At 66.7% G+C, this 57,671-nt stretch carries 42 protein-coding genes, 1 tRNA gene and 1 riboswitch (2 of these 44 cut by a window edge); of the genes, 22 read left to right on the top strand and 21 right to left on the bottom strand.

All coding sequences use genetic code 11. The features are described from left to right. The 3 genes in view from ACRB8A_RS03470 to ACRB8A_RS03460 are tightly spaced (at most 7 nt apart) and all read left to right on the top strand, a layout consistent with a single transcriptional unit that may run on beyond the window. On the top strand, positions 1 to 530 hold the 3' portion of the coding sequence (locus ACRB8A_RS03470) for a YhgE/Pip family protein (RefSeq protein WP_432245596.1). The gene continues 1,507 nt to the left of window position 1, outside the view; the window shows 530 of its 2,037 coding nt (coding positions 1,508–2,037); the start codon falls outside the window, past its left edge; the stop codon is at positions 528 to 530. After that, positions 527 to 1,285, top strand: coding sequence for a TetR/AcrR family transcriptional regulator (locus ACRB8A_RS03465; protein WP_432245595.1), 759 nt, complete (start codon positions 527 to 529; stop codon positions 1,283 to 1,285). Before ACRB8A_RS03470 ends, ACRB8A_RS03465 begins: the two co-directional genes overlap by 4 nt. A 7-nt stretch (positions 1,286 to 1,292) precedes the next feature. Next, a complete protein-coding gene (locus ACRB8A_RS03460) occupies positions 1,293 to 1,991 on the top strand; it encodes a hypothetical protein (RefSeq protein WP_432245594.1) in 699 nt (232 codons plus the stop codon). A gap of 190 nt (positions 1,992 to 2,181) precedes the next feature. Here ACRB8A_RS03460 and ACRB8A_RS03455 read toward each other — a convergent pair whose 3' ends face one another. Further along, on the bottom strand, positions 2,182 to 3,096 hold the full coding sequence (locus ACRB8A_RS03455; RefSeq protein ID WP_432245593.1) for an EamA family transporter: 915 nt from the start codon (positions 3,094 to 3,096) through the stop codon (positions 2,182 to 2,184). Between the two features lie 72 nt (positions 3,097 to 3,168). Here ACRB8A_RS03455 and ACRB8A_RS03450 point away from each other — a divergent pair, with 72 nt between their 5' ends. Then, on the top strand, positions 3,169 to 4,077 hold the full coding sequence (locus tag ACRB8A_RS03450; RefSeq protein ID WP_050686164.1) for a LysR family transcriptional regulator: 909 nt from the start codon (positions 3,169 to 3,171) through the stop codon (positions 4,075 to 4,077). Here ACRB8A_RS03450 and ACRB8A_RS03445 read toward each other — a convergent pair. Together ACRB8A_RS03445 and ACRB8A_RS03440 are read right to left on the bottom strand one after the other, a co-directional pair. Further along, the gene (locus ACRB8A_RS03445; protein ID WP_050686102.1) at positions 4,055 to 4,582 is read right to left on the bottom strand and encodes a SixA phosphatase family protein; all 528 of its coding nucleotides are present in this window, start codon (positions 4,580 to 4,582) and stop codon (positions 4,055 to 4,057) included. The genes ACRB8A_RS03450 and ACRB8A_RS03445 overlap by 23 nt on opposite strands. A 66-nt stretch (positions 4,583 to 4,648) precedes the next feature. Continuing rightward, positions 4,649 to 5,512, bottom strand: a complete 864-nt coding sequence (locus tag ACRB8A_RS03440) for a winged helix-turn-helix domain-containing protein (protein WP_050686100.1) — start codon at positions 5,510 to 5,512, stop codon at positions 4,649 to 4,651. Between the two features lie 701 nt (positions 5,513 to 6,213). Here ACRB8A_RS03440 and ACRB8A_RS03435 point away from each other — a divergent pair. The 4 genes from ACRB8A_RS03435 (at position 6,214) to ACRB8A_RS03420 (ending at position 10,043) form a co-directional block, all read left to right on the top strand. Then, positions 6,214 to 6,954: a response regulator transcription factor gene (locus ACRB8A_RS03435; RefSeq protein WP_285241902.1), complete on the top strand. Its 741-nt coding sequence runs from the start codon at positions 6,214 to 6,216 to the stop codon at positions 6,952 to 6,954. 5 nt (positions 6,955 to 6,959) lie between these two features. Beyond that, a complete protein-coding gene (locus tag ACRB8A_RS03430) occupies positions 6,960 to 8,471 on the top strand; it encodes a HAMP domain-containing sensor histidine kinase (protein ID WP_432245592.1) in 1,512 nt (503 codons plus the stop codon). A 119-nt stretch (positions 8,472 to 8,590) separates the two neighbouring features. Next, a riboswitch (cyclic di-AMP (ydaO/yuaA leader) is annotated at positions 8,591 to 8,742 on the top strand. Positions 8,743 to 8,747: 5 nt separating this feature from the next. After that, the gene (locus ACRB8A_RS03425) at positions 8,748 to 9,500 is read left to right on the top strand and encodes a hypothetical protein (RefSeq protein ID WP_050686095.1); all 753 of its coding nucleotides are present in this window, start codon (positions 8,748 to 8,750) and stop codon (positions 9,498 to 9,500) included. A gap of 93 nt (positions 9,501 to 9,593) precedes the next feature. Next, on the top strand, positions 9,594 to 10,043 hold the full coding sequence (locus ACRB8A_RS03420) for a YdeI/OmpD-associated family protein (protein ID WP_050686094.1): 450 nt from the start codon (positions 9,594 to 9,596) through the stop codon (positions 10,041 to 10,043). A gap of 86 nt (positions 10,044 to 10,129) precedes the next feature. Here the strand turns inward: ACRB8A_RS03420 and ACRB8A_RS03415 are convergent, their stop codons facing one another. From ACRB8A_RS03415 to ACRB8A_RS03405, 3 genes are all read right to left on the bottom strand, one after another. After that, on the bottom strand, positions 10,130 to 10,507 hold the full coding sequence (locus ACRB8A_RS03415; RefSeq protein WP_050686093.1) for a glyoxalase superfamily protein: 378 nt from the start codon (positions 10,505 to 10,507) through the stop codon (positions 10,130 to 10,132). 102 nt (positions 10,508 to 10,609) lie between these two features. Beyond that, positions 10,610 to 11,245: a uracil phosphoribosyltransferase gene (upp, locus tag ACRB8A_RS03410; RefSeq protein ID WP_050686092.1), complete on the bottom strand. Its 636-nt coding sequence runs from the start codon at positions 11,243 to 11,245 to the stop codon at positions 10,610 to 10,612. 70 nt (positions 11,246 to 11,315) lie between these two features. Then, positions 11,316 to 12,068 carry a phosphatase PAP2 family protein gene (locus ACRB8A_RS03405; protein WP_432245591.1) on the bottom strand — a complete coding sequence of 251 codons (753 nt, stop codon included), beginning with the start codon at positions 12,066 to 12,068 and terminating at the stop codon, positions 11,316 to 11,318. Positions 12,069 to 12,129: 61 nt separating this feature from the next. Between ACRB8A_RS03405 and ACRB8A_RS03400 the strand changes: the two genes are divergently transcribed. Further along, positions 12,130 to 12,762, top strand: a complete 633-nt coding sequence (locus ACRB8A_RS03400; RefSeq protein WP_432245590.1) for a nucleoside deaminase — start codon at positions 12,130 to 12,132, stop codon at positions 12,760 to 12,762. A gap of 98 nt (positions 12,763 to 12,860) precedes the next feature. Here ACRB8A_RS03400 and ACRB8A_RS03395 read toward each other — a convergent pair whose 3' ends face one another. The 4 genes from ACRB8A_RS03395 to ACRB8A_RS03380 all read right to left on the bottom strand — a co-directional run bounded on the left by ACRB8A_RS03395 (position 12,861) and on the right by ACRB8A_RS03380 (position 17,709). Next, positions 12,861 to 13,976 carry a glycosyltransferase family 4 protein gene (locus ACRB8A_RS03395; RefSeq protein ID WP_432245589.1) on the bottom strand — a complete coding sequence of 372 codons (1,116 nt, stop codon included), beginning with the start codon at positions 13,974 to 13,976 and terminating at the stop codon, positions 12,861 to 12,863. A gap of 3 nt (positions 13,977 to 13,979) precedes the next feature. Next, positions 13,980 to 14,375, bottom strand: a complete 396-nt coding sequence (locus ACRB8A_RS03390) for a 6-pyruvoyl trahydropterin synthase family protein (RefSeq protein ID WP_050686088.1) — start codon at positions 14,373 to 14,375, stop codon at positions 13,980 to 13,982. A gap of 3 nt (positions 14,376 to 14,378) precedes the next feature. Beyond that, positions 14,379 to 15,401: a zinc-dependent alcohol dehydrogenase gene (locus ACRB8A_RS03385; protein WP_432245588.1), complete on the bottom strand. Its 1,023-nt coding sequence runs from the start codon at positions 15,399 to 15,401 to the stop codon at positions 14,379 to 14,381. A 118-nt stretch (positions 15,402 to 15,519) separates the two neighbouring features. Continuing rightward, entirely contained in the window at positions 15,520 to 17,709 is a 2,190-nt protein-coding gene (locus ACRB8A_RS03380; RefSeq protein WP_432245587.1) for a DUF222 domain-containing protein, read from the bottom strand. A gap of 255 nt (positions 17,710 to 17,964) precedes the next feature. On the opposite strand from ACRB8A_RS03380, the gene ACRB8A_RS03375 reads away from it, so the two are divergent. After that, positions 17,965 to 18,054: transfer RNA gene (locus tag ACRB8A_RS03375), tRNA-Ser, on the top strand. Positions 18,055 to 18,145: 91 nt separating this feature from the next. Here ACRB8A_RS03375 and ACRB8A_RS03370 read toward each other — a convergent pair. From ACRB8A_RS03370 to ACRB8A_RS03350, 5 genes are all read right to left on the bottom strand, one after another. Then, positions 18,146 to 18,658, bottom strand: a complete 513-nt coding sequence (locus ACRB8A_RS03370; RefSeq protein WP_432245586.1) for a hypothetical protein — start codon at positions 18,656 to 18,658, stop codon at positions 18,146 to 18,148. A gap of 31 nt (positions 18,659 to 18,689) precedes the next feature. Next, the gene (locus tag ACRB8A_RS03365; protein WP_285240239.1) at positions 18,690 to 19,337 is read right to left on the bottom strand and encodes a hypothetical protein; all 648 of its coding nucleotides are present in this window, start codon (positions 19,335 to 19,337) and stop codon (positions 18,690 to 18,692) included. Positions 19,338 to 20,472: 1,135 nt separating this feature from the next. After that, entirely contained in the window at positions 20,473 to 20,898 is a 426-nt protein-coding gene (locus ACRB8A_RS03360; RefSeq protein WP_285240237.1) for a hypothetical protein, read from the bottom strand. Further along, positions 20,892 to 26,648, bottom strand: a complete 5,757-nt coding sequence (locus tag ACRB8A_RS03355; protein ID WP_432245585.1) for a DUF6531 domain-containing protein — start codon at positions 26,646 to 26,648, stop codon at positions 20,892 to 20,894. Before ACRB8A_RS03355 ends, ACRB8A_RS03360 begins: the two co-directional genes overlap by 7 nt. Before the next feature lie 239 nt (positions 26,649 to 26,887). Continuing rightward, positions 26,888 to 27,160: a pyrophosphorylase gene (locus ACRB8A_RS03350; RefSeq protein WP_231686007.1), complete on the bottom strand. Its 273-nt coding sequence runs from the start codon at positions 27,158 to 27,160 to the stop codon at positions 26,888 to 26,890. Between the two features lie 247 nt (positions 27,161 to 27,407). Between ACRB8A_RS03350 and ACRB8A_RS03345 the strand changes: the two genes are divergently transcribed. From ACRB8A_RS03345 to ACRB8A_RS03330, 4 genes are all read left to right on the top strand, one after another. Continuing rightward, the gene (locus ACRB8A_RS03345; protein WP_432245584.1) at positions 27,408 to 30,245 is read left to right on the top strand and encodes a hypothetical protein; all 2,838 of its coding nucleotides are present in this window, start codon (positions 27,408 to 27,410) and stop codon (positions 30,243 to 30,245) included. Beyond that, the gene (locus tag ACRB8A_RS03340; protein ID WP_056598082.1) at positions 30,242 to 31,585 is read left to right on the top strand and encodes a hypothetical protein; all 1,344 of its coding nucleotides are present in this window, start codon (positions 30,242 to 30,244) and stop codon (positions 31,583 to 31,585) included. The genes ACRB8A_RS03345 and ACRB8A_RS03340 overlap by 4 nt, the downstream gene beginning before the upstream one ends. A 62-nt stretch (positions 31,586 to 31,647) precedes the next feature. Further along, a complete protein-coding gene (locus ACRB8A_RS03335) occupies positions 31,648 to 36,024 on the top strand; it encodes an FtsK/SpoIIIE domain-containing protein (protein WP_432245583.1) in 4,377 nt (1,458 codons plus the stop codon). Between the two features lie 99 nt (positions 36,025 to 36,123). Then, entirely contained in the window at positions 36,124 to 38,100 is a 1,977-nt protein-coding gene (locus ACRB8A_RS03330; protein WP_050684537.1) for a serine/threonine-protein kinase, read from the top strand. Positions 38,101 to 38,164: 64 nt separating this feature from the next. Here the strand turns inward: ACRB8A_RS03330 and ACRB8A_RS03325 are convergent, their stop codons facing one another. After that, on the bottom strand, positions 38,165 to 41,116 hold the full coding sequence (locus ACRB8A_RS03325) for an exo-alpha-sialidase (protein WP_432245582.1): 2,952 nt from the start codon (positions 41,114 to 41,116) through the stop codon (positions 38,165 to 38,167). A 142-nt stretch (positions 41,117 to 41,258) separates the two neighbouring features. Between ACRB8A_RS03325 and ACRB8A_RS03320 the strand changes: the two genes are divergently transcribed. From ACRB8A_RS03320 to ACRB8A_RS03285, 8 genes are all read left to right on the top strand, one after another. Next, the gene (locus ACRB8A_RS03320) at positions 41,259 to 42,953 is read left to right on the top strand and encodes a sialidase family protein (RefSeq protein WP_432245581.1); all 1,695 of its coding nucleotides are present in this window, start codon (positions 41,259 to 41,261) and stop codon (positions 42,951 to 42,953) included. Positions 42,954 to 43,024: 71 nt separating this feature from the next. Continuing rightward, entirely contained in the window at positions 43,025 to 44,665 is a 1,641-nt protein-coding gene (locus ACRB8A_RS03315) for an ABC transporter substrate-binding protein (RefSeq protein ID WP_050684521.1), read from the top strand. Positions 44,666 to 44,685: 20 nt separating this feature from the next. Next, on the top strand, positions 44,686 to 45,642 hold the full coding sequence (locus ACRB8A_RS03310; RefSeq protein WP_124091717.1) for an ABC transporter permease: 957 nt from the start codon (positions 44,686 to 44,688) through the stop codon (positions 45,640 to 45,642). Between the two features lie 3 nt (positions 45,643 to 45,645). Next, positions 45,646 to 47,817: a dipeptide/oligopeptide/nickel ABC transporter permease/ATP-binding protein gene (locus ACRB8A_RS03305; protein ID WP_432245580.1), complete on the top strand. Its 2,172-nt coding sequence runs from the start codon at positions 45,646 to 45,648 to the stop codon at positions 47,815 to 47,817. Further along, positions 47,814 to 48,620: an ATP-binding cassette domain-containing protein gene (locus ACRB8A_RS03300; RefSeq protein WP_056598090.1), complete on the top strand. Its 807-nt coding sequence runs from the start codon at positions 47,814 to 47,816 to the stop codon at positions 48,618 to 48,620. The genes ACRB8A_RS03305 and ACRB8A_RS03300 overlap by 4 nt, the downstream gene beginning before the upstream one ends. Positions 48,621 to 48,658: 38 nt before the next feature. Continuing rightward, complete coding sequence (locus tag ACRB8A_RS03295; RefSeq protein ID WP_432245579.1) at positions 48,659 to 49,573, top strand: dihydrodipicolinate synthase family protein; 915 nt, start codon at positions 48,659 to 48,661, stop codon at positions 49,571 to 49,573. Positions 49,574 to 49,715: 142 nt separating this feature from the next. After that, a complete protein-coding gene (locus tag ACRB8A_RS03290) occupies positions 49,716 to 50,660 on the top strand; it encodes an ROK family protein (RefSeq protein WP_432246009.1) in 945 nt (314 codons plus the stop codon). Between the two features lie 20 nt (positions 50,661 to 50,680). Continuing rightward, the gene (locus tag ACRB8A_RS03285; protein ID WP_432245578.1) at positions 50,681 to 51,367 is read left to right on the top strand and encodes an N-acetylmannosamine-6-phosphate 2-epimerase; all 687 of its coding nucleotides are present in this window, start codon (positions 50,681 to 50,683) and stop codon (positions 51,365 to 51,367) included. A gap of 22 nt (positions 51,368 to 51,389) precedes the next feature. Here the strand turns inward: ACRB8A_RS03285 and ACRB8A_RS03280 are convergent, their stop codons facing one another. The 5 genes from ACRB8A_RS03280 to uxaC form a co-directional block, all read right to left on the bottom strand. Next, positions 51,390 to 52,121 (bottom strand): FadR/GntR family transcriptional regulator, encoded by a 732-nt coding sequence (locus ACRB8A_RS03280; RefSeq protein ID WP_050684514.1) that lies wholly within the window; start codon positions 52,119 to 52,121, stop codon positions 51,390 to 51,392. A 156-nt stretch (positions 52,122 to 52,277) separates the two neighbouring features. Further along, on the bottom strand, positions 52,278 to 54,542 hold the full coding sequence (locus ACRB8A_RS03275) for a gluconokinase, GntK/IdnK-type (protein ID WP_432245577.1): 2,265 nt from the start codon (positions 54,540 to 54,542) through the stop codon (positions 52,278 to 52,280). Further along, on the bottom strand, positions 54,532 to 55,761 hold the full coding sequence (gene manD / locus ACRB8A_RS03270) for a D-mannonate dehydratase ManD (RefSeq protein WP_050684512.1): 1,230 nt from the start codon (positions 55,759 to 55,761) through the stop codon (positions 54,532 to 54,534). Before manD ends, ACRB8A_RS03275 begins: the two co-directional genes overlap by 11 nt. Positions 55,762 to 55,859: 98 nt before the next feature. Next, the gene (locus ACRB8A_RS03265) at positions 55,860 to 57,284 is read right to left on the bottom strand and encodes a mannitol dehydrogenase family protein (RefSeq protein ID WP_432245576.1); all 1,425 of its coding nucleotides are present in this window, start codon (positions 57,282 to 57,284) and stop codon (positions 55,860 to 55,862) included. Further along, positions 57,281 to 57,671, bottom strand: partial view of a glucuronate isomerase gene (uxaC, locus tag ACRB8A_RS03260; protein WP_432245575.1) — the final stretch only. The gene runs 1,034 nt beyond the window's last position; only the last 391 of its 1,425 coding nucleotides appear in the window; its start codon lies off the right edge, out of view; its stop codon occupies positions 57,281 to 57,283. Before uxaC ends, ACRB8A_RS03265 begins: the two co-directional genes overlap by 4 nt.

Below are 57,671 nucleotides of genomic sequence, written 5' to 3'. Positions count from 1 at the left end.
TGCGGCCCATCACCCAGCGTGCGCTGGCCTCCAACGCGCCGTCGTGGAAGATTGCGGTGGGCGGCTGGCTGCCGTTCCTGGCGGTATCGGTGGTCCAGGCCACCCTGCTGACGCTGGTGGTGGACCTGGCGCTGGGACTGAACCCGGCCCACCCGTTCCTGATGTGGCTCTTCCTGCTGGCGGCCGCCATGGCCTTCAGCGCGCTCATCCAGGGTGTGGTGGCCCTGCTGGGCTCCCCCGGCAAGCTGGTGGTGCTGATCCTGCTGGTACTGCAGCTGGTGTCCTCCGGCGGCACGTTCCCGTGGCAGACCACGCCGCAGCCCCTCCACGTGGTCCATGAAATCCTGCCCATGGGATATGTGGTCACCGGCATGCGGCACCTGATCTACGGCGCCGACCTGTCCATGATCATCCCCACCGTGCTGGGGCTGCTGGGCTACACCCTCCTGGGGGCAGCCCTGTCCACCCTGGCAGTACGCAAAAACAAATACTGGACGCTGAAAAGCCTCAAGCCGGAGATCGCCGTATGAGCATCGGAACCCCTGAGCCTGCCAAAGCCCTGCGGCCCGCACGCACCGGCGCCACCCGGCAGAAAATCTTCGACGCTTCCATGGAGCTGATCGGCGAGCGCGGGGCCGCCGGTGTGACTGTTGATGAGATCGCTGCGGCCTCGGGCGTTTCCAAGGGCACCGTCTATTACAACTTCGGCAGCAAATCCGAGCTGATTGCCCAACTGTTGCGGCACGGCGTGGACATCCTCAAGGCCCGGCTGGAGGGGCCTGCCCCCGCCGTTCCCGCCGGCGCCCAGGACCCCGGCACCGCCGGCACGCAGGATCCCGCCGGCACCCAGGATCCCGCTCAGCCTGTTCCCGCCGGCACCCAGGATCCTGCTCAGCCTGTTCCCTCCGGCACGCAGGATCCGTTGCTTGCCATGGAATGGATGATCGGTGCGGCCATGGACTTTATGTCCGACTACCCTTCCTTCGCCCGCCTGTGGGTGAGCGAAAACTGGCGCATCCCCAGCGAATGGCAGGGAACGTTCGCTGTGCTGCGCGGTGAACTACTGGCGGTGATCGGCGCTGCGGTGGAGAACGTGGCCAAAACCTACCCCGTGGACACGACCGTTTCGCGCGGCAGCCTGGAAACGGCGATCTTCGGCGCCTGCTTTGTGGTGGGACTGGACCGGCAGACCTACAATCCGGAGCGCACCCGTGACCAAAGCGTTGCAGCAATCATGGCCATCATGCGCGGCTACGTCCTGAAGGCGCCCGCGCCTGCGGGATGATGGAGCAATGCGCCACATGGGGAACAGCGGCAAGTTCGCGGTAGTCACGGGGATCGTGGCCTTGGGCCTGCTGGTCCTCACCGGGATGACACTCGCGCTGCCCGTGTTCTTTGCGTTCCTGGGGGTCCTCACAGTGGCATTTTTGGCCGCCGTTGGCGAGATCCTGGTCCGCGGCCGGCGGGTTGCCCTCTTGGCAGCGGGCGCCTGTTTCAGCCTGGCCATTGGCTTCAGCCTGGCGTTCCTGAGTACCTGGGAGCTCGCCTTTGCCGGCCAGCGCTCGTTCATTGGGACCCCGCTGCCCACCGGCGATCCGGACGATTACTTTTATGGGGCCGGGGCTGCTGCCGCGGCTACACTCGTCATCCTCTTCCTTGGAGCAGCGTGGCCGGCTGGCCGCCGGGCCAGGCAGGGAACCTCCGGACGGCGCATGCCGGGCCAAACCCGCGCCGGCCGACCCCGCCCCGGCCAAACCGGCACCACACGGACCCGCAGCACGCCACGCGGGACCTCCCAAGGGGGAAAATCCCAGCGGGGGGCTGCCACCGGCCGGGCACGTACCGGCGTACCAGCCCAGGCCCGGCGCACTGCCGCAGCACGCGCTGCCGCCGCCGGGCGCACTGCGTCCCAGCGGATATCAACGCAACGCACAGCCGCCCAACGCTCAGCAACCCAACGCTCAGCAACCCAACGCACGCCGCAGCAGTAGGCGCCGGTACACCAGCCCAACAAACGCCGCCGCAGCGCTCAGCAGCCCAACACACGCCGCCGCAGCACACGCCCGAACACCAACCCCACAAACGCCGCAGCAGTAGGCAGCGGCACAGCGCACCCCGGCTCAGCGCACCCCGGTCCCGCGCATACCCGCGGCGTCTACCCCGTCCACGCCGTCAACCCCGTCAACCCCGCAACAGATCCAGGCCTGCGCGCCGGCTCTGGCGCCGGCCCCGCCCGAAGGTGAGGACCGCCGTCGCCACCCCCGCCAGGAGCAGCAGCCCGCCAGTAACTTCCGGCCCCGAGGGCACCTCACCCAGCACCAGCCAGGCGGCGCTCATCCCCACCACTGGCACCAGCAGCGTAAACGGCACCACCGACGACGACGGGTGGCTGGCCAGGAGCCGGTTCCAGATGCCGTATCCCACCAGCGATGCGAAGACGGCCGTGTAGAGCGCGCTCAGGATGGTGGGTGCCTGCAGGTTGCCCAGCGTAGTGAACACCGCTTCGGGGCCGTCCACCACGAGTGACAGGCCGGCCAGCGGCAGCGGCACCACGGCCCCCGACCAGACCACCAGGCCCAGCCCGGATGCCGCCTTGGCCCGCCGGGCAATGACATTTCCCGCCGCCCAGGAAAGGGCCGCCGCCAGCACAATCACCAGGGGCAGCAACGGTGCAACGGCACTGCGCCCGGTAGCCACGACGGCGAGGCCCGCCACACCAAGAACCACCCCGCCCCCCTGCCGGCGGCTGGGCCGTTCGCCCAGGAACATCGCCGCCAGCAGGATGGTCAGCAGGACCTGCGCCTGCAGGACCAGTGAGGCGAGGCCCGCGGGCATCCCCAGCGCCATGGCGAGGTAGAGGAGCCCGAACTGGCCGGCGCTCATAAAGAGTCCGACGCCGATGATTGCCGCCCAGCTTACGTCCGGTTTCCGGATGAAGAAGATGCAAGGGAAAACCACCAGGACAAACCGGATGGCCACAAACAGCAGGGGCGGAACCTCCTGGCCAGCGGGGTGCAGGCCGATGTCGATGGCCACGAAGTTCAAGCCCCACAGGACGGCGACTGCTATGGCCAACAGGGTGTCACGGAGATTCATGGTCTCACTGTCGCAGACTGACGAATGAAGCACCAGCGTTGAATTGTTTATAAAACAATGTACGTTTGCTTCATGATCGATATTGGCTCACTGCGTGCCCTTGCAGCCGTTGAACAGCACGGATCGGTGATCGCCGCTTCGGAGTCGATTGGCTTCAGCCCCTCGGCCGTTTCCCAGCAGGTCAAGAAGCTGGAGAAGGAGGCGGGCTTCGCGGTCCTGGAACGGCGGGGCCGCGGTGTGCTGCTGACCGAGCGGGGTCAAGCGCTGGCCGCCTACGGCCGGCGGATCCTTGCCGAACTGGAGGAACTCCAGTCCACCCTGCTGGCCGATCCCGCAAAACCCGAGGGCAAGCTCCGGGTGGTGGCCTTCTCCACCGCCTGCCGGGGGCTGGTGGGCCCCCTCCTGGGCCGCCTGGCTGCGGCCGGCACCATGCTGGACGTTAGCGTCCTGGCCGAGGATCCGCGGGAGGCGGTGGCCCGCGTGGCCAATGGAGAGGCCGACTTAGGCTTGGTCCACAACTGGAACTCAGTGCCCTTGGTGATTCCGGAGCACCTCACCCTCGAGTGGCTGTGCGAGGACGTGGCCGATGTTTTGGTCCATCGGGACCACCCGCTGGCCGGCCGGACCGAGGTTGAACCGGCCCACCTGGTGGGGGAACGGTGGATCAGTACGCCCAACGGGGCAATCTGCAACGAAGCCCTGCTGCGGATCTTCACCGGGCTGGGCCGGGTGCCCAACATCCAGGTCTACGATCCTGATTTTGCCACGCACATCGCGCTGGTCCAGCAGGGCGCCGTGGTGGCCCTGGTGCCGCGGCTGGGCCGGGGGGTGCTGCCGCCGGAGGTGGTGGCCGTGCCGGTGACCAACCCGGCGCAGGCACGGCAGGTGGGGATCGTCTACCGCCGCACCATGACAGCCAGCCCGGGCATCAGGCACGTGGCAGCGATACTGCGGGAGATCAGCGGGCCCGCGGAACTGTAAAGCTGGTGATCCGGGCGTCCTGGCCGTCCAGTTCGGCCCACGTCTTCTCCGTCTCCAGCACCGTGAGGGCATTTGTGGGGTACCGGGTGGCGGCGTCCATGTAGGCGTCATGTTCCGAATCACGCGACGCCAGGTGCATGGCCAGGTCCTGGACACCGGGCAGGTGCGAGATCAGCATCAGGGTGGTCACGGTATCCGGCACCTGGTTGACCACCGAGAGCATCCGCAGCGCGGATGCGGCGTACAAGCCACCTTCCAGCTTGGGCGTGGGCGCCTTATCGCCCAGTTCCGAGCACACCCAGGTGCAGGTCTGCCGCGTCCGCAGCGCGCTCGAGCAGAGGATGAAATCCGGCAGCACGTTATGGTCCACAAGCCAGCGGCCGGCGGCGGGCGCATCGCGGTGCCCCCGTTCCTCCAGCGGACGGTCATGGTCGGCCACCCCGCCCGGCCAGTCAGCCTTGGCATGGCGCATCAGGACCAGGCGTTTTACGTGGTGCTCACTCATGGCCCAAGCCTATCGCCCGCCCCGCACCCAACCGCGGCGGCCATCTGCCTCCGGGCGGTGGTAAGGCTAGATCGAGTATTCCGGAGCGGCCCAGACAACAACTTCGGGGTGCTCGTAGAAGCGGTAACCCTGGCCACGGACCGTGCGCACCGTGTTGGCCAGGCGTCCCAGCTTGGAGCGGAGGCGGCGGATGTGCACGTCGATGGTGCGCTCATTGGGCACTTCCTCGGCGTTGCGCCACAGCCCCTCAAGAAGCTCGTCACGGCCAACCGTGCGGGTGCCGTTTTCCACCAGGTAGTTCAGGAGTTCGAACTCCTTGAAGGTCAGGTTCAGCGACTCGCCGTCCAGGTGCACCTCGCGGCGGGCCAGGTCGATCAGGACGCCGGAGGGCCGGGGTTCCTGGGGAAGCTGGGGACGCGGGGTTTCGGTGCGCTGGCGGGCGTTGACGGTGGGGTCGCCAAAGGTGGAACGGACGACGTCGAGCGCGGAACCGGGGGTGCCTGCCGGAGCCACGGCAACGGCGGCGTAGCTTTCGGCGCCGGTGACCAGGGACTGGGCGTAGGCCCGGATTTCCTGGGCGAGCTTGGCGATGGAGGTACCTGCGGCTGCGGCGGTTTCCTCATCGATGCCCATGTAGAGAACAAAGCCGCGGGCCACGTTCTCGTTCGCCACAGGGCGGACGGCGTTGGGCCCGGCAATCACGGGGGTGGGGGCCGTAAGGGGCGCGGGCTCGGCAGGAACGGCGCGGAGCTGCCCGTAGGAGTTGGGGTTATATCCCTGGGGGGCGTAGCCCTGCGCAGGGAAGGTGTTTCCGCTGCCTGCGGGAGCCAGCGCGGGGCGGGGTCCGAAGCCCGGGCGAAGACCCGAGGGCTGGCCGGCCTTGGCGGCGTTACGGACGGAGATGTGGACGTATCCGGATGCAACGGTCATGTTGTGCTTACCTCAATGTGAATGGCCGCCTGGGCGGCTCGAATGCTGGGTTTCCCCGCACTGCGAATTGGGGAGGGACGCCCGACGCTGGGCTGGGGGCGAATGCCTAAGAACTTCGGAGGGTGGGAAGTCAGGCGTACATTCGACAACAGCGCATGTCGGCAGCAGCGGGTGTGCTGGGCCAATATTCTGCGGCTGCAGGTGCTGTTGAGTTCTTGTTCACATTGGAAGTGTGACGCGTAACAATGCCAACTTGCAAGTAACAATGGACGGCATCGTCCGCATGGTGAGACAAAATGCGCTTTTGTGTTGCAGATCACGATTCTGTCCGGCGTGAAGAATAACGTTCGTTATCCGTTCAGCACCTGGAAAATCCATGTTGTTGAGAACAATATTCGGCAATTCCTTCTTTTAGGATTAAGAACTTCAGCCAAGCCGAATTCACGAAAATTCCTCCCTTCCCGCACCCTGCTGTCCAGCCGATGTCCGGCTTCTCCGGAAAAAGTTCCCGGTGCGCTCCCGCAAGATCCCTGCAGCCTGGCCCCTGGACGTTCTTCGAAAGCGCTGGAGCCAGTCGGGACTCCCGCCAGCTGCGGCGGACGTTCCAACCTGAGCGGCACCCAGGTCGCTAGGCTGGGATTCACAGCCTGGACACAGGAACCCCAAAGCCGGGCTTAACCGAACGATCGGAGAGTTGTCCCATGGCCACTTCGCACTCCATGACCAACAACCTCCCCCAGCTGTCCCACCCGGACGGGTCCCCCATCCGGGCCCTGGTGGTTGACGACGAGCCCAGCCTCTCCGAACTGATGAGCATGGGCCTGCGCATGGCGGGCTGGTCCGTTGCCGTGGCCGCGGACGGGCCGGAGGCCGTGAAGCTGGCCAAGGACTTCCGCCCGGACGTCCTGGTGCTGGATGTGATGCTCCCCGGCTTTGACGGCGTCGAGTTGCTGGGCCGGATCCGGGCGTTCGCCCCGGAGGTACCCGCGCTGTTCCTGACGGCCAAGGACGCCATCCACGACCGGATCGTGGGCCTGGCGGCGGGCGGGGACGATTACGTCACCAAACCATTCAGCATGGAGGAGGTCCTGCTGCGGCTGCACAGGCTGGTGCAGCGTTCCGGGGTGGCCGCCATGGATACCTCCGAACTGGTGGTGGGCGACCTGGTCCTGAATATCGATACCCGGGAAGTGACCCGCGCCGGTGACGACGTGCAGCTGACCGCCACCCAGTTCGAGCTGCTCCGCTACCTGATGGAGAACCCCAAGCGGGTCATCAGCAAGGCCCAGATCCTGGACCGGGTGTGGGACTACGACTTCGGTGGCCAGGCCAACATCGTGGAGCTCTACATTTCCTACCTGCGCAAAAAAATTGATGCCGTGCACCCGCCCATGATCCATACCGTGCGCGGTGCCGGCTACGTCATCAAGCCTGCAGAGTAGGTTCTGTGGCCACCACACCAGCCCCGGAGGCACCCCGCCGGAGCGTGCTCCGACCCGCCACCTGGCATCTGCGGACGCGCTTGGTGGCGTTGGCCATGGCCCTGCTGATCGCCATCTGCGGCGCGGTGGGGGTGGTCAGCTACGCCTCAATGGATGCCTTCCTCACCCGCCAGCTTGATGCCCAGCTGAGCCAGGCGGCGGAGCGGGCCAACGATCCCGGCCGCCCGCCGCAGGGCGGCTTCAACGGCCGGGACCCACTGGACGCACGGGGCCAGAGTGTGGGCACCGTCAACGCCAGCATCCGCAACGGCCAGGTGAACACGGGCGGTTTCCTCGCCTCAGACACCACCCGCACCCCCCTCGCGGCTGACGACAAGCCTGTCCTCCTGGGCCTGGCGACGGACGGCAAGCCAGTGGACCGGGAACTGTCCAACGGCAGCTACCGGCTGGTGGCCGTCGAAACCTCTTTCGGCGACGTCCTGGTGACCGGGCTCCCCCTGGCAGTCAAGGACAGCACGCTCACATCGCTGGTGTGGACATTCGTTTTTGTGTCCCTGGGCGGTCTCCTGCTGGTCGGGCTGATCGGCACCGTCCTGATCCGGCGCACCATGAAACCGCTGGAACAACTCTCGGAAGTGGCCACGAGGGTATCCCAACTGCCGCTGGACGCCGGCGAGGTGGCACTCGCGGTGCGCGTCCCGCCGTCGAACTCCAATCCGGGTACCGAGGTGGGCAGCGTGGGGCACGCGCTGAACCTGATGCTGGACAACGTGGCCAGCGCGCTGCAGGCGAGGCAGAAAAGCGAAACCAAGGTGCGCCAGTTTGTGGCTGACGCCTCGCATGAACTCCGCACCCCGCTGACGGCCATCCGCGGTTACACGGAGCTGATGCGCATGACGGAGCAGTTCACGCCCGACGGTGCCCGTTCGCTGGCACGCGTGCAGAGCCAGTCCGAGCGTATGACGGCGCTGGTGGAAGACCTGCTGCTGCTGGCGCGGCTGGATGAGGGCCAGCCGCTGAAGCTCAGCGAGGTGGACCTGACGCAACTCATGGTGGAAAGCGTCAGCGACGAGAAGGTGATGGCACCCGGACACAATTGGCGCTTCGAACTGCCGGACGAGCCTGTGGTGGTCACGGGCGATCCAGCCCAGCTCCGTCAGGTCCTGATGAACCTGCTCTCGAACGCCCGGAAACACACGCCGGCCGGAACCACCGTCCTGGCAGGGGTGGGTACGGCCGACAACACGGCGTTCGTCACGGTGACGGACGACGGCGGCGGGATCCCGGCAGGGTTCGTGGACCAGGTCTTTTCACGCTTTGCCCGCGCGGACGCGGCCAGGAAAGGCAGCGGCGACCAGGCCGGGGCCGCCGCCGCGGAGGGCACCAGCGGGCTGGGGCTTTCCATCGTCCAGTCGATCATCGAGGCGCACGGCGGGAAGGTCTGGGTGACGTCCGAGCCGGGCAGGACGCAATTCACCATCTCCCTCCCGCTCGCAGCAGCCGCCCCCACAACCTGACACGCCGCCGTCGTGATGTCCGTTACCTAAATGTGACTTAAGCTTCGGACTCCTGTACCGTCGAAAGGGTGCGGTTCCCGTTCGGGGCGCATGTCCGGATGACGCCTAGCTCTGCCGCTTCCCGGATCCTTCTTGACCCATGGCAGAGGCGGGGGACCCACAGTCCCGGGCACTGAGTGCCCTTGGGGTTAAGCCATTTTCGTGAATTTTCCGGATGGCCGGATGACCTCATCCGAACCCGACAGCTAACTCCGCAGGTGTGAGAGGCGATCCATCATGTCTGAATTCCCGGTAGAAACGCGCCCGAAAAATGGGGCCGACAGTCCATTCCACACCAAAAAGCGCGGCATTGCCTTCCTGGGCCGGCGCACGGCCATCCTCGCCGCGTCCTGCGCCCTGCTGGTGGGAGTCGGTGCCGCCGGCCAAGCCACCAGCTCCGTCACCTCCCCTGTGGCGGCTGAAACAAAAGCCGCCGAGGCAAGCTCCTCACTGAGACTGGAGAAGAGCGAAATCCAGGCTGCGCCGAGCGAATCTGCGGCGCCGATCGCTGTTGCACCCCAGGCCGCCGAGCCCGCTCCGGCTGCTCCTGCCGCGGAACCGGCGCCCGCCGTGGAAGCCGCTCCTGCACCGGCCCCCGAGCCTGCACCGGCACCGGTTCCCGAGCCTGCCCCAGCGCCGGAGCCCGCTCCCGCACCGGAGCCCGCTCCCGTCGTCGCGGTTAATGACCCTGCCGGTGCGCAGGCCTATGCGGCCAGCCAGCTGGCATCCTACGGCTGGTCGGCGGACCAGATGCAGAGCCTGCTGACGCTCTGGACCAAGGAATCCGACTGGACCACTACGGCCACCAACGCGAGCAGCGGCGCCTATGGCATTGTCCAGTCGCTGCCGGCCGAGAAGATGGCAAGCTCCGGCGCGGATTACCTCACCAACTACCGCACCCAGATCAACTGGGGCCTGAACTACATCAAGGAGCGCTACGGCTCCCCCGCAGCCGCCCTGAACTTCCACCTCGCCAACAACTGGTACTAGGACCCGCGGGGTCCATCCCGGCGGTCCCGTCCCCGGGACCGCCGGGTCGCCTACAGGTGACGCGGCGCTTCCGCGGGCACCATACTAAGGGGCATGAAATTCACCACCGTTATTGCCGGCTCCGGCAACAAGACCGGCATCGAAGTCCCGGCCAGCATTGTGGACGCCTTGGCGGCCGGAAAACGGCCGCCGGTGGTGGTGACGCTGAACGGGGCGTCCTACCGCAGCAGCATTGCCGTTATGGGCGGGCAGTACCTGATCGGCCTGAGCGCAGCCAATCGTGAGCTGACAGGGGCGGGCGCGGGCGACGCCGTTGAGGTGGACGTGGTGGTGGACACCGAACCACGCGTGGTGGAGGTGCCCGCTGACCTGGCGGCCGCGCTGGCTGCAGACAGCACCGCGTCCGACGCGTACGCCGCCTTGAACTACAGCGCCCAGCGGCGCCTGGTAGAGCCCCTGGCCCTGGCAAAAACCGAGGAGACCCGGGCCAGGCGCGTGGCCAAGGCAGTCTCGGACCTGAACCCTGGCCAGCAGCACGGTTAGCCGTTCAGCGCCCCAGCGCCCCAGCCGGCTTTGCACGGCACCCGGCTCCTGGCGTGCCCGTCCGGATTTTCACGGCAGGCCGTCCGCTACATGGGTGGAAGTTTAGCCATGCACTGGACGGCCCACTGGTTGCCGTCCGGATCCTTGAAATACACAAACTCACCCCAGCCGGGGTCCGAGATATCCGTGACATCCACACCGTTGGCTTTCAGGTGCCGGTGCGCCTCCTGGATGTCAGGAACCACCAACTGCAGGTTGGGGGCGGACCCTGCCGGCGCATCCGAGAGCCCCTCGCCGATTGCGATGGAGCAGCCTGATCCGGGCGGGGTCAGCTGGACGAAGCGCAGGTTCTCGTTGACCCGGTGATCGTGGTCAAGGGTGAAACCCACTTGGTTCGCATAAAAATCCCGGGCACGGTCCACGTCGGAGACGGGCACCAGTACAAGTTCAAGTTTCCAGTCCATCCGCTCAGGGTAGCCCGGGCCCTGGAGCCAGGAAAGGGTTCCTGGCCCCTGGTTCGGCCACAACTGACCGCGCCGGCAGTTTTTGCGCGGCCCGGTGGCTGGTTAGCCTGCGATGCCGTAGAGTCGGTCGCCGGCGTCACCGAGGCCGGGAACGATGTAGGACTTCTCGTTGAGCCGCTCGTCAATGGAGGCCAGCACGATTGTCACATTGGACTCGCCCAGCTCCTCCTCCAGCTTCGCCAGGCCTTCCGGTGCTGCGAGGAGGCAGATGCAGGTGACGTCCGAGGCGCCGCGCTTGAACAGGAACTTGATGGCCTCGCGGAGTGTGCCGCCGGTGGCCAGCATGGGGTCCAGGACGAAGATCTGCCGGTCGGTGAGGTCTTCGGGCAGGCGCTCGGCGTAGGTGATGATTTCCAGGCTCTCCTCGTCCCGGGCCATGCCCAGGAAACCCACCTCAGCGGTGGGGACGAGCTTGGTCATGCCTTCAAGCATTCCCAGCCCCGCGCGCAGGATGGGAACCACCAGTGGTGTGGGTTTGGTGAAGGCGGTGCCCACCGTGGTGCTGACGGGAGTCTCGATGGTGACGGGCTGGGTGCGGACTTCGCGCGTGGCCTCGTAAGCCAGCAACGTCACCAACTCTTCCGTCAGTTGCCGGAACACCGGCGACGGGGTGTTTTTGTCCCGCAGGACGGTGAGCTTATGGGCGACCAGCGGGTGGTCCACAACAAGAGTGCGCATGGGTCTAAAACTATCATCCGGCGAACAGGTGGATCGGGCGTGCAGGCCCGTAAAGGCACTGTGGGTTGCGCTACTTCTGCTCCTCGCGAAGGACCGGGTGCTCAAATGTCGGCGCGGGTCCGGCGTGGGCCTTCCTGCGGGTCAGATGGAACAGCCTGTGGGCCAGGATCACCATGCCCACCCACGCCAGGCCCAGGAACCAGCCTGCCATCACGTCCGTCATCCAGTGATGGCCCAGGAAGACCCTGCTCAGGCCCATGGCGACAATAAAGGCGCCGCCCACGGCGATAGCGGTAATGCGGACGGAGAGCCGTTCGAACTGCAGGCACATCAGGTAGATGAGCACACCGATCACCACAGTGGTGTTGAGGGTGTGGCCGCTGGGGAACGAGGGTGAATCCTCATACGGCGGAACGGCTTCGGCGTGGTCCGGCCGGGTCCTGCCCACCAGCCTTTTGCCTACGGTGGTTGCCAGCGTGGACACGGCTGCAGCGCCGGCAACGAGAAGGATGGGACGCCAGGTGCGGCTAAGGAACGTCAGCCACGCGGTGAGGATGCTGGCCAGGATCGGCATGCCGATGCCGCCGCCTACGTTGGTGAAGCCCGTGACGAAGGCGTCGGTTTCCGGGTTGCGGAGCGTTTGGGCGTAGTCAAGTGCCGGCAGGTCCAGGCTTGCAAGGCCCTCATCGTCCACCACGTCCGAATAGACCTCGGCGCCGAGGAGGGCAAGCGTGATGACCAGGGCACCGCCGATGATCAGGGTCAGCCAAAGGGCTCCGTATGGCTTGATCCACTTGTCCACACGGTCTCTGACGGTGCTCATTGTGCCTCCCGGCTAAAGTGCGTCACGGGTTCCGGATATCCGTCGAAACTATCATTGACCCATGGTCTCCGCTGGAATGAATCACAACGAATGGATGCGCCTTGCCCTGACGGAAGCCCGCGGCGCCCTCGACACCGGGGATGTTCCCATCGGGGCCGTGGTGGTGGGCCCTGACGGCGCGGTGCTGGGCTACGGCCGCAACCGGCGCGAGGAACTGGGCGATCCCACGGCCCATGCCGAAGTGGTGGCCATCCGCGCTGCTGCTGCCCGGCTGCGGGAGCTTGCCGCCACTCGCGGCGACGAGGGCGCTGAGCAAGGCAAAACTGCAGCGGGGAGCGGCGGGATCCAGCCCGTGGGCGGCGCGTCGGCCGCCGGTGCGCCTCTGGCCGATAAGCCCGTGGCCGGCACGCCCGCTGCCCGCCCTCTGGCCGGAGACGGCTGGCGGCTGTCGGACTGCACCCTTGTAGTGACCCTGGAACCGTGCGCCATGTGCGCGGGCGCGGTGGTGCTGTCGCGGATTCCCCGCGTGGTCTTCGGGGCGTGGGACGAAAAGGCCGGGGCTGCGGGGTCTGTCTTCGATGTCTTGCGGGAACGCCGGCTCAATCACTGGGTTGAGGTTTATCCGGGCGTCCGCGAAGCCGAGTGTGCGGTGTTGCTCCGCGACTTTTTTGCGGGACACCGGAACGGGTCCTGACCGGGCACCCCGCCTGGGGCTGGCTGGCCGGGCACCAGGCGTGCGGGCGGTCCGGACCCCGGGCACCCGGCCTGGGGATGGGCTGGCCGGGAGCCGAGTCAGGCGCCGGCGAGGGCATCGAGGACGGACTGTGCCGTCACCGCCCAGCCAGGCAGGGCTTTCCGGGCTTCGCCGGCCGCGTCCCGCCACTCTGTCCGGGTGGCGGGTTTCGTGAGCCAGTTCCGGAGAACCCCCGCTAGCCTGGCCGGACTGTCTGCGCCGCCCTCGGGAAATGCCACGGTTGTGCCGGGAAGCCGGGGCCCGCCGTCGTCCGCCACCAACCCCGCAAGCCCCAACGCCTCGACCGCCCCCGTACCGTGGCGGACGACCGCGGGAATGCCGCGGGCCAACGATTCAGTGACCACCATGCCGAATGCTTCCGCCCGCGAGACCAACAGGCTCAGGTCAGCGGCATGCCACTCGCTGTCCAGCTCCTGCCCGGCCAGTTCGCCCGGAACCCGCACACGTCCGTCCAGCCCGTTGGCCGTTATCGCCGCACGGACCTTCACGGCGTAGCCGGGGTCGGCCTGGTCGGAACCCACCAGGGCGGCTGTCCAGTCGAGGTCCTGCAGCCGGGCCAGCGCCGATACCGCCAGCAGCTGGTCTTTGTTGGGGAGCAGCGCGGCAACGGCAAGGACATGCGGCGGGGCGGAGCCTGCGGCGAGTGCGGCGGGGGCGACCCCGGGACGCGCGGTATGGATCCGGCGGAGGTTGTGGCGGGCTGCAAGCGTGGCTGCGGCGGTGGCGCTGGTGCAGATCACACCGGTGGCCGCACGCAGCGCCCGGCCTTCCCTCTCCTGCGGGCCGGGATCCTGCGATGCCGGAACCGGCATGTGGACCAGGACCCACGTGTTTTGCCCGGCTTTTGCTGCCCATTCCATCTCGTCCGGCGCGCCGACGGCCACCAGCCCGTCAACGATGGTTACCGGCGGGATGGGAGGGGTGGGGTGCCACCCGGAATCAGCTGCCGTGCCGGCGGTATGGTCCCAGGCGCCGAGGAGTGAGCCGAGGCGCCGCCGCTGGTTCGCGGAGGCGTCCGGCCAGGTCCCTTCGATGGCCAGTAGTTGCACCTTTGCGCCCAGTGATTCCAGTCCTGTCACCAGCCGGGCGTTGTAGGCGTTACCGCCGGAGTTGTGGCGGATGTTTGCCGGCACCAGGAAGCGGAGGCGGGCCATGTTTCAGGTGGCGAGGTCCAGCGAGAAGGTGGCCCAGGCGTCGGGATTTTCACGCAGGGTGACGTCGATGCCTTCCAGTTGGCCGCCGTCGTCCGTTTCCTTGATTTCCGCTGCAACTTTTTGGGCGATGTATTCCGCCAGCGCCTCCGTGGTGCTGAGCTTTCCCTGGAAGTCGGGGTGCTCGTCCAGGTTCTTGTAGTTCAGGCCGGCGAGCACCCCTTCGATGACCGTGCCGGCGGCGCCGATGTCCAGGACTATGGCGTCGTTGTTAAGGCTCCGCCGGCGGAATGACACTTCCGCGACAAACGTGGCGCCGTGCAGGCCCTGGGCAGGGCCGAACGCTTCGCGCGGCAGGCTGTGGGCGATCATAAAGTGACGACGGACGGTCAGGTTGAACATGGGCTACCTCTGCGGGCTGGAAGGGACTTCGGGGTCTTGGGGGTATTCGATGACGTGGCACAGCGCGTTCCTCGCGCCGCTGGCGAGGTCCCTGACCACGTCCGGCAGGTCAGCAAAGGGCGACGAGCCCGTGAGGAAAGCTTCGAAGACGGGATCGGCCAGGAGCTGGACGGCGAGGTCCAAGCGGTCCGCGTTGGTGCGGCGATGGCGGCGCGCCCGTGCGACGACGCCAACCTGGCTGGCGCGGATCGAGAGGCGCCTGGCGTGGAAATCCTCGCCGAGTGGCAAGGTGACTTCCCGGTCGGCGTACCAGGACATTTCAATGACGTCGCCCTCGTCACCAACCAGTTGCAGGCTTCGCTCCAGGCCTTCCTGGGACGCGGAGCAGTGGAAGACGATGTCGCAGTCAGCCAGGGCGTCATCGGGGTGCGTGAAGTCGACACCAAGTGCGTCGGCGAGCTGCTCGCGGTCCGCATCGACGTCGATCAGCTGCAGCCGCCCCAGCGGGAACGTCCGCAACAGCGTAGCCACCATGCCGCCCACCAGCCCTGCGCCCACAACCGCCACGCGGTCGCCCAGCCGGGGGCCGGCTTCCCAGAGTGCGTTCACCGCTGTTTCGACAGTTCCCGTGAGCACTGCACGCCTGGACGGCACGTCAGCGGGAATCCTGGTCAACGAGCTGATAGGCACCACATAACGGTCCTGGTGCGGGTTCAGGCAGAAAACCCGTTGTCCCAGCCAGGCTTCGGGGCCGTCCTCCACCACTCCCACCGACAGGTAGCCGAATTTCACCGGCCCGGGGAAGTTCCCCTCCTGGTGCGGTGCACGCATCTCTTCGGCCACCCGGGGAGGCACCGAGCCGCGGTGCACCACCATCTCCGTGCCCTTGCTGATGCCGGAATATAGCGTACGGACCAGGGCTTCATCGGGCCCCGGCGCGGACAATTCCTCGGAGCGCAGATCGCCGTGCCCGCGCGCGGTGGTCCAGTACGCGGTGGCTTGGGTGTGATTCGCGAAATTAGTCATCTTACTGATGAATCTAGCGGGATATCTGCAGCCGGGGAAAGCCTGACGCCGCTGGCGTGCGTTCTGAAAAGGTCCGGAGCGGGACACTCAGGGTCCGGGACAGTCCTCCCGCATCGCACTAGGTGACGGGGGCTTTCTCGTAGGTCTGGCCCTTTTTGGGTGTTCTGGGCCCGGTCGGGTGCTTGGTACTGCTTTTTCGATGAGGTGTCCTCGAGTCAGCCGGTGCCGAAGCATGTGGATCGGCTGTTGTCAGCTGACATGTCTGGGCGTCTGGCAGTTCCGACTGTTCGGGCGCGCGCCGGTTGGGGACGTGCTGTTCAGGTGGCGGAGCGTCTTGGGTGTGCTGTTCTGCTGCTTGGTGTCCTTGGTGTTGTGGTTCCTGGTGTTGCCGTTCTGGTGCTGGGGTTTCTGGCGCTTGGTGTTGGGGCGTGTTGGGTGTGGGGTGTTGTTGGGTCCACTCGGACGGCCAGGTGGGTGGTTCGTGGTCGGGGTGTTCGGCGGGGTAGTAGCGGCCGGTGGGTGAGAGCCAGCCGGGTGGGTGGTTTTTGGTGGCGGTGGTGGGGGTCCAGGTGGTGTTGTGTTTGAGGTGGTGGTGTTTGGGGCAGAGTTGGTTGAGGTTGTTGATTCCGGTGGTGCCGCCGTGGTGCCAGGGGTGGATGTGGTCGGCGTCGTTGTCGAGGGTGTTGTTGTTGCATCCGGGGAAGGTGCATTTGGCGTCGCGGAGTCGGAGCCAGTGGCGCATGGCGGGGGTGAGGCGGTAGTTTTTGCGGCCGATTTCCAGGGGTGCGCCGTCGCGGGGGTCGATCAGTACGCGGTGGAAGGACTCGGCGCCGTTGGCGATGAGGTCTCTGGCCATGGAGGGTGGGATGGGGCCGTAGCCGTCGAGGATCGCTGGCTCGTCGGTGGCTCCAAGGAGGGCCATGACCGGGACGGTGATCAGGACCTGCGCCCTGGGTACCGGAACATCACCCCACGCCCTTGCCGAGGTAAACGGCGCCCCCGAACCCGAACCCGAAACGGAATCCGGGCCTGATCCTGAATCCGAACCGGAATCCGGGCCTGATCCGGAACCCGGGCCGGAGTCCGGGCTGGTGGTGGAACCGGCGGCTCCTGAACCAGTGGCAGCATCTGAACCGGCGTTGACTTCGGCGGCTCCCACATTGGTGGCTGCGGGACCGGTGACTGCATCTGAACCGGCGTTGGAGCCGGCGGCTCCTACGTTGGTGGCTGCGGGACCGGTGACTGCGGTGCTGGTGTTGGGTTTGTGTTCTGTGGGGGTGAGTCCGGCGGTGAGGAGGGCTTCGACGAGGTTATCAGCGCGGCGTTGGGGCAGGGTGCGGGTCTCGTGGGGGCCTTGTTGGCCGCGGGAGATCGCGGTGAGCCGGTTATGGATCGCTTCGGCGGAGGCGGCGGGGAGGCAGGCGCTGAGCCAGGCCATCCCGTCCCGGGCCGGGGTGAACTCGACCCTGCGGTCCGCGGCCGACCGGACGTGGCGTTCCTCAATGGATTCGGGGTGGTGGCGTTCGCGCCAGGAACGCACCTTGGCCCGTAACCGTCCCGGGACCAGGACCGCCGCCACACACCGCCCGGCCAGGACACTGCCGGCGGCCGGATCGGGGGCAGGCGTCAGGAGCGGGTCTGCCGGGTCAGCACCTGCAGGATCAGCCACATCGATCGGGTCCGGGAGTGCAGGATCAGGGAGGGTGGGATCCGGGAGTGTGGGCTCGGGATCCGGGAGTGTGGGGGTGAGGAAGTGGGTTTCGAGGGCGGTGGTACCGGCGTGGGGCAGGCCGGTGCATTCATCGGTGAGGACCCGGGCGTGCTGATAGGTGATCTCCCCGGCCGCCAGTGCCGCGAGCGTCAGCGGCTGGGTGGCGGCAAGCTGATAGCTGGTGCTGACCAGGTCCGCCGCGGCCCCGGCCCCAAGACTAAGGATCCCGCCGACCTCAGCGATCAGGGACATTTCCCGGGCCCGTTGATGGGTGATGCCCAGATCCGGTGGGGTGAGGGCGTCCTCGATCCCGACATACTCGGCGATGGTGAGGGCCTTGACGGCCGCGAGTTCGGATTCGAGCCGTCGCACCACGCCCAGGCGCTGTAACCGGTTTTCCTTGGCCCGCTCCAGCAGGTCCTCCCCGGACCAATCATCCTCCAACGCAACATCCGCGACCTGGACCAAGGCGTTCAGTTCCGTCATGGCGTCCGCGAGCGAGCCAACCACCACACCCACTGGCCCCGCAACAGCCCCGGAAACGGCAGCCGGAACCGGGCCCGTCCCGTCCGTCTCTGGAGCTTCGTTGCCGTCCATAACCCCAGCATAGGAAGGGGGTACGACAATTTCCGACGGGACGGGGGCTATGTGCATAACCATCAGAAATCGAGCATTCTCGCGCCTGTTCCAGTCCAGCAAGGCTGGTCCGCATGGTGAGTGTTTAAGGATGGCAACTACTGCTTACTAGTGCGCCCCTCACTGGTGACGGCCACCAAAGCCGCAGCCGCCGTCGTCCGCTCTCGGGCAGCCGTTTTGGGGTTGCGCCCCTGACTCCGGTAGCCTATTCAGGTTGGTGACGTGTCCGAGCGGCCGAAGGTGCAACACTCGAAATGTTGTTTGGTGTAAAAGCCAACGTGGGTTCAAATCCCACCGTCACCGCCAGTGAGCAAGGCCCTGATTCCTTTACAAACAGTGGGAATCAGGGCCTTTCTCTATAGCGGGGGTCAGGCAAGGAATCCGGGCTAAGGTACCGTCACTTGCGTTTGCTGCGAGCCAAGCCGGCAAAGGCCGCCAGGCCAATCAGCACGCAGAGCGCCCCCAGGAAGCCGCCGAAACCTTTACCCATCGGCCCGGCGATCAGGACAAGCCCAAGGCTGAGGCCGGCCGCACCTCCGCCCAGCCGCCAGGCACTTATGGCTCTTGCATCCGCCACCCGGGTCGAAACCCCATATTTACGGGGCACTCCCCTGGACTTCGGCGGGTCCGGATTTGTGCGCGTGGGTCCGTCGACGACCCGCCCGGCCTGGTCAATCCAAAGCCCGGGCCCTACCTCCGGGCAGTGCGCATGGACTGCGTCACTAACGGTCGCGAAGTCAGCCGGTTGGCCCCGGTACATCACCTGGGAAAGCCGCACGTCGAAATCCAATTGTCCGGATGTCCGGATGGCATCGTAGCGAATCAGCCGCACCGGCCGCCGCAGCCACCTTGACGGCTCAATCACAGCCGTGGCACGTACAGCAACGACGACTTCCGCGGGTTCAGGCACGGGCTGATTCCTCCACGACGGTCAGCGGCACTTACGAGAGCTTGACGAGGAACTGGTTGTAATCGGCAGCGTTGAAGTTGGCGACGATCATGCTCGACGGGTTCGCGTGCTCGACGGGCATTTGGAGGATCACTTTGTCGGTTACAGAAAAGCCCTTCTCCGCGGGAGGCGCAGTCGAGGCGCCCTTAGGGAGGGTGGACACGTTGTTAAAAGTGGTCCCGTACTCGTCATCAGTACCGAAGGTACCGTCCCAGTTCTTGTTCACCACGGAGAACTGTGTTCCACCTTTCTCAGGCGTTGCACCGTTGTACTTCCAGGTTGCCGTGAACGTCACCCAGGTGTTGCCCGGATCCGGCGCCACCTTGGAGGCAATGCTGTCCATGGCTTTGATCTCCGCGTTAGCATCGAGATTGACGCTGTCGATCACCAAGGACCAATCGCCGTCGGTCATTTCCTCACCGATACTGTATGGGTTTGCCAGCGTCCCCTCCTTATCGCCCTTTGGCCAAACCGGTTCAGGCGTGGGGGCGGCTGCAGGCGCCGTGGCCGGTTCGGCTGCCGGCGTTTCCTTGGCGGGGGACGCGCACGCGGAAAACGTAAGCAGTGCCGCCAAAGCGAGTGCACCGCCCGCAAAAGTGCGGCGGAAGGAAGTAGAGCGGGTTTCTTTTACACGTTGCATGGTGTTTACACTATTCGATCTACAAACCGTCCGGGGGTCCCTACCCCACCGGCACGGGCGAAGCATCTCGGCATTGGTCGATCCAACGCCTGACGGTAGAGGCAGTGATGACCTGCCGAACCGGCGTCAAACAACGTCGATGATCCACAAAGTTCTGCAGCACTTAGTCAGCAAGCTACCCATCGCTAATTCCTCAGCAGAAGAAATTTTGGTTGATTTTCGCCGCGTCTCAGAAGTATCCCCGTCGCTCACTGCACAGCCTCCCCATCTCCTGATCGAAAAGTTTCCCGCATGAAACTTTTATGCTTTGAACGGCATCCTCTAAGTGTGCTCCATACGTTGCGCGACTGTGCGTCATCCATGCCGGACCTGATGACATTCCGGAAGCTCCAGTAGCTGGGACTGAGCTGCGCAAGCCGACTGACCAATTCCCCAATTGCCAATAGAGACTGCTCCTACGCAGACGGGAAGGCGCACGAGCCTAGTCGACCAACCTATATTTCTGGGCAGTAGGAATGGCTTGCTGAATGTCCCGCAAAATCACACGCGAGTACCATCCGATTTCGAATTCGTACATACTTCCGACTTTGAATGAAGCCGCTATTGCATCTTTATTATTAAATGTCACTCCGTTGAACACTGATATTTTTCCACAGTCCGTCGTTTCAACCAGGATTCCCGCGCTTGAGGCCGACCCTCTGGATCCACCAGAATTTGTGTTGGGTTTGACCGAAGTAACCTCACAGCGAACACTCTCAATTCCAACGGACTCCCAAAACGGCATAAGCAGTACAAAGAGACCAGCTAGGAGTACCAGCCCGCCGGCCAGACTCCAGTACCATTTCAACGTCGGCCTTCTGGCGGGCCCATCCGGATCAAATTTCGTCTTAGAAGTCATTAATCCTGCAAATAGTAGCAATCATTGGGACACGACTAATCGAGGCTTCCGCTTGTGCCAATTGGGGAGGCCTCGAACAGTTTCGTTTGCAAGCTCACCAGCACACCGGACCATATGCCGCGAAGGAGTGAGTCATCCAACTGCGATTTGCGGCACTCCCTGATTGACGGTTCAAACCGTCTTTTTATTTCACCGATTGTGCCGTTCCAGCTCAGTCATCAATGACTGAGCAAACCATCAACTTTGGTATCCACCAGCCACAAGAATCGCATTAGCCATAGTCCACTGAACCAAAATGCAAATTAAAAGAAAAGCTACTGCGAGTACGTATCCCCGGATCCGGCCTGCTTTAGTTCGCGGATTCTTATCCGGCCTGCTTACCGCCCGCCATATACCGAAAATTGGTACTAAAACAGGAGCCATTGCAATTTGCATCGGGATACCATTGCCGCTTCGATTGTATTTTCCGTCATACGGCATACGCGTTTCCCAAGGTACATTCATAAAAACAAAAACAGCTATTCCAAGACACGCTAAAATGGCACAAATGCACATGAGACTCAGATTGGTGGCATCTTTCTTACTGACTTTGAGCTGGTCCGCACTGAAATTACTTCCATCAAAAGCGTCCGCAATACCGGAACCTTTATTTCCACTCACCACGGGCTCGCTCCAGTTCCTTGATTGACCACTTCGCCGCTGACAAACTTCACGCTTTCAACGATAGCTCCCACGTGGGCGCCCCCATACGCAGAAAGACTGTGCGTCATCCAACTCGGATTGGGAGCCATTTCTGAAGCTCCTGGGAAGTGGGATGTGGCCGCGCCGGCGGTACCGTCAAATAGCATCTCCGCAAGGCCGTAGTCCTCACCCGTTATGACGTTATCCAAGGCACCCCCGGCAATGGAGCCACCAGAAGCCACCGCATATTGAACCAGGTGCGACTCGAGTCGCTGAGTAATAGGCCCGGCCAGATATCCCGCTTGGGAACTCACGGCGCCACTCACGAAGCCGTTCGTAGCCGCCCCGCCGACACCTGCCAACGACCATTCATCACGGGGATTAGTGACAAAGTACATTCCAGTGTTTCCCAGGCCACCCGAAACGCCGTTGGTGGCTGCGGCCCGGACCATCTGCTGACCCGGCAGTTGGGACACGTAGCCTCCGGCGGTTGAGCTGACCCGGGAAATACCTGATGTCACTGCAGTTCCAACCCGAGTCCCCGCACTGGCAACAGCAGTTCCTGCCCTGCTCGCACCGGACGCCATGGCCGAACCAACCCTCGTACCGACGGCCGAGACCGCAGAACCGGCCCTGCCGGCATTAACCAGCGCCGCTGAACCCGCACGTCCCAGGGCCGGCAGCACACGGGTACTCAAAGCTGTCCCCACGCGGCCGACACCCGATGCCACAGCACTGCTGACTTTGCCAGCCAACGGACCGGCAACGATTCCAACGGCACCCGTCAAAGCGACTTGACCCCAATTCACGGAACCCGTGGTCGCCTTCTGGATAATCGTGTCGGCGCCCGCCCCAATCAGTGCCATGCCCACAGGTCCACCCACGCCAGTAGCCATCAGCACGCCACCGGCAATCACCATGGCGCCGCCGGCGAAATACTCCCAGTTATCGGCCATAAAGTCCCCGGCAGCCGCCATCGCCCCGCGGGTGGAACTGTCGTAAGCCTTAAGCTCATCGTCCGTCAACGGCCTGAGCCCCGTGGGGTCCGTCGTGTTCAGGGGATTGTTGCCCGCATACGCGTAAGGATTCCCATCCCACCCGGCACCAAGCACCGGAGCCAACGGATCAGTCGAAAGGAACCCACGGCTCGCCGGATCATAGGCCCGGGCGCCAAGCCACTCCAGCCCGGCAATATCCACCCCGCCGCTACCGGTCAGCGTCACCCCCGCAGGCAGCGCACCCGCAAGGCCGCCCGCCACACCGCCAGGAGCGGGGTCCACGACCGTCGGAGCACCAACAACAGCCCACGGATCAGCCTGATCCGTGGGCCGCGCAGCCCGCCACCCCGGAGCAGCCCATGCCTCCCCCACACCCGTCACACCGCCCGGCAGCGAAAGAACCTGCCCGCCACCGATCCCAGCCAGCGCAGGGACGGAGTTGGCCGTATCCCACCACAACTCACAACGGTCGACGGCGGCAAGCTCACCCAGCGCGTCAACCCACAACGAGTGCCGCGACACCTCAGCCCCGTCACGGTCCCGGACCACAGAACCACTCAGCAGCCCGGTGGAACCCCACGCGTATTCGGTCCAGGAACCATCCGGACCAATCAAACGCGTCCGCCGGCCCAAACCATCATGGACATACTCGGTCCGGGACCCGTCAGGTTCCGTCACGGACAGCAACTGCCCAGCAGCGTCATAACCATAAATCCGGGATCCACCCGGGACGGTTTCACGCAGAAGCCGCCCACCGTCGTCGTACTCCCACGCCAAAACCTCAGCGGGTGACTCAGGTTTTCCGGCACGGGTGGTGGCGGCGGAGACCATCTGCCCGGCGCCGTCGTACCCGTACCGGGTGACCGCACCGGACCGCGTCAGTCCCGTGATCCTGCCATCACCATCGCGGCCGATCATCGTCACATCAGGGGCACCGTCACCCGACCGGTCACGCCTGATGTGCTCGGACAGCGCACCGTTGCGGTAGGCCCACTCCTGCACCAGGTCCCCTGCCGTTGCGGAATTCATCCGGCCCGCAGCGTCGTAGCTGAAGGACGCCTCCCCCAGCAACGGATTACCAACAGCCGTGATCTGCCCGGCAGCATCACGGGCGTACGTTGTGGTGGTCCCGTAGGCGTCGGTGAAGCTGGTCCGGTGCCCGTCAGCATCGTATTCCCAGGACAGGCCCTGGGAACCACGGGTCCGGGAGGTCAGCCGCCCGCACCGGTCAAAGCCAAGCTCATGCTCGACGGCGAGCCCGTCCGGTCCGGTGTAATCGGTAATTACAGCGCGGCGCCGCAACAGGTCGCGGCTGATGGTGGAGATCAGCTTCCCGTCCACCGAGGTGCTGGCTTCACGGCCCGCGGCGTCGTAGGTCCACGTGGTGGTGTGGCCCTCCGCATCCGTTTGCGAGAGCTGCCTGCCGGCAGGGTCGTACGTGGCCGTGGCCACGCGGCCCAGCGGGTCCGTTACCGAATCGACAAGGTCCGTGACCGTGTAGGTCCTGGTGGTCACCCCACCCAACGGGTCGGTGATCCGGACCAGCCTGCCGCGGACGTCGTACTCGAACAGGGTCCGCCCGCCCACGCCGTTTACGGACTCAGTAAGCTCACCGGCGACGTTGTATTTGAACCTGCGGGTGCCGTACCAGGTGTCCTGTGAGAAGGTGAGCCGCCCGCAGGAGTCGTAGCCATAACGGGAAAGCCCCTGGCCCGGGGTGCGCCGCGCAATCAGCCGCCCGCCGGCGTCGTACTCAAAACTCTCCACCTCGCCCGTGGGCAGGGTCCGGGAACTGATCCGCTGGTCCTCGTCGTAGGCCAACTCCGTGACCGCGCCGAGCGGGTCGGTGGTGCGCCAGGGACGGCCGCAGCCATCGTATTCGTACCGGGTGACGGCGCCACCGGGTGAGGTGACCGAGGTGACCTTGCCGGCGATGTCCCGGCCCAGGACCGTCAGCCCACCGTTACCGTCCACCAGCTCCACCGGGTTACCGGCGGCGTCGTACGTGACCAGCTCCGCTGAACCGTCAGCGGCTTCCAATTTGGTGGGCCGGCCGAACTCGTCAAAGCGGATGGTGGCGGCGCCAAAGGCCTCCGTCAGGGTCGCGGTGCCCGCTTTGCGGTCAGTGGCCGCGTCGGTGCGGACACCTGTTGGGTCCACCACCGCGGTCAGCGCGCCGACCTTGTCATACTCCCGGGTCCAGTCGTGTCCGGCCGGATCGGTAACACCTGTCAGCCGGGAAAGCGCGTCATGCGTGAAACCCCAGGATGCGCCGTCGGGCAACACCGCTGTGGTGACGTTCCCCAGTTCATCAAAAACCCGCTCAACAGTCCGGCCCAGGGGGTCTATGGTGCGGATCAGTTCACCGTTCGCGGCGTACTCCAGTTCGGTCCGGCCGCCATCCGGGGCCACGGACGCCGTGACACGCCCGGCGGGATCATGCTCGAAGGCCCACACGGCCCCGTCCGGGTCCTCCCGCCGGACCAGCATGCCGGCTTCGTTGTAGCTGAAACGGGTTTCGGCGCCCGAAGGGGTTACCGCCTTCACCGGCCGCCCTGCCTGGTCCCGGACGATCCGGGCAACATCGCCCGCCGCGTTGCGGGTGGCCACCAAGTCCCCGAAGGAGTCGTACTCAAACCCGACCCGGACCCCTACCGGGTCGGTGACCTGCGCCAGCTGGCCGTCCTGCCACTCCAGCTCGGTGCGGCCGCCCAAGGGATCCAGGACCACTGCAGGATCCCGGGACAGCTCATCAGCGTACTCGTATGACACCACAGCGCCCGAGGCAGTCACCAACGTGGAGATCCGGTCCCGGTCATCCCAGCCGTAGGTCAGGTCCGCGCCTTCCGCCGTGACGGTGCGGGTCTTGCGGCCCCGGTCGTCATACGCGTGCACCGTCACTGCGCCGTCGCGCTCGGTGAACGACACCAGGTTTCCGTGCGCGTCGTACGCCATCGACTGGCGCTGGTCATGGGAATCCAGCACCCCCACCAGGCGGCCCTTCGCATCCGCAATCCAGGAGTTGGAGCGGGTACCGTCCTCATCCGAGACCACAGTGACCCGGCCCGGCAGGTACGCAAACCGGACGCGGCGCCCGTGCTGGGTGACCTGGAGGACCACCCGGCCGGAGGCATCGTACGTGTTTTCCGCTTCCAGGACACCGGCGGCGGAATAGACGGCATCGATCAGGCCGGCCTCGTTCCACCGGTACGTCCTGGCGCCGGTCTCCGTGCCCACGCTGACCAAACGGCCATGGGCGTCGTATCCGTATTCGACCCGGCGGCCATCAGAACCACGCACGACGGCGGCGCGTCCCGCCGCGTAGTCAACTTCGAGGAAGCGGCCCCGCACGTGGTCAAGCCTGGTCACCGGGCCGGTGCCGGCGCCGTCGGCCGGTACTTCCCGATGGACCGAAACAGTCCGGCCCGGCCCGGAACCAGTGCCCAGCCATGTGCCGGCAAGGCTGTGTGCCCACCAGGCGCCCTGGTTATCGCGGACCACCAGAAGTTCGGAGGTGCCCGCAGGCACGGAGCCCAACTCCGCAAAGGCTGCGGCTGCGGCGGGCTCGGTGGTGAGCCAGTAGTTCTCCCCCACACCCCGGCTCCACCCGGCGCCCTCGCGGGGGAAATCCACGGCGCGGCCATCAGCCATCACCCAACGGCAACCCTCATCGGACAGCACCAGGTGCTGGTCCAGGACAGAGGCCCACCCGGGGCCAAAAACCCCGTCCCGCTCCAGGCCGGAACCAAGCGAGTTGTACATCCTGGCCAGCGCCAGGTTCGACGACGCACCGGCAAACGCCAGATCCGACTCCGGCTCGATGAAGTTGCCGGTGGCGGTGTTCACGGGATCGTTGGCGTACCCGCTGGTGGGCATGGCGCCGGCCGCTGTGGGCGGGTCGATCGCCAGCGAGGAACGCGTGGCGCTGACCCCGGCAGCGGCCAGGGCCTCGTTCACTGCCGCATCCGACACGGTGGAAACGGCACCCTCGCCGCCCGCGGCCGCAAAAGCATCCGCCACCGTGGTGGCCCAGATGGCATCGTTTTCATTGGCCTGCAGGTACCGGCGGTAGGCGCTGATCACGCCGGAGGCGTCGATGGAGCCCCAATAGCAGGCGGACGCGAAGGAAGACATCTGCCCGTCCAGTGAGCCCGGCTCTGCTGCCAGCGAATCGTCCAGGCCCCTGGACCCGGCAGCGAAGGAGCGCAGGTCCTCGGGCTTGGCCGAGGAGGTGCCACCGCCGTACCCGCCGCCGGGAGCCGGGTTGTCCCGGGAGCCCAGGTTCGCGGACGCTGAGCCGAAGGTGGGCGCCGGGCCGGGGTCGGCGTTGGGCCGTTCCTCCTCGCCAAAAAGCCAGTCACGGGCCTGTTCAAAACCGTTACGGTCGTTGTGTTCCCGGACCCATTCATTGTTCCGCCGCCGGCGGTCGTCTTCGTCGCGTGCGGCGTCGATCATCTGTCCCACGTAGCCGGCGACGGTCCGCATGGCCGCAGCCAGGGCTTCCGCGTCCCCGGCCGCCGTTGTGGCGTTTGCCGCGAACAGCTCCGAGAAGTGACCCCTGAACTCAGCTTTTGCCGTGGATACATACGAGGCCCGCGATCCGGCCTGCCCCTCAACCCGCGACGCCGCAGATTCGAAAACCGACTGCACACCTTCGGCCACGGCGTAGCTGAACCGCCCGCCGTTGGACGCATCCGACGCCGGCAACAGCGGCACCTCAACGAATTCGGTCACAACCAACGCCCCCCACTGAGCCAGAACAGAAACAATAATCATTGACAGGACAGAAAACGCTGACCTGCCCGGGACAAATCACCAGGCAGCGAAAGCGGTCCCCTAAACCCAAAAACCGGACCAGGACAACCCAGGACCGGACTACAGCAAACCAAAAATCACACGGGACCGGCGCAACGGCCGGGCGGAGATCCCATTCAGTGGAACCCCGGCCCGGCCATCACGCCCGAATTTGCAGGCTAAGCCCCGCCGCCGGCTGAGAAGATGTCCTGGGAGATCTTCTCCAGCTGCCCCCGCAGCTGCTCCAGCTCTTCCTTGGCCTTATCCAGGGCGGCCTTCGTCTCCGGCCAGGTGGACCCGCGGAATTGCGCGGCGAGCGGACCGTCCCAGATGTTCGGGTCGGACAGAACCCGGCCCTGCGCATCCAGCGCGGAAATCTGGTCCGTGAAACCGCCGTTGATGATCGACTGGACCTGCCCGATGGCAGCCTTCGCTTGCTCAGTAGACAACACACGCGACATAAGAAATTTTCCTCCCCAAAAAAAATTAACCAGGACATCGCCGGCCACAAAGTCCGGCGACCAGACAGCATGACGCTACCAATTCACGCCATTAAATCCAACAAAAGAACAAACAAATGTTGCAGGTCATGACGGCAGTAGGCTGAGCACACAGCCGGCGGATCCCAGATTAGTCCATTCGCAAGCGCAACCCCGTATATCCTTCTTGTTGGCACCGTGAACGATTGAGGGGACAATCATGCCCAGATGGACCAATACTGACCAGCGAAACAGGGAACGGCGCATGGCGCCGGGCCGGACGTTGGGGGCACTGCTTGTCACCTTGGGGCTCATTGCCACAGCGTCCTGCACACCGCCGCCCGAACCGGAACCGGTAGCCAACCCGGTCAAGCTCCTGCAAAGCGTCCGCGTGGGCCTTTCCGCGGCGGCAGGGGTGCAAACGATTGAGGGCACCACCATTTCGGTGTCCGCAGCCGGCGACTCGTCCGCGGCGGACACAACGTACAAGGCTGCCGACGTGGTGGGCGAACTGCCGGTCCGCGTCAGCCTGCAGTACCGGGCCGGCGAGAAATCCGGTTCCGACCTTTCCGAGCTGCAGGGACACACCGGTCCCGTGGAGATCAACCTGACGTTGGAAAACCTCACGGTTAAGCCCCGGCAGGTCCAGTACGACGCAGCGGGCCAGGCCCGCACCGATACCGCGTTGGTGGGGGCGCCGCTGACCATCGCGGCCGCCACGAAGCTCGCAGGAGTGCGGGCCGACGACGTCACTGCAGGGTCCGCGGACGGGGCGTCCGGTACCAACGGCGTTCTGAGCAGCACCGGGGATGGTGCCACAGTGGTCCAGTGGGCCACCGTACTGGCACCGCCGCGGTCCGGCGCCAGCACCACACTGCGCCTGGTGGCTGATGTCCGGGATTTCCAGGTCCCCACCTTCGATGTTGCGGTTCAGCCGGGCCTCAACACCGACCTCAGCGCGGACGGCGTCCTTGCCGGCGCTTTCTCCTCCGGGACCGGCTCCGAGCTTGAGCTGCAGCGCCGCACCATCTCGCTGGTCTCGGACGTCAACACGGTCCTGACCAAGGCCGGCTCCACCATCACCGACGTCCGCCGGAACCTCCAGGTGACCTCCCAGACCCTGGGTGCCAAGACCGCCGGCGAACTGAGCACCAACTCCAAAGCCCTGGCCGACACCATGGTGGACCTCAAGGGACAGCTGCAGCGGCTCGGCACCGACCTGGAGTCCGCCACCAAATCAACGCAGTCCACCACCTCGGCACAACTGAAGGTGACGGTAGCCGCCGTCGACGCAATGCTGGGCGACACCACGACGGTACCGCCAACAACACCCATCACGGGCGAGGGCTGCACTGCCGATGTCGCCAAATCCGGCTCGTCCGCCACGGTCTATTCCAGCATCCAGACCATGGCCTCCCAGCTGGATGCCTACGCCAAGGTCAGCACGGACTGCCGGGACCTGGTGGCCGGGGCCATCAAGGCAACGATGGGCCCGGAGAACCCCACCATCGAAGACTGCGCCGAACAGGGTTCCATGACCTGCTCGCTGCTGGGCTCCGCCATCACCGTAACCGGCGCCCTCCTGGGCCTGGTGGCCAAGGGTGATGAGCTGGTGGCCGGACTGCAGCCGCAACTGGTGGAAAACGCCATCAAGGACCAGGCAGCGTCCACGGCCACCCTCAAAGAAGTCCGCGCCAACGTCACCGCCGTCCTGGCCGGGGCCACCACCCCGCAGGATTACAAGGCGGCACTCAAAACCGTGGACAACGAACTGAAGGCCGCCCGTAAGTCCGTGACTGCCACGCTGGACGCAACAGGAACGGCCCGCAGCAAAGTCAATGCCCTGCGCGAAAAGCTGGTGGAGATCAGCGGAATTGCCGGAGCGGCTCGGAGCGAATTGACGGACGAAAAACTTCCCAACGGCTCCATGACCTATCAAGTCAAGCAGCTTGCCGCCGAACTGTGCGACATGGCTGACGGCAACTTTCCCCGCGGCGGCCGGCTCGCCGCCGGCCAGGTGGAACGCCTGCGCTCGTACCTGACAGACGTTCCGTGTGAAGCGCCGGGGAAGCTAGAACTGCCGAAGGATTTCAAAGCCCCTCTTAATGCCCGGCTGGAAGAACAGGTTGTGGACTGGGATAAGACCTTGGCCGCTACGGACACCACGACCGACGACGCACCGATCGACGAATCCTTCGCCGCCATTGAGGAGGCAGCCGCCGGCACCAACGCCGGGCTGGACGCCGTCGAAAAGGCCGTGCAGGCGCTCGACGGCGCCGCCACGGGAGGCGTCGACGGAACCAGGGAAGACCTCGAGTCCCTCGCCAAAGCCTTCGACGAAGCGATCGGCTCCTCGGCGCAGGTGGGTACAACGCTGGGAAAGCTGAAGGAACAGCAGGACGGGCTTGGCGACAAGATCACCAAGTCGTTCGGCGACACCTTCAAAAGCACCACCGCACAGGTTCAGAAGCTGGTGGACGAACAGGTCCGCCAGGTCGCTGAAATCGGCGACGCCGGCTCCACCTCTGTGGTGACGGCCTTCAACCGCTCCATTGCCGGGCTGAAAACCACCTCTGACGAAGTGGTCAAGGATGCCGGGGCCACGGTGGACAAGCAGCGCGGGGAACTGCAGGAACAGGAGTCAGCGCTTGCGGCTTCGCTGGCCAAAGGCACCGAAGCTTCGCTGGAACGCATCGCCTCCAGCACGTCCGGTTCCACCCGCGACGTTGAAGGTGCCAGCGCATTGCTGTCCTCCAGCCTCAACAGGGTCATGCTGGACCTCGGCGACAGGTCGGTGAACGGTTCGGGCCTCCTGGGCTCAATGGCCACCAGCGCCGCCAAAGCGGACACCGCTGACTACCAGCTGGCCTTGGCTTCCCAGAACGCCGAAGGCTACGCCAACATCCGGTCCCGGGACGTGGCAGGGCTCCTGCTGCGCCAGGCCCAGTTCAAAGCCTCCCTCACCGCGGTGGACGAACTGCCGCCGTTCCACTTGGAAGTTCCTGCCGGCGCCACGTCGCAAACCCTCTACACCCTGAAGATCGGCGGCACCGCATGAGTTCGCGCAGCAGGCTCATTACCCTGATTGCCGCCGGCGCCGCTGTGGTTGTGGTGGCCGCCGTCGTCCTGTCCCTGGTGCTGACCCGACCCAAGGAAACCCCGCTGCCTGACCCGGTAGCTGCGACGGTTCCCGTTGCGCTACAGGCCGATGGACTGCCCAAGGACGCCTCTGTGGGCGTCATCCTCACCCTGGGCCAGTCCGGCGAGCCCGGGTCGGAATACAACCGGGCAGCCCAGGGTGCCGTGGTGGCTGCACAGCGTTTTGCGCAGGGCGGCACTCCGGTGGCCCTCCGGGCCGAGAATGACAGGGGCACGGAGGACGGCGCCCGCGCCGCAGTCCAGGCCCTGTCCGGGCAGGGAGTGTCCGGCGTCGTGATCACCAGCACCGGGCCGCAGGCCCAGGCCGCGGCGCAGAAAGCTGCGGAGCTTGGCCTCCCGGCAATCCTGCCCTACACCGAACCGTCCGCCGCCGCGCCCACCACCTGGACCACCGGACCCACGGCAACCGCCGTGGACACTGCCCTGCAAAGCGCGCTGGCGGGAAAAACCAGGGTGCTGATCGTCGCGGACGGCGCGGCTGCCCCGGCATCGGTCCGGAGCGTGCAGGCACTGAACCTTGAAAACTTTGCTGACGTCGCGGAGCTTGCCCAGGAAGCCGCCGTCCAGACCGGCGACCAGTTCCGGCCGCTGGCCGAAGACGCCCCGGAAGGCACCGAACCGGTCAGGGTCGCCGAACCGGCAGACGCCCTGGTGGTCTCCGCGGCAACCCCGCAGCGCCTGGCCCGCCTGGTCCAGGCCCTGCAATCCCGCGACGTATCCGTCCCGATGATCCTGCCCGCCGGCGCCGCCACACCCGCATTCGCCACTACCCTCGCGGAACTGGACGGCACCGCCTCAGGCCAACTCGTCACCGTTACCCCCGCTGCAGGCGACGCCACGGCCCTGCAACAGGACGCCCAGGGCCGGGGCATGTCCGCGTTCCTGTCCGCCGTCCGCCTGGCGGCCGGCAACACAACCGTCACCAACCTGACCGGAGATGCCCCCTTCTCCGCCGATGCGTGGGCAGCAGACGCCCGCAGCCACGACGCCGTTGTCGCCCTTGTCCGGGCCGCGGCCCTGGCCGGAAGCAGTGAGCCCGCCAAGGTTGGGGCGGCCCTGGGCACCCTGTCCTTTGGACCCGGTGAGGGCCTGGCCGGCCCGGCCCTCGACTTCTCCCGCCCCGCAGCCTTGACGGCACCGGCGGTTCCCGCCTACGCCTCCGCCCAGGACCTGGGGCTCCGGCCACCGGACGAGGCAGCGCCGCGCGTTGTCTGGGTACCCGCCCCCGCGGGTTCCTGACCCACCTGCCCTGACCCGCCCGGCGCGGACCGCCACCACCTGACTACGGAAGGACCGCCCCGATGCGTGTGCTGATCGACCTGGACGAACGCCGCTTTGAATGCGAGGTGGCCCGCGCCGCAGCGGCCACCACACTGACAGACCTCGTGGCGGCCGCAGGCGGACCCCACCTGGCTCCGGACGAGGCGGTGTACGTCAACGAGGCGGAGGTGCGCGGTTCAACTCCGGTGTCCGAACTGGTCCTCCTCGAAGGCAGCCGCATCTCCCGCAGGCCCTGGCAGGTCCCGCACCGGGTGCCCGGCTGGAGCGTGACGCTGGCCGGCGGGCAGCGCACCGGCGGGGTGGTTGACGTACCCCAGGGCCGCGAGATGCTGATTGGCCGTTCGCCGCAGGCGGACCTGACCCTGCCCACCGAGAGCGCTTCCTGGGACCACTGCCGGCTGCGCCGGGAGGACGACGGGTTGCGGGTGCTCGACGGCGGATCCACCAACGGGACGCTGGTGAACGGGGAGCGTGTGGGCGAAGCCGGCGTCCTGGTCACGGGAACAGCCACCATCACCGCCGGCGGGACGGTACTCCTGTTGCGCCCTGCACTGGAGGAATCACCGGCTCCCGCGCCCGGCAGCCTGCACAACCTCACACCGGCCGCCACGGCACCGTTTAACCGGCCACCCCGCCCCGGCCGCGCGCCCGCCGGAGACCCGCTGGTTCCGCCGAGCCGCAAAGACGTACCGCCCGCCGGCAAGTTCAGTGTCATCACGGTCCTGGCCCCGCTGGTAATGGCGGCCGCGATGGTGCTGATCCTGCGGGACATGCGGTTCGCCATGTTCGCGATGCTCAGCCCGGTCATGGCCGTAGGCATGTGGTTCGAGCAAAAACGCCGCTATGCCCGCAACCTTAAGGAGGAGGACGCCCGCTTCGCAGGTGCCCTCGAGGAATTCGAAGAACAGATCCGGCAGGCCGCCGCGGAGGAAACCGCCCGGCGCCACAGGATGATCCCCGATCCGGCCACCGTGGTACGCCGTCCGGCGCTGCCCGCCACGTCCCTGTGGCAGCGCCGCGCGGACGCCGACGACTTCCTGGCCCTGCACGCCGGCACCGGCGATGTTCCCTGGCGGCCTGAACTGGACCGCTCCGCGAGCACCCGCCTCGACAACGAGGTCAAGGACTCCCTGGCGGCAGCGCGGCTGCAGGCAGCACCGGTACTGGTGGACCTGACCGACGCCGGTGTGGTGGGCATGGTGGGCCCGCGCGAGGGCACTCTGGCCCTGGCCCGTTCCCTGGTGGCCCAGGCGGCCGTGCATGTGGGCCCCGCGGACCTGACCATCGGCGTCTTCTGCGACGCCGGCCGCGCGGAAGAGTGGGAATGGGCCTCGTGGCTGCCCCACACCCGCCAGACCGGCAGCAGCACCGGCGAACGGTGGATGTCAGCGCACCGGGAGACTGGCGTTGCTATGCTGCGCTCGTTGAAGGACAGCGTGGCGGAACTGCCCACTCCCGCGCTCCTGGTGGTGCTGGACTCAGAAGTCCTCACCGAAGGCAGGGACGCCCCCGCCCGGGCGCTGCTGGGCATGGGCCGCTCTGCCCCGGGCGGCTACGTCAACCCGCAGCAGCGCCCTCCGCGGGTAGCGGGCATTGTCATCGCCACGTCCGAAGAGCAGCTGCCGGCCTCGTGCACCACCATCATCCGGGTGGGTGCGGACGCCGCGGCGACGGTGGAACAGCCGGAGGACCTGACCCGGGTGGAGGATGTCATCCTGGCCGGCCTCGACGAGGAGGAGGCGCTCAGCTGCGCCATGCGCGTGGCGCACTTCGACGACCCCGAACTGAGCGTTCCCGGCGCCTCCCTCCCCCCGCTGGTCCGGCTTCCGGAACTGCTGGACTACGACCGCCCGGATGCTGCCACCATCAGCCGGCTCTGGCAGGCGGCCACCGGAATTTCGACGCCGATCGGCACCGGCGAGAACGGGATCCTCACCCTGGACCTGGTCAAGGACGGCCCGCACGGCCTGGTGGGCGGCACCACCGGATCCGGCAAGTCCGAGTTCCTCCGCTCGCTGGTGGCGGGCCTCGCCGCCCGCAACGATCCCACCCGGCTGAACTTCATCCTGGTCGACTTCAAGGGCGGGGCCGCCTTCAAGGCCTGTGAACGGCTCCCGCACACCATCGGCACCATCTCCAACCTGGATGAGCAGCTCGCCGACCGCGCCCTGCGTGCGCTGGAAGCCGAAATGGAACGCCGCCAGCGGGTGTTCGCCGCAGCCGGAGAGGGCGTCGACAACCTGTCCGCCTACCTCGCCACCAACCCAGCCGAGCCCATGCCCCGGCTGCTGCTGGTGATTGACGAGTTCGCCATGCTCGCCAAGGACTTCCCCGACGTGCTTAAGGCCCTGGTCAGTGTGGGCGCCGTGGGCCGCACCCTGGGTGTGCACATGATCCTTGCTACGCAGCGCCCCGCAGGCGTGGTCAGCGACGACATCCTGGCCAACACCAACCTCCGGGTAGCGCTGCGGGTCCAGAGCCGAGAGGACTCCAACAACGTGATCGGCGTGCCGGCCGCCTCGGCGATCGGGCGCGCCCAGATGGGCCGGGCCTTCGTGAAGCTGGGCCAGGACGACATCACCCCCGTGCAGACGGCCCTGGTGACGGGGCAGGCGCTGGTGGGCGGCGGACCCGCAGTGGACGTGCGGGAAGTGCGCCGGTTCGGCGTTCCCGCCCCGTCGGCAGCGCCGGCCCGCTCCGCCGCCTCTGACGAGAACGACCTGGACCTCCTGATCGATGCCGTGGTGCAGGCCAACACCGAGGCCGGCTACGCGGCGCCGCGCCAGGTGTGGCCGGAAGCGCTGGGCGAACGCGTGGAACTGGCAGGCTTCCTGGCCCGGCCGGATGCCGGCACTTCCGCGGAACCGGCATCGGGCGGGCCCTCGCCGGACGGGACAGTTTCGGACGGGACAGCGGCGGAAGCGACGGCGGCGCAACCGTTGGCAGCCGCCCTGCCCCAGGTGGGTTCAGTCCAGGGAAACACCGTGCTGGTCACCGTGGTGGATGAACCCGACCTGCAGCGCCAGTCGCCGTCGGGCTGGGACATGTCCGTGGGCAACCTGATGCTGATGGGGGTGGCCGGATCCGGCACCAGCACCACGCTGGCTTCGATCGCCCTGGCCCTGGCCAAGGACACCGATCCCGCCAGCCTTGACCTGATGATCCTGGACATGGGCTCCCGCGAACTTGAGCCGCTGAAGGACCTGCCGCATACGGTGGCCTATGTGGGGACCGGCGCCGGCGCCAAGGAACAGCAGGCCCGCTTCCTCCGGCACCTGAACACCGAGCTGGAAAACCGGCGCGCAAACCCGGACAGGGGCCGGCGCACCGTGGTGCTGCTGGATGGACTGGCCTCGCTTCGGGACGAGTTCCAGGACTTCGAAGGCCAGCAGATGATGGCCCTGTTGTACCGCGCCTACGCCGACGGACCGGCGCTGGGCCTCTCCTTCGCGGTGTCCACCACCCGGGCCAAGGCCGTGCCTTCAGCCATGAACGAGGTGACCCTGCAAAAGTGGCTCTTCCGCCTCGCTGACACGTACGACTACTCTTCACTGGGTGTCCGCGGCAAGGAGATCCCGGCCCCGCTGCCCGGGCGCTGCGTGGACCCCCGCACCGCGCTGCAGATGCACGTGGCCACTCCCGGCATCGGGATGGCGGCGGCCGTTGAGCAGGTGCGGCAGGGCTGGGCGCAGGCACCGGCCAAGGCACCCGCCATCCGGCGCCTGCCCTCCAACGTCACGCTGCAGGAACTGGCCGTGGAACCCCGCCTCGACGCAGAACCCTGGCTGGTGCCGGTGGGACTGCAGGAAGCGGACCTGTCCCCCGCGTTCCTGGAGATCTACGAAGGTGAGCACGCACTGGTGGCCGGCCCCGCACGGTCCGGGAAGTCAACGCTGCTGCTGGCCCTGGCCGGGGCCGTCCGGGGCAAGCCAACGTCCCGCGGCCCCGCGCAGGTCTGGGCCATCTGCGATCGGCGCTCACCCCTGGCCCTCGCCGGCGCCGGCCTGGACCGGGTGGCGGTGGGCGCCGACGAGGTGCCGGCGCTGCTGGCCTCCCTGCGGCTGGAACGCGGAACGGTGTTCCTGCTGATCGACGACGCCGAACGCTTCGACGACGGCGACCAGTCCATCGCCGGGGTGGTGGCCTCCGGGCAGCCGGGCCTGTGCATCATCGCCTCCGGCAGGGCGGCGGACCTCCGCAGCCTGTACAGCCACTGGTCCAAAACAGTGCGCAAGTCACGGCTGGGCGTCCTGTTGCAGCCGGACGTCAATTACGACGGCGAGTTGCTGGGTGCGGTGGTGCCGCGGAAGGCTCCCGTGGCGTTGACTGCCGGGCGCGGCTACCTGAGCGTAGGGGGCCAGATGGCGCTCATCCAGTCCATGAGCGCCGACGGCTGATACGGGCGGCGCCGGCGATGCAGCGGCGGCGCCTACGATGGCAGGGTGGCCGGAACGGTGGCCCTGGGGAACCGGATCGACAGCGTTGGGGAGTACGGAATGCAATTCGCACAAACGGGTGAGGCACTGGGGGCCTCCTACCGCTTCGGCGAACGGGTGGGCTCAGGTGCCGTAGGCGAGGTTTGGACCATCACCGCCGCGGACGGCCGCACACTGGCCGCCAAGGTCCTGCGCCCCGAGCATGCAGATGATCCCTCCCTGGTGGAGCGGTTTGTCCGGGAACGGTCTGTGCTGCTGGGCCTGCAGGACCCGCACATCGTGACCGTGCGCGACATGGTGGTGGAGGGCCAGCGGCTGGCCATCGTGATGGACTACGTCCCCGGCGGCTCGCTGCGGGACGCCGTGAAGGCGGCAGGAACGCTTGGCCCCGCCGATGCCCTTAACGTCACCGCCGAGATCTTCGACGCCCTGGCCGCCGCGCATGCACGCGGCGTGACCCACCGCGACATCAAACCGGACAACGTGCTCCTGGCCCGGCCCTGGGCCGAGCGTGAACAGGGCGATGTCCGGGTTTCCGACTTCGGCATCTCCGATGTTGTGGGCGAGCGGATCCGGCAGACCACCGGCCTGATCGGCACACCCCAGTACATGCCGCCGGAGCTCATCAGCCAGGGCAGGTCCGGCCCAGCCGGCGACGTGTATTCCACCGGGGTCCTGCTGTACGAACTCCTGGCCGGCCGCACGCCGTTTGCCGGGCCCGGGACGGATTTCAGCGTGGCCTACCGCCACGTTTCCTCCCGCCCGCCGCGGATTCCGGTGGCCGACGCCGTCTGGGAGGTCCTGGACAGCCTGTTGTCCAAGGACCCGGCCCAGCGGCCCACCGCCAGGGAGGCGGCCTCGACCCTCCGGCGGCTGGCGCCGGGACTTGCCGGCGCCAGCCCGCTGGACCGCACCGGCGCACCCGAGGACTTCGCCGACGTCGAACGTCCCGCCACGGTGGTGCGCGGCGCCTTTACCGACGACGAGCTGGCGGCGTTTGCCGCCGCCCCGGCCGTGGAAGGTGAGGTTCCCGAACTCGGCGAGGCAGGCAGCGCCACAATCGTCCGCTCGATGCCCCGCCGGGACGTCCGGGCCCCCGCTGAGCAGGCACCGGCAGCCGAGGCCGGCACTCCGTTCTGGCGCACCCGAAAGGCGCTGATCCTCGGCGGAAGCGCTGCTGTCCTGCTGGTGGGCATGGTGGTGGGGTTTGTGGTGCTGGCCCCGGCTGCGCAGGAGGCGGCGCCGGCCGTCGCGGGCCAGTCCCTGTCGGCGCAGCTGCAGGACCCGGCGCTGCCAACCGGGCTGACCATCTCACGGTCAGCAGCCTTCGAACCCGCCACCGGAGAGGTCCGCCTGACGGTTTCCTACGCGGCGCAGAAAGCGCCACTTTCCGGCGACTTCCTCGAGGTCATTCCGGGCCTGGCCGGCAGCAGCACCTGCCCGGCCGCCACCTGGGACGGCGGGTCCGTCAGCCGGAACCAGGCCTCGATCACGGGCCTGGACGTCAGCTGCGGCTGGAAGGTCTCGGGACTGGACATTCCCGCCGGCGGCTCCAAGCAGGTGACCGCCAAGGTGCCGGTGGCTCCGGCGGACCAGCAGGCGCTCGATGCGTGGCTCCGCAGCGGCTCCGAGGGGACCCGCGACGCCACCGCGGATCCTGCGGTCAAAGGCACCGCCTATCCCGTCCAGCGGCTGCAGGGCGTGGAGGTCCGCACCCCCGCCCGTGTGGTAACGCCCAGCCCCCTGACCATCACGGTGGTGCCCGTGTGGGCGGGCGGGGCCGACGAACTCAACCCGCTCTACGTCAGCCCCGCGTCGGGCCGCCCGTCCCAGATGCTTGATGCCGTGGCAGCCGGCGAGAAGGGGGTGCGTTTCTCCGACGGCTGCGGCGGCGCACTGGCAGTGGACAGCTCCGGCCTCACCGTAACGGCCCTGCAGATCACGCCCCAGTGCACTGTGCGCGCCACGGTTGGCAACTTCACCGACCTGCAGTCACAGGCTTTTGGCATCACGTCGCGCGAAAGCTCCGGCAACTGACACGAAGGCGCCGGAGCGTGGGCCCGTTGCGGGCCACCCCGGGTCAGCACAAGCAGCAGCCGGGTCAGCCCTTCGGCGTCACCTGCAGCCGGTCAAAGGCCACCACGGCGCCGGCCGTATCAAGCACCACCACGTCGTCGCGGCCATTGCCCACGCCCGCGGGCAGGATGAACTCCAGCGTATTGGCCATGGTGGGGAACAGCCAGCCGATCCGGTCTGCCTTCTTGTTCAGGTACACGTAGTACCACTGGCCGTCCTCCAATCCCTGCAGCACCACTTTCTCCCCCGGTGCGTACTTGGCCCCGATCTGCAGGTCGATGGGCGACGCAGCGCTTGCCAGCTTCAGCGTCCCGGCAGCCGGCTCGGAAACCGGTTTAGCCGGTTGACGATTGAGCACCAGCGCTTCTCCGGTCACCGTTAGTGCTGCAGGCTGCAAACCGTTGTCCGCCGTGGCCTCGAAGGACACCGGCGCCAGGGTGCCTGCCGCCACATCGGCGGCTGTCAGGCGGTATTCGCGGGCAGCAGACACGGATTCGCCAACGGCGAGCGCCGCCGTTGTGATCCCCGCGGCATCTGCGGCCAGGCCGGTCAGCGGCACGTTGCCCGCGTTCCCCACCGTGTACGTGTAGGTGACAAGGTCCCCGGCGCTGGCGTACCGGTCGCCGTCGGAATCTGCCCATGCCGCGGTGACCGTGCCGTCGAGCCTGGCCTCGCGGACCTTCAGATCCACCTCGCCGCCGTCGACCGTGTAGGTTTTGGCCGTCTGCCCTGCGGCAGACACCTCCCAGGTCGTGGCCGGCGTGAAGTAGCCTTGTTCGGCCTCAGCGGCGGTCACCGTGTGGCGCGGCGTGGCGCAGGTGTACGACTGTCCGGCCGGCAGCACGGAGTAGCGGCAGTTACCGGCCCCTTCGGGCAGGAATGGGCTGAAGTTACCGCTCGTGGGAACCACTTTGGTCACCAGCGGGCTGGTGTTGGACACCGCAAACGAATACGGCACCTGGCTGCCCGCAGCGTATGGCTGGGTTGCCAGGTCGCGCCCGACGTCGGCCCTGGCACCCCTGATATCGGCGCTCACCAGGCCGTCGCGCAGGGCAATCGCGGCGCCCGCGAAGGACACCGTCCGGGTCAGCGACGGGGTGGCACTGGCCGTGACATTAAAACCCGCCGTGGGGACGAAGTAGCCGCGCTCCACGTCTGCCGCCGTGACCACGTGCCTGGCCGTGGCGCACGTATAGGAGGCCCCGGCTGCCAGGTTGTTGTACCGGCAGTTGGGGGCTGACGGCGGCAGGAACCCCGAGTCGAACGTCCCGGACACCGGCACAGCGTTCGCCGTCACAGTGGAGGTGCTTTTGACCGTCAGGGTGTAGGTGATGGTCTCCCCCACGGCATAGGGATTGGCCTGCACGTCCCTGCCCGGAGCCGTTCCGCTGATGGCCAGCCCCACCTGGGCATTGACGGGAGCCGTGGCCGCAAACGTCGACTGCGATACCCGGCCATCCGCCGTCGTGAACGCAGCGTTGAGGTTCTGCACGCCGCTGGCGCCCGCCGGGGCGGTCAGTGCCACGTTGACGGTGGCCGAAGCTCCGGGCGCGACGGCGGGGACCGGTACGGTGGTTGCCGACCAGCCGACGGGCGTGTAGACAGTCGCCGTTGCACCGGTCAGCGTGGCCGCCTCTTGATTGGTGACGGTGACTGGCACCTGGGTGGTTGCCCCACCGGCCACGGCAGTGCCCGGGACGGCCAGCGGTGCGCAGGCGTAGTTCAGCCAGGCATCGTTGAAGGACGCGAACTGCATGTTGTCCGTGTAGTTGCCCTCGTAGAGCAGGCCGAATGCGCCGTCCTGCAACCGGCTGATGGTCGAGTAAGCCGAGAATCCTGAACGCACGGTCCGCACGCCCGGCCAGGTTGCACCGTCATCGCAGGACACCCGCACCGAAACGTTTTCGCGGGCTGTCCTGGAATTCGAGTTGGTGAACACGAGCTTTTTGGCGTCCGCGGAACCCTGCGCGGCGTTAGGGAACATCCTCGCGATGGACCCGTTGTTGGCCGGGTCCGGCAGTTCCGTGTCCTGGCTGACCGGCCCGTACGTTGCGCCGCCGTCAGTGGACACCGCCACCTTGCGGTATCCCTGGTTGGCATTGTCGCGGGAGTTCAGCAGGACGCGGCCATCGGAGAGTTCCACGGTCTTGTTTTCGTCCATCCGGTCGCCCACGTTGGCGCCCTTCTGCCACGTGAGGCCGTGGTCGTCCGAGTAGACGCTGTAGGCCTGGATTTTGTTGCCGCCATCTGCCTGCCGGATGTCGCCGGCGTATTGCTGGATCAGCCGGCCCTTGTGGGCACCGTACTTGAGCTGGATGCCCTCACCCGAGGATGCGAAGTTGGACCGGACGTCACCCGCCACGGGGCTCGTTTTGCTGGTGCCGGGCTTGGTTACGTTGGTGATGAGCCGCGGCTGGCTCCATGTCACGCCGCCATCAGCGGATTCGATCACGGCTGACGAGATGACATTGCGGTCAGCATCGCTGTTGCCGAACTGGCTCCCGCCGAAGCCCTGGTCCTTGGAATAGACGAAGAAAGCGAAGACCTTGCCTGCCTCGGCATCGAAAATGTAGGAGGGGTCGCTGTAACCGTACTTCGGGCTGCTTGCATCGCCCGGCTGGCCTGCGGCGATGGTCTGCACCGGCCCCCAGGTGGCGCCGCCGTCCGTGCTGCGGCGCTGCACAATCGAGTTGGCGTTGGGAGCATCAGCGGCACTGCCCGGGCGGCCGTCCCACGCTGCAAGGACCACGTTGTTGCCAAGGTACGTCAGGGCCGGAATGCGGTAGAAGAAGTTGGCCGCCGTGCGATCGGCGCCGAGGTTCTGTTCCGCGAAGCTGCCCGGTGGGGTGGCTGGGTTGGGCGAAGGGATGGGTGCGGCATTGGCTGGAAGGAGGCTGGCGGCCAGCAACGCCAGCCCGGCGGCGCCGGCGCCGAGGGTCCGCGCCGCGCCTCGAAGTTTTGGTCTTTGGTTTTTCATACCGTGGTCCTCTCGTCTGCGACGGTGAGATCGGGAAGGCGTGTGTTGTAGCTCATACATACAACGTCCTACAACATACGTTGGAAGTCAGCGCCTGGCTAGCCCCCTACCGCCCCCGCACCCCAGTCCCTAGGATGAAGGTATGACATCCCATCTCCAACCCATCCGTGAGCAGGTACTGGCAACCCGTGGCGTCGGCGGCTACCGGCAGTACCGCATTCCCGCCTTGGCCGTCACAAGGACCGGCACCCTGCTGGCCGCCTACGACGGGCGGCCCAACCTTGACGACCTGCCCAACCCGATCGATCTGCTGCTGCGACGCAGCTCCGACAGCGGACAGACCTGGACCGACCAGCAGGTGGTGCGTTCCGGCGTCGGACTGCAGGGATTCGGCGACCCCAGCCTGCTGGTGGACAGCCACACCGGGCGGATCTTTATGTTCCACGCCGCCGGTACGCACGCAGGCTTCTTCGAAGCGGTGGAAGGACTCGAGCCGGACGATGCAGTCCAGCACGCCGACCTCAGCTTCTCTGACGATGACGGCCGCACCTGGCGGCACCGCAGGATCACCGACCAACTTAAAGTCCCGGGCGTCACCGGCCTTTTCGCCGCCGCCGGTCAAGGCATCCAGATCCACACCGGCCCCTTCACCGGCCGCCTGGTGCAGCAGTTTGTCCTTTTGGTGACCGGCCAGATCATGGCGGCCTCGGCCTACAGCGACGACCATGGCGACTCATGGAGCCTGGGGGCGCTTCTGGGACCGGGGCCGCATGGGATCAATCCCAACGAGAACAAAGTGGTGGCTTTGCACGATGGGCGCCTCCTCCTGCACTCCCGGGCCACTCCGGCCCGGCTCGCCGCGCACTCGGACGACGGCGGGGCCTCCTGGAGCGATCTGGCTCCGGTCCCGGACCTCCCGGACCCCAGCGACAACGGTTCCCTGGCACGGTTCGACGGGTTGCCGGCGGTGACCGGGCATGCCAGGCAGGAAACCGATGGCTGGCTGCTGGCCACGAACAACAACGACACCCTGCTCCGGCGGAACACCACCCTCAACCTCTCCACGGACAACGGCGCAACGTGGCCCCGGAAGCTGGTCCTGTGCCCCGGCAGCTCCGCCTATTCCACCGCCTGCCGGCTGCCGGACGGCAGTATTGGCGTGCTGTATGAGCGCCAGGGGTACCGCGACATTGTTTTTGCGTCAGTGCCAACGGCAAACCTGCTGGCCGCGCAACCGTCAGCAGAGCCCCCGGAACGCAACGGCAGTCTCGGCTTCGAGATGGAGCTGCGCTCCATTACCCCGGGCAGGCCGGCAGATTGGCAGGACGTTGGCGAGTCGCACGCACTCCCGGCCAACGATGCCGGCTGGGACACCCATACCTGGAAAGAGATCGGCCACGGATATGGCGCCCAGCAGATCCTCGGCAGCAGGGAAGCCCAGGACCTGAATTACGGCCCCATCAGCGCGGGCTACAAAGCAGGTGATATCTTCGCCTTCACCGGGCGGGCCAGCAACAACGGCCCGGCACCCGCAGCACTGGTAACACTGCATGGACCCGGAGCCGACGCCTTCGAACCCACGGACCTCAAGAGCGGCCACGAGGCCCGTTTTTTCACCCCCACCTACACCGTCACGGAAGCCGACGTGGCAGCGGGAACGGCCACTGTCACTTATGTACTGACGGCCACAGTGGGAGCAGGACGCGTCCGGACAGGCAAGGAGTTTGCCTGCAACACCAGCACCGGTGAGATCCTCGAGCGCCTGCTGGACGATGACAGCCTGCGGCAGGCTCCGCAACCGGGCGCAAACCCGGCGCCCCTTGACGAACCCCTGTGATGGCCCTTACAGTTTTCTTACGAGCTCGGACATCCTACATCCGATAAACCCTTTCACATGGTGAGGCCCTCATGAACACCCTCAAGCATCTGCCGCTGGTCAATGACGCCAGCCGCCGCAATTTCCTCAAGATCTCCGGTGTTATGGGCATCGCAGCAGCCATCACCACCTCCGTTGCAGCCTGCGGCGGTCCCGCGGCCACCACCACCGGCTCCGCCACCAATACGGCAGCCGTCAATAAGGACCTCACCATCGAGGCAGGCATCTCCTACGCCCTTTCCACCGGCTTCGATCCGATCTCCTCCTCCGGCGCCACACCCATGGCGGCCAACCTGCACGTCTTCGAAGGCCTGGTGGAACTCCACCCGGCAACACGCAAGCCGTACAACGCCCTCGCGGCGTCGGACCCCACCATGGTCAACGAGACCACCTACCGGGTCACTCTCCGCGACGGTGCCATGTTCCACAATGGCTCCCCCGTCACCACAGAGGATGTTGTCTTTTCCTTCACCCGCGTGATGGACCCGGCCAACAAGTCCCTGTTCTCCCAGTTCATTCCCTTTATCCAGGAGGTCAAGGCGGTCGACGCCAAGACCGTGGAGTTCACCCTCAAGTACGGCTTCCCGGGCTTCGGTCCCCGCATCTCCGTGGTGAAGATCGTCCCCAAGGCACTCACCAACTTCCCGGTGGGCTCCGACCAGCTGAAGGCTTTCGACGCCGCCCCCGTTGGCACCGGCCCCTACAAGCTGATCTCCGCCGTCAAGGACGACAAGATCATCTTTGAAGCCAACAGCGCCTACAACGGCCCCATGCCGGCACTCGCCAAGGGCATGACCTGGCTCCTGCTCTCCGACGCCGCGGCCCGCGTGACCGCCATGCAGTCAGGCCGCGTGCAGGCCATTGAAGATGTCCCCTACCTGGACGTTGATGGCCTGAAAGCCAAGTCCAGCGTGGAGTCGGTGCAGTCCTTTGGCCTGATGTTCCTGATGTTCAACTGCTCCGCTGCCCCGTTCGACAACAAAAAAGTGCGCCAGGCACTGCACTACGGCCTGGACAAGGACGCCATCATCAAGAAGGCCCTGTTCGGCAACGCCAAGCCGGCATCGTCGTACTTCCAGGAAGGCCACCCGGACTACGTCAAGGCCAAGAACGTCTACGGCTACGACGCCCAGAAGGCGGCCGACCTGCTCAAGGAGGCCGGTGTTACCAGCCTCGAGTTCGAGCTCCTCACCACCGACACCGCCTGGGTCAAGGACGTAGCTCCGCTGATGCTCGAGTCCTGGAACAAGATCCCCGGCGTCAAGGTCACCTTGAAGAACCTCCAGTCCGGTGCGTTGTATTCAGACCGCGTGGCAAAGGGTGACTACACAGTGGTTGCCGCCCCCGGCGATCCGTCCGTCTTCGGCAACGACGCTGACCTGCTGCTCAGCTGGTTCTACGCCGGTGACACGTGGATGAAGAACCGCGCCTTCTGGGCCACCACTCCGGAGCGCGCCGCCCTGGTGGACCTGATGTCCAAGGCCGGCCGCGCGTCGTCGTCGGAAGCCAAGGCACTGACCGGCCAGATCGTTGACCTGGTTTCCGAGGAAGTTCCCCTCTACCCGATGTTCCACCGCCAGCTCCCCAGCGCCTGGGATTCCACCAGGCTCAGCGGCTTCGCGCCCCTCCCCACCACCGGAGTTTCCTTCGTTGGTGTGGGCCGCACATCCTGATCTGATCAACGGAGAAGACATTGACCACCATATTGCGACTGCTGGGCAGACGGCTCGCAGCGTTGCCCCTCATGATCCTGGGCATCACGCTGCTGGTGTTCCTGGTCCTGCAGGCAGCACCGGGCGACCAGGCCAGCAGTGCCCTGGGCGAAGGTGCCAGCGAAGAGGCCAAGGAACAGTACCGGGAGTCCAACGGGCTCAACGACCCCTTGCCCCTGCAGTACATCAGTTTCCTGGGCAGGCTCCTGCAGTTCGACCTTGGCGTCACCACTCCCCCGGCCAAACCGGTTGCCGGCATGATCGCCACGGCGTTTCCCCTGACGCTGCAGCTGACCTTCCTAGGCGTCATCATCGCCGTGGTGGTCTCGCTGGTCTTCGGCATCATCGGCGCCCTGTACCGGGATAAGTGGCAGGACCAGGTGGTTCGTGTCTTCTCCATCGCGGCGGTAGCAACACCGTCGTTCTGGCTGGGTATCCTGCTGATCCAGTGGTTCGCCCTGGGCAGCAACCCGCTCTTCCCGTCCGGTGGAATCGCGACGCCCGAATCCGGCTTTGGCGGCTGGCTCAACTCCATGGCCCTGCCGGCCCTGGCACTGGGCATCCCGGTCTCCGCTTCCCTCATCCGGGTGGTCCGCACTTCGATGGTGGAGGAACTGGACCGCGACTACGTCCGGACGGCCGTCGGCAACGGCGTGCCGTACCGCGAAGTGGTCTCCAAGAACGTCCTGCGCAACGCCCTGGTGACTCCGGTGACCGTGCTGGGCCTGCGCGTTGGCTACCTGCTGGGCGGCGCCGTCGTGATCGAAATGATCTTCGCGCTGCCGGGCATGGGTCAGCTGATCCTCAACGGCATCACCAACCTGGACGTCAACCTGGTGCAGGGCGTGGTGCTCACCATTTCCGTCACATTCGTCCTGGTGAACATCGCCGTGGACCTTCTCTACCTGCTCATCAACCCCCGAATCAGGACCGTGTGACCCATGCGCAGCAAACTCGCTGAACGCCTGAGCGCCCCCGGACTCCGCTTCAAGGCCCTGCCTTGGAGCTCCCGCCTGGCCCTCGTCTTCCTTGTGATCATTGCCGCGGCCGCCATCTTCGCCCCCGTTCTTGCGCCGCACGATCCCCTGGAATCCTTCACCCCGGCCACCCCTCCCGGCGGCGAGCACCTCTTCGGCACCGACCGGCTGGGCCGCGACATCTTCTCCCGGCTGCTGTTCGGTTCGCAGTCCTCGCTGCTGATCGGCCTCGGCGCCGTGGCCCTCGCTGTCCTGGTGGGAGCGCTGCTGGGATCCCTGGCAGCCACGTCCAGCAAGACCGTCAATGAACTGATCATGCGCATCATGGACATCCTGATGGCCTTCCCCGGCATCGCTTTGGCCGCTGTGCTGCTGGCAGCATTCGGCAACTCCGTGCCCACCATCATCCTGGCGATCGCCATCATCTACACCCCGCAACTGGCCCGGGTGGTCCGCGCCAACGTGCTCTCGCAGTACGGCGAGGATTACGTCCGTGCCGAGCGGGTCATCGGCGCCGGCCGCTTCTACATCCTGCTCAAGCACATTGTCCGCAACACCGCCGCCCCGGTGCTGGTGTTCGCCACGGTCATGGTGGCTGACGCCATCATCCTCGAAGCGTCGCTGTCCTTCCTCGGCGCCGGCGTCCAGGATCCGGCACCGTCCTGGGGCAACGTGATCTCCTATGGCCGCAATCTGGTGCTCTCCGGCGGCTGGTGGGCCACTACCTTCGCCGGCCTCACCATCCTGCTCACGGTGCTGGCCCTGAACATCCTCGCCGAAGGCCTCACGGATGCCATGGTCAACCCCAAGCTGCGGCGCGCACCGGCGGTAAAGGACGACGACGGCGCTGCCGCCCTCACCGCCGTCGACGCCGTGGTGGGCACCTCAGTTGCCCAGGGCTCCGTCGTGGAGCAACACGAACTCGACGCGGTGCAGGCCGCGCCGCGGCACAGCCTGTCCGACGACGGCATGGGAGCAGGTGCCGGCGAGCCGGATCACGGCGCCGCCGTGATCTCGGCGAACCCGAACGCCCGGCTGGACGAAGAACTCCTGCGCCTGGCCGCAGTGGAAGCCACCCGGACCGACCGGCTGCCCCAGGTTCCGGCCGATGCGCGCACAGTGCTCGAGGTGACCAACCTGTCCATCAAATTCCCGGGCCGGTTCGGGGCCACGGCCATCGTGGACAATGTCTCCTTCACCGTGAAGGAAGGCGAAACCATGGCGCTGGTGGGCGAATCCGGTTGCGGAAAGTCCATCACCTCCCTGGCCATCATGGGGTTGTTGGCCAAAACGGCGGAGATCACCGGCTCCATCACCTTCGACGGCAAGGAACTGCTGGATCCCGCCCGCAAGCACAGCAGCATCAAGGCTTACCAGGGCCTTCGCGGGGAGCAGATCGCCATGGTCTACCAGGACGCGTTGAGCTCGCTGAACCCGTCCATGAAGATCAAGGACCAGATGACCCAGTTGACCCGGCGGGGCGGTCGGAAGACGCCCACCGAGCTGCTGGAAATGGTCAAGCTGGACCCGGTCCGGACGCTGGCAAGCTACCCGCATGAGCTGTCCGGCGGGCAACGCCAGCGCGTCCTGATCGCCATGGCCCTGTCCCGTTCGCCCAGGATCGTGGTGGCCGATGAGCCCACCACCGCCCTGGACGTCACCGTGCAGAAACAGGTGGTTGACCTGCTCAACGACCTCCGCGAAGAGCTTGGCTTCGCCATGGTGTTCGTCAGCCACGACCTGGCCCTGGTGGCTTCGCTGGCACACCGGGTCACCGTTATGTACGCGGGCCAGGTGGTGGAATCTGCGCAGACCTCCGCGCTGCTGCAGGATCCCCGCCATGAGTACACCCGCGGCCTCCTGGGCGCTGTCCTCTCCATCGAGGCGGACGCCACCCGGCTGCACCAGATCCCCGGCACGGTCCCCTCCCCGCAGGACTTCGCCCCCGGCGACCGTTTCGCGCCCCGGTCCCTGCGGGCCGACGCCGATCCCAACCAACGCCTGGTCCTCACCCCGGTGTCCGCCGGTTCAAGGGTTCCTGCCGGTTCCCCGGCTGCTGCCGAACCTGCCACCTCCACCGGGGCTTCGGATGCAGAACACTTCTGGGCCAGCCACCTCAAGGAGGACGCGAAATGAACGCCGCCACCGGCACCCCCGTCATTGAACTCAAGAACGTCAAGGTCCACCACCGGGCCCGCTCCGGATCGCTCTTCAAGCCCACCATCGTCAAGGCCGTGGATGGCGTGGACTTCAGCATCAGCCGTGGTGAAACCGTCGGCATCGTGGGCGAATCCGGTTGCGGCAAGTCCACCCTGGCCGCCGTGCTGGTGGGCCTGCAGCCGCCCACATCCGGTGAGGTACTGTTCCACGGCAAGCCCGCCATCAAGCGGAACGCCGCCATGCGCAAGGAATTTGGCCGCTCCGTTTCGGTGGTCTTCCAGGACCCGGCAACGGCCTTGAATCCCCGGATGACCATTGCGGATATCCTGACGGACCCGCTCCAGATCCACGGGATCGGCACCGCAGCGTCCCGCGCTGCCAAGGTGGACGAACTGCTGGCGCTGGTTGGCCTGCCGGCTTCGGCAGCCGGGGTCACGCCGTCGCAGGTTTCGGGCGGCCAGCGCCAGCGCGTGGCAATCGCCCGGGCACTGGCCCTGGACCCGGACATCATTGTGGCGGACGAGCCCACCTCCGCGCTGGATGTTTCGGTGCGGGCCCAGGTGCTGAACCTGCTCTCCGACCTGAAGACCCGGCTGAACCTGGGCCTGGTGTTCATCTCGCACGATATCCAGACCGTCCGCTATGTCTCGGACCGCATCTGCGTTATGTACTTCGGCAACATCGTTGAACAGGGCCCCGCCGCGCAGGTCTTCGACACCCCCAGCAACGACTACACCCGCAAGCTGCTGGGCGCCGCTCCCAGCCTGCTGCACACCTGAATTTTCCCGCTTCGCTTTTCAACCATTGGAGTTACCCCATGCCCCAGTTTTCCGGCGTCATCCCGCCCGTCGTCACTCCCCGCCACACCGATGGCAGCATCGACACAGATTCCCTGAAGAACGTCACCAAGCATCTGCTCGACGGCGGCGTCTCCGGTCTGTTTGTCCTCGGCTCCTCCGCTGAGGTGCCCTACATGACGGATGCCGAGCGCGCCCTGGTGGTCAGCACCATCGCCGAGGCCAATGCCGGCGCCGTCCCGCTGATTGTGGGCGCCAACGAACAAACCACCAACCGTGTGATCGAAGAGGCCAGGAAGGTCATCGACCTGGGCGCTGAAGCGATCGTTGTCACCTCCATGTACTACGCCATTGGCAACGCCGCCGAGACCGAGACGCACTTCCGGGCCGTCCACGCCGCCGTCGACAAGCCCATCTTCGCCTACGACGTTCCCGTCCGGACGCACTTCAAGCTCCCCGTTGACCTGCTGGCACGGCTGGGCCGCGACGGCGTCATCACCGGCGTCAAGGACTCCTCCGGCGACGATGTTGGCTTCCGCCAGCTGCTGCTGGCCACCAAGGACAACCCCGGGCTGAGCATCTTCACCGGCCACGAGGTGGTGGTGGACGGCGCCCTCCTGGGCGGGGCGCACGGCGTGGTCCCGGGCCTCGGCAACGTTGACCCGGCCGGCTACCGCCGCCTGTTCGATGCTTCCCAGGCCGGCGACTGGGCCGGCGCACGCCGCGAGCAGGACCGCCTGGCTGACGTCTTCGAAATCGTCTTCACCCCCAACGGCCGGGTCTCCGGGGGCGCTGCGGGACTGGGTGCGTTCAAGACCGCGCTGCAGATCATGGGCGTCATCGAGTCCAACACCATGAGCGTGCCCATGCCGGCACTGAACGACTCCGAGACCGCCGCCATCAAGCTGATCCTGGCGCGTAACGGCCTGGTCTAGGTTCTACTGGGGTGTTGGGCACCCATCTTTTGCCGGTTGCTGCGCTCGTTCCTCGCGCTTTTGACGCAACCTACGCAAAAGATGGGCGTCCAACGCCGCCTCCCGTAGTCCGGCTCCCCCGCGATCCCCTGTGAGGAAGAAATTGATGTACGCGATCGGTGTTGACCTGGGTGGCACCAAGACTGCTGCCGGGGTTGTTTCCGGAGCCGGGGAGGTCCTGTTTTCGGAGACCATTCCTACGCTGAACCGCGGCGGCGGCGCGGCGATCCTCGATGCTACTGCTGCGCTGGTTTCGGGGCTCATTTCCCGGGCCGCTGCTGCCGGGATCACCGTCGACCGCGTCGGGGCTGGTTCTGCCGGGGTGATCGATGCATCGCGCGGGGTGGTGGTTTCGGCTACCGACGCGATCCTCGGCTGGGCCGGGACGGACCTGACTGCCGGGCTGGCCTCGCGGCTGGGGTTGCCGCCGTCGTCCGTGCGGGCCGTAAACGACGTCCACGCCCATGCGCTCGGCGAGGCCTGGACCGGCTCCGCCGCCGGAACGGCGAGTTCGCTCCTGGTGGCGTTCGGAACGGGCGTCGGCGGCAGCTTTGTCCTGGCCGGCACTCCCGTCCTGGGCCATCGCCACGTGGGCGGGCACGTGGGCCACGTCGCCTCGCCCTATGCCTACCACAACGGTGCCGCGCTCCCCTGCGTCTGCGGCCACACGGGCCACGTCGAGGCCATCGCCTCCGGACCGGCCATCCTCGAATCCTTCCGCCGCTTCGGCGGCCCACCCCAGGTCCGGGACACCCGGGCCGTCTTTTCCTTGGCGCACGACGGCGACGCTGCCGCCATCAAGGCGATCGGCGCGGGCGCGGGCGCGGCGGGCCAGGCCGTTGGCGGCCTGGCCAACATCCTGGACCCTGCCGTGGTGGTGGTTTCCGGTGGACTGGCCGATGCCGGCGACCTCTGGTGGCTCCCCATGGAACGCGCGCTGAGGGCCGAACTCCTGGCCCCGCTGGCGGACGTGCCGGTGCTGCGGGCAGCCCTGGGCAACACAGCCGCCATTGTGGGCGCAGGAAAACTCGTTCTGAAACCATGCTGAAACTACTCGCAGGAGAACCCATGATCCTCACTCCCGAAGGCCTTGAGGCCCTCCGCTCCCAATTGATCGTTTCCTGCCAGGCGTACCCCGGCGAGCCCATGCGGGATCCACGCACCACCGGCCAGGTCGCCGCGTCGGCGGTGATCGGCGGGGCTGCGGCGATCCGCGTCCAGGGCCTGGCTGACATTGAGTTCACCAGGACCGCCGTCGACGTTCCCGTCATTGGGCTCTGGAAGGACGGCCACGACGGCGTCTTCATCACCCCCACCCTGCGGCACGCCCTGGCCGTGGCGAACGCCGGCGCCCACGTGGTGGCCATCGACGGCACGCGCCGGGCCCGCCCGGACGGCCTGAGTTTCGCCGCCACCGTCGCCGGGATCCACGCCGGGTCGCTCGCCCTGGTCATGGCCGACTGCGGCTCCCTCGATGATGCGCTGGCCGCCGCCGATGCCGGCGCGGACCTGATCGGCACCACCCTGTCCGGCTATTCCGGGGAGCGGCCAAAAACTGCCGGCCCGGACCTGGAACTCCTGGGCCTGATTGCTGCCGCCGGGCTCGCCGCACCCTTGATCGCCGAGGGCCGGATCCACACTCCGGCGCAGGCCAGGCAGGCCCTAAATGCCGGTGCGTTTGCGGTTGTGGTGGGGACTGCCATCACGCATCCGGCCAGCATCACCGGCTGGTTCAAAGGCGCCCTGGACGCCTGACCTGCCTCGCGGCAGGGGCGGCCTACTCCCCCGCAACGTCCTTGAGCTTGAGCCTGATGCCGTCGAAGTGCCTTTGCAGGCGCTCGGCGGCCAGGGCCTTGTCCCGGTTGGCCACGGCGTCGTAGATGTCCCAGTGGTCCTGGGCCTGCTGCTCCAGGTTGACGGTTCCGGTGCCGAGCGCCAGGTGGATCTGGCGGTACACCTGCCAGAACACGTCGACCAGGCTGGTCAGCAGCTCGTTGTTGAGGGGCGCGTACAGGCGGCGGTGGAATTCGGCGTCGTGCTCCACCAGCATTTCGCCGCGGCTGGCAGCTTCCTGCATGCCCTGCATCACGGCCTTAAGCTCTGCGAGGTGTTCCTCGGTCAGCACATCGATGGCCGAGCCGATCAGGCCGGATTCCAGGGCCTGGCGCACGTCCACCAGTTCCATGGCCTCTTCGCCCTTGTGGCGCAGCGAGAGGCGGCCACGGAATGTCAGTCCAGCCACCAACGCCGTGAAGTTGTTCGGGGCCACAAACATGCCGAAGCCGTGCCGGATCTCGATGACGCCCAGGGCCTGGAGCACCTTGAGGGACTCCCGGACCGTGTTCCGGCCAACGCCGAGTTCCGTTGACAACTCGCTCTCGGTGGGCAGTGCATCGCCCACGTCCAGTCCGCGCTCTAGGATAAGATCCATGATCCGTGTCTGCAGGGCCTGGGAGCGGAGCTGGGCACTGAATCGGGCTGGCGAAACTCCTGCAGGCGCTGTGGTCACGATATCTCCTTAGGCAGCCGTCGGGTGGCGGCCTTTCTCTTCTCCCAGTATACAGGAGATGGGACGTCCCCTGTCTGTTTTGGCCAAAGAAAAACGCCATTCCCGCCGGAATTTATCCGGCTGGAATGGCGCCGTTTCTTGTGGGTAAAGCCCAGGCTAGAGCCTGGTGTCGAAGGACCCGCAAAACACGTTCTCGTTGAACGTGCCGGTGAATTCCGACTTGCCCTGGATCTTCTGCACCGCGGCACGGATCGCCTCGCGACTGCCGGCGTGGGCATGGATGGCAGTCCGGACCATGGGCACGTCAATCAGGTGGTTGGGCTGGTTGAGGGACACAAACACCGTGGGAACCTCGGTGCTGTACCACGGGATCTCCGCGGCCATGGGGCTGGACCACTTGATCCGGATGGCGGCCTCCTGTGCGAAGCCCTTCACGTTGGCAAACACAAAGGCGGCGTCGTATCTGGCGGGATAGTCGTCCGTGGCTTCCTCGGCCAGCACAGACATGAAGTTCACGCCTTCCTCCCCCGCGGCCTCCCGCTGCTCCGCGGTCCGGAACAGGTGCACCTCGAATCCGGCGGCTTCGAGCTCCTCGCGGACGGTATCGAGGTAGGCCAGCGGATCGGCGCGGGTGAAGTCCGCACCGCCGGAAACGCCGTACAGGCGGATCCGCTTATGCGTCGCGGGTGTGATGGGCAGGTTTCCGGCGGTGTCCTTGACCAGGGTGACCGTTTTGTCCGCGACGTCCGCGGCAATGGCGCGGTGCGCCTCGCCGCCGATCACTTCGAGAGCGGCTGCCGGCGGCACCAGGTCCGTCGCGTTCCTGCGGTGCAGGCCGAGGCTGGCCTTCAGGCCGAGGATCCGGCGCAGGGCATCGTGCAGCCGCTGCTCGGTGAGGACCCCCGACTTATACCCCTCCAGCATGTAGCCGAAATCCTCCGCCGGGTTGCGGAAGAACAGGAACATGTCGCAGCCTGCGGCGATGGTGGCGGGGACCAGGTCGCTGCGCTTCATGGCCTGCGTAAGTCCCACCATCAACGATGCGTCGGTCAGGATGAGCCCGTTGAAGCCCAGTTCGCCGCGGAGCAGGTCCTGCAGCAGTTCCGGTGCCAGCGTGGCCGGCAGGATGTCGCGGTCCGCGATTCCCGGCCGGAAATGCCGCGACAGTTCCGGCGCCCCGATGTGCCCGGCCATGATGGATTGCACGCCGTGCCCAATCAGCTCCCGGTAGACGTGCCCGTAGGTCCGGTTCCAGTCCCCGTAGCCCAGGGTGTTGTATGACGTAACCACGTGCTGGTCCCGTTCGTCCATGCCGTCGCCCGGGAAGTGCTTCATGGCGCAGACGGTGGGCGATTCGCTGATGCCGTCGAAGTACTCCTTGGCCCGCTCCACCACGACCTCCGGCGTATTACCGAAGGACCGGGTGGAGACCACGGTGTTCCGCCAGTTGTAGTGGATGTCCACGATGGGTGCGAAAGCCCAGTTGCAGCCGAGGGCCGCCGTTTCCACGCCTGCCACCTGGCCCATCCGCCGGGCAATCCCTTTGTCCGGATGGGAGCCGGCCTGCAGGTGCGTGCTCACGAAGGTTCCGTCGTCGCAGCTGCCGGCGCCACCCATTTCCGGGTTTGAGGCCACCAGCAGCGGAATCCGCGACCGCGACTGGGCATACCGGATGTGTTCCTGGACGGCTGCCGAGGGGCCCGGCCGGTAGCGCATGCCGCCCACGTGGTACGTGTCCAGGACCTCGTCCAGGTACCGGGGGGCGTAGCTGTTGTTGTGGTTGATGAACAGCTGGCCGATCTTCTCCTCCAGCGTCATCGCGGAGAGGGTGCCCTCCACCCAGGCGATGGCCTCGGCGTCGAGCGTGAACGGCGCCGCGGTGAGGTCCACGTCGAACTGCCGCCGTCCGGCACCGGCCGGCCCCAGGGCGGCCAGCGCCCGGTCCACCTGTTGGTCCACCGGCAAGGCGATGTCCACCACCACACCCGCCTCATCCGGCTGCAGCTCCTCGAGCGTGTCCAGCTGGGAGTCCAGCAGCGACAGGGGCATAAAGTGTCCCGGCCGGGCCGCCATCCGGCCGGCCAGGAGGTCCCGGCCGCCGTGCAGGTGGACAAACACCACGGACGCGTCGCCGCTGCGGATCAGGTCGCGGTAGCGGCGTTTGAGCGCGCTGCACGCAATCACCAGGCCCGCGTCCGACGCCGAGAAGCGGCTGCCGATTTCAGCCAGCCACGGTGCGCGGTCGGCGTCGTCCAATGGAGTTCCGGCAGCCATTTTGTCGATGTTGGACTGCGGATGCAGCGAATCGCCGTCGACGAAGATTGCGCCAAGGCGTTCGGCGAGGGCTGCGCCCACAGTGCTTTTGCCGCAGCTGGTCACGCCCATCACCACAATGTGGGCCGGGGCTTGTTTACCAGTCATGGACGGTACCGTCCACCAGGCGGTTGTACGGCAGGTAGGCCTGCTGGTACGGGAACGCGGCGGCGGCCTCCTCGTTGAATTCGACGCCGATGCCTGGCTCGTTGCCCGGGTGCAGGTAGCCGTCCTTGAATGTCATGGACTGCTGGAAGACCTCGTTGGTCTTGTCCGAGTGCTGCATGTATTCCTGGATCCCGTAGTTATGGATGGCCAGGCCCACGTGCAGCTGCGCTGCGAAGCCCACCGGGGAAATGTCCGTAGGGCCGTGGAAGCCGGACTTGATCTGGTACTGCGCGGCGAAGTCCATCACCTTCTTCAGCGGGGAAATGCCGCCGAAGTGGGTGGAGGCGGCCCGGACGTAGTCGATCAGCTGTTCCTTGATGATGGTCTGGTAGTCGTACACGGTGTTGAAGATTTCGCCGATTGCCAGCGGCGTGGTGGTGTGCTGGCGGACCAGGCGGAGCGCTTCCTGGTTCTCCGCCGGGGTGCAGTCCTCAAGCCAGAAGAGGTCGTAAGGCTCCAGGGCTTTGCCCAGCTTGGCGGCCTGGATGGGTGTCATCCGGTGGTGCCCGTCGTGGAGCAGCGGCAGTTCCGGGCCGAACTCGTTGCGCACGGCTTCGAACACGGTGGGCAGGTGGCGCAGGTACGCGCGGGTGTCCCAGTCTTCCTCCACAGGGAACGCGCCCCGGCCGGCGGGCTCGTAGTCGTAGCGTTCACCCGAGGCCTGGGCCTGGGCGGCTACCCCGTAGACAGCCTTGATGCCGGGGACCGCGGTCTGGATCCGCACCGATTTGTAGCCCAGTTCCAGGTGCTCGCGGACCGAATCAAACAGCGAAGGGATGTCCGCGCCGGAGGCGTGGCCGTAGGCGCGCAGCCCGTTCCGCGAGGCGCCGCCCAACAGCTGGTACACGGGCATGCCGGCCAGTTTGCCCTTGATGTCCCACAGGGCCATGTCCACTGCGGCGATCGCGGCCATCGTCACCGGCCCGCGCCGCCAATACGAGGACCGGTAAAGGAACTGCCAGGTGTCCTCAATCCGGTGCGGGTCCTTTCCGATCAGCAGTTGCGCCACATGCTCCTTGAGGTACGCGGCCACCGCGAGTTCGCGGCCGTTGAGGGTGGCGTCGCCGATGCCGGTGACTCCGTCCTCGGTGGTGATGCGCAGGGTCACGAAGTTGCGCGAGGGGCTTGTCACGAAGACTTCGGCGGCAATGATTTTCACAGCTGGTCCTTTCAGGCGGACTGGGCAGTTGGGGGTGGTTTCGGGAGTGGATGGGAAGGCCAGCGGAAACCGGGGTGACCGGACGGTTTTGGCACGTGTCAGCCGGGGGCCGGGGATGCGGCCACCCTCCCGGTGAGGCCCCCGATCAGCTCCACAACGGCGGCATCCGCCGCGAGGTCCGCGTCCACCAGTTCAAGCAAGGCGCGGAGCCGTTCGGTTCCAGCCAGGGCATTGGCCGCCTCGACTCCGGCCGCCAATGGATCCTGGGCAGGCGGCAACTGGGCCGTGCATTCCAGCCAGGCAGCAATCATCAGGGCGGCCGCGGCACCGGTCCTGCCGGCCGCCCGCTCGGCGCGCAGGACGGGGACGGCGCGCATCCTGAGCTTGGTGGTCCCGTCCATGGCGATCTGCGCCAGATGGTGGGCGATCCTGGCGTTGCCGAACCGCGCCAGCAAGGCAGCCCGGTAGGCGGGTACGTCCAGGCCTTCGGCGGGCAGGTTGGCCTCCGCTTCATCCCAGAACGCCTCCACGGCGTGCCGGCATGCGGGGTCGGCCAGGGCCTGGGCCACGGTGGCGTGTCCGCGGACCTGGCCGGCATAGGCCAGCAGCGAGTGGGCGCCGTTCAGCAGCCAGAGCTTCCGGTTCTCATAAGGTTCGATGTCTTCGACAAAGAGCGCTCCGGCGTCTTCCCAGCGCGGCCTGCCCGCTGGGAATTCCCCGCTCAGGACCCAGCTGGAGAAGGGTTCGGCCACCACCGGAGAGGAGTCCCGGTAGCCGCAGGCGGATGCCACAGCTTCAAGGTCCGCTGCCGTGGTCCGGGGCGTGATCCGGTCCACGGACGTGCTGACGAAGCTGACTGCGTCACGGATCCACTCCGCCAGCGCCGGCTCCCAGGCACCGGCCATGCCCAGGACGGCGTTGCGGGCCACGGTCCCGTTGTGCGAAAGGTTGTCGCAGCAGACCACTGCCAGGGGTCCCGCCGCCGCTGCCCGGCGGGCGGCGAGGCCAAGGACCAGGCGGCCCAGCGGCGTCACCGGCCGGCCCGTACCGCGCAGGGCCGCGAGGTCCGCGGCCACCTCCGGCGCGGCAGCGTCGAACCCGCCATCGGCGGTGGCCAGGTACCCGGCTTCGGTGATGGTGAGCGTGACCACGGCCGTTGCCCGCGCGGCCAGCAGCGCGGCAAGCCGGTCGACGTCGGCACCGTCCACCGCTTCGATGATGCTGCCAACCACGCTGAACGAGTCACCCGCGTCGGCCCGCTCCACCACGGTGAAGAGGCCGTCCTGGGCTGCCAGCGCGAGGGCTGCGTCCGGACGCCTGCCCGTGAACGCGGCGATTCCCCATTGCGCCGCATCGCCGGCCTGCTGGGTATACCAGGCCTGGTGCGAGCGGTGGAAGGCGCCCAGGCCCAGGTGGACCATCCGTACCGGCGCCTTGGGCGCATTCCGGAGCTCCCGGGTAAGCCGGGGCAGTCCGGCGGCGGACTCTTTGCCTTGGGCTCTGTCCTGCAGGCCGGCGCTCACAGCTTGAAGACCCGGCGCGGCGAGCCGTCTACCAGGTCCACGATGAGCTCGTGGGCCCTGTCCTCGGAGACGCGGTGCTCGGCCACAAGGCGGGCCAGGAAGGACGCCTCGATCCGGCGGGAGGCATCGTGCCGGGCCGGGATGGAGCAGAAGGCCCTGGTGTCGTCGATGAACCCCGAGGACCGGGAGAAGCCGGCGGTTTCGGTGACGGCGGAACGGAACCGCAGCATGGCGTCCGGGGCGTCCAGGAACCACCACGGGGCGCCAAGGTAGACGGCCGGGTAGAAGCCGGCCAAAGGCGCCAGTTCGCGGGAAAAGACTGTCTCGTCCATGGCGAACAGCACCAGGTGGAAGTCCTTGGCGTTGCCGAAGTCCTGCAGGACGGGA

This window comes from Arthrobacter sp. G.S.26 (genome assembly GCF_050847375.1).
In the GTDB taxonomy this organism is placed as follows: Bacteria; Actinomycetota; Actinomycetes; order Actinomycetales; family Micrococcaceae; genus Arthrobacter.
Note: the sequence above shows the minus strand (reverse complement) of the source record. Positions and strands in the feature narration are given on the sequence as shown.

Coding starts and splice junctions, on each gene's coding strand:
- ACRB8A_RS03315 (WP_050684521.1), top strand. CDS start 43,025: ATGAACACCCTCAAGCATCTGCCGCTGGTCAATGACGCCAGCCGCCGC.
- ACRB8A_RS03400 (WP_432245590.1), top strand. CDS start 12,130: ATGGTCTCCGCTGGAATGAATCACAACGAATGGATGCGCCTTGCCCTG.
- ACRB8A_RS03300 (WP_056598090.1), top strand. CDS start 47,814: ATGAACGCCGCCACCGGCACCCCCGTCATTGAACTCAAGAACGTCAAG.
- ACRB8A_RS03390 (WP_050686088.1), bottom strand. CDS start 14,375: ATGTTCAACCTGACCGTCCGTCGTCACTTTATGATCGCCCACAGCCTG.
- ACRB8A_RS03365 (WP_285240239.1), bottom strand. CDS start 19,337: ATGCAACGTGTAAAAGAAACCCGCTCTACTTCCTTCCGCCGCACTTTT.
- ACRB8A_RS03460 (WP_432245594.1), top strand. CDS start 1,293: ATGCGCCACATGGGGAACAGCGGCAAGTTCGCGGTAGTCACGGGGATC.
- ACRB8A_RS03385 (WP_432245588.1), bottom strand. CDS start 15,401: ATGACTAATTTCGCGAATCACACCCAAGCCACCGCGTACTGGACCACC.
- ACRB8A_RS03335 (WP_432245583.1), top strand. CDS start 31,648: ATGCGTGTGCTGATCGACCTGGACGAACGCCGCTTTGAATGCGAGGTG.
- ACRB8A_RS03345 (WP_432245584.1), top strand. CDS start 27,408: ATGCCCAGATGGACCAATACTGACCAGCGAAACAGGGAACGGCGCATG.
- ACRB8A_RS03275 (WP_432245577.1), bottom strand. CDS start 54,542: ATGACTGGTAAACAAGCCCCGGCCCACATTGTGGTGATGGGCGTGACC.
- ACRB8A_RS03425 (WP_050686095.1), top strand. CDS start 8,748: ATGTCTGAATTCCCGGTAGAAACGCGCCCGAAAAATGGGGCCGACAGT.
- ACRB8A_RS03440 (WP_050686100.1), bottom strand. CDS start 5,512: ATGACCGTTGCATCCGGATACGTCCACATCTCCGTCCGTAACGCCGCC.
- ACRB8A_RS03380 (WP_432245587.1), bottom strand. CDS start 17,709: ATGGACGGCAACGAAGCTCCAGAGACGGACGGGACGGGCCCGGTTCCG.
- ACRB8A_RS03305 (WP_432245580.1), top strand. CDS start 45,646: ATGCGCAGCAAACTCGCTGAACGCCTGAGCGCCCCCGGACTCCGCTTC.
- ACRB8A_RS03340 (WP_056598082.1), top strand. CDS start 30,242: ATGAGTTCGCGCAGCAGGCTCATTACCCTGATTGCCGCCGGCGCCGCT.
- ACRB8A_RS03455 (WP_432245593.1), bottom strand. CDS start 3,096: ATGAATCTCCGTGACACCCTGTTGGCCATAGCAGTCGCCGTCCTGTGG.
- ACRB8A_RS03465 (WP_432245595.1), top strand. CDS start 527: ATGAGCATCGGAACCCCTGAGCCTGCCAAAGCCCTGCGGCCCGCACGC.
- ACRB8A_RS03405 (WP_432245591.1), bottom strand. CDS start 12,068: ATGAGCACCGTCAGAGACCGTGTGGACAAGTGGATCAAGCCATACGGA.
- ACRB8A_RS03445 (WP_050686102.1), bottom strand. CDS start 4,582: ATGAGTGAGCACCACGTAAAACGCCTGGTCCTGATGCGCCATGCCAAG.
- ACRB8A_RS03415 (WP_050686093.1), bottom strand. CDS start 10,507: ATGGACTGGAAACTTGAACTTGTACTGGTGCCCGTCTCCGACGTGGAC.
- ACRB8A_RS03325 (WP_432245582.1), bottom strand. CDS start 41,116: ATGAAAAACCAAAGACCAAAACTTCGAGGCGCGGCGCGGACCCTCGGC.
- upp (WP_050686092.1), bottom strand. CDS start 11,245: ATGCGCACTCTTGTTGTGGACCACCCGCTGGTCGCCCATAAGCTCACC.
- ACRB8A_RS03420 (WP_050686094.1), top strand. CDS start 9,594: ATGAAATTCACCACCGTTATTGCCGGCTCCGGCAACAAGACCGGCATC.
- ACRB8A_RS03330 (WP_050684537.1), top strand. CDS start 36,124: ATGCAATTCGCACAAACGGGTGAGGCACTGGGGGCCTCCTACCGCTTC.
- ACRB8A_RS03295 (WP_432245579.1), top strand. CDS start 48,659: ATGCCCCAGTTTTCCGGCGTCATCCCGCCCGTCGTCACTCCCCGCCAC.
- ACRB8A_RS03435 (WP_285241902.1), top strand. CDS start 6,214: ATGGCCACTTCGCACTCCATGACCAACAACCTCCCCCAGCTGTCCCAC.
- ACRB8A_RS03450 (WP_050686164.1), top strand. CDS start 3,169: ATGATCGATATTGGCTCACTGCGTGCCCTTGCAGCCGTTGAACAGCAC.
- ACRB8A_RS03285 (WP_432245578.1), top strand. CDS start 50,681: ATGATCCTCACTCCCGAAGGCCTTGAGGCCCTCCGCTCCCAATTGATC.
- ACRB8A_RS03395 (WP_432245589.1), bottom strand. CDS start 13,976: ATGGCCCGCCTCCGCTTCCTGGTGCCGGCAAACATCCGCCACAACTCC.
- ACRB8A_RS03320 (WP_432245581.1), top strand. CDS start 41,259: ATGACATCCCATCTCCAACCCATCCGTGAGCAGGTACTGGCAACCCGT.